Raw genomic sequence first — 57,671 nt, 5'->3', positions numbered from 1 at the left:
TGTCAGCCGTTATGGTGTGATTTATGCAGGTGCCCAGAAGAATATCGGCCCAGCTGGTCTGACCGTGGTTATCGTGCGTGAAGACTTACTCGGTAAAGCTCGCACGGAGCTGCCGTCAATTCTTGATTACAAGGTGCTGGCAGAAAACGATTCTATGTTCAACACCCCGCCAACTTTTGCCTGGTATCTGTCTGGTCTGGTATTTAAATGGCTGAAAGAGCAGGGCGGTTTGGGGGAAATGGAAAAACGTAATCAGGCGAAAGCTGAATTACTGTATGGCGCTATCGACAAAACCGGCTTCTACCGCAATCAGATTGCTATTGCTAACCGCTCTTGGATGAATGTGCCTTTCCAAATGAGAGACCCTTCACTGGACAAACTGTTCTTGAGTGAAGCAGAAGCCCAAGGGCTGCAAGCCTTAAAAGGTCACCGTGTTGCCGGGGGTATGCGTGCCTCTATCTATAACGCGATGCCAATTGAAGGTGTTAAAGCATTAACAGATTTTATGGCTGACTTTGAACGCCGCCATGGTTGATTACTCTGAGCAGATATTAGTTTGTTTGGTTTTATTTATTAAGTAATTACAACAGCCCCGTCCTGTACGGGGCTGTTGTTCATCAAAGACTGGAGAGTGCTTTTCCCATGCTGGAATCCCTGACTTTACACCCCATTGCCCTGATTAATGGCACAGTTAACTTACCCGGATCTAAAAGTGTTTCTAACCGTGCACTTCTTCTGGCAGCGCTGGCCGAGGGGACGACCCAGCTGAATAACTTGTTAGACAGTGATGACATCCGCCATATGCTCAATGCACTACAGGCATTAGGCGTGAAATTCCGTCTTTCTGCCGACAGAACGCGCTGTGAAGTTGATGGGCTGGGCGGCAAGTTGGTTGCCGACCAACCAGTAGAACTGTTCTTGGGCAATGCAGGAACGGCGATGCGCCCTTTGGCGGCGGCCCTGTGTCTGGGCAACAATGACATCATATTAACCGGTGAACCGCGCATGAAAGAGCGGCCAATTGGTCATTTGGTTGATGCATTGCGCCAGGGGGGGGCGCAGATTGATTATCTGGAGCAAGAAAATTATCCGCCGTTGCGCTTACGTGGTGGTTTCCGTGGCGGCAAACTGACCGTAGATGGCAGTGTTTCCAGCCAATTCCTGACAGCGCTCCTGATGACAGCCCCCTTAGCGGAGCAAGATACTGATATTCAGATTCAAGGGGAGTTGGTATCTAAACCTTACATCGACATCACCCTGCATCTGATGAAAACTTTCGGTGTGGATGTTGTGCATGAAAACTATCAGGTTTTCCACATTAAAGGCGGGCAGACCTACCACTCACCAGGCACCTATCTGGTTGAGGGCGATGCTTCTTCTGCTTCTTATTTCCTCGCGGCCGCCGCGATTAAAGGCGGAACAGTACGTGTAACCGGTATTGGTAAAAAAAGTGTGCAGGGTGATACCAAATTTGCTGATGTGCTGGAGAAAATGGGCGCTAAAGTGAGTTGGGGTGATGATTATATCGAGTGCAGCCGGGGAACATTGCAGGGAATTGATATGGATATGAACCATATTCCTGATGCTGCGATGACTATTGCCACCACCGCACTGTTTGCCGATGGCCCGACGACTATTCGTAATATCTATAACTGGCGAGTGAAAGAAACCGACCGCTTATCCGCGATGGCAACAGAATTGAGAAAAGTGGGCGCGGAAGTGGAAGAGGGGCAGGATTACATTCGTGTGGTGCCTCCAACGCAGTTAATCGCAGCAGAAATAGGCACTTATAATGACCACCGTATGGCTATGTGTTTCTCGCTGGTGGCTTTATCTGACACTCAGGTCACTATCCTTGATCCTAAATGTACCGCGAAGACCTTCCCTGATTACTTCGAGCAATTAGCGCGGCTGAGCCAATTGGCCTGATCAATCTTTGCCGGATTTCTCAGCATAAGATGAGCCGGTATATAGATTTGTAGACAGGGATTATGGGGCATGTAGTTGCCTGGCGAATTTTAGTACCTCACCGATTTATTTAATCTATAACTCTTTAGGTTCCTGATTGAAAGTTCCCCGTGGCTACGGGGAACCTACAAGGATCTTACTTTGTAATCGGTAAATTACTCGCGTAGTTAATGCACAACGGCAGTTCCTGGCCTTTTACAGAAGACGCTGCCATCAGTAATATATATTAGTATGAGAATGATCGTCAGAAAGATAAAAACGATGATAATCACTTTCTTTCACCATTGGTGAAAAAAAGACCAGATAAATCAATGGATTTAGGAAAGCTTTCAATGTTTTTTTCGTTACATTATTGTTATGATTCATAAGTAATCATTATCTAAGAGAGAACGGTCACATAAGTATGAGTCTCTACGTGATAAGTGTGATCGAGTAAATATAAAAATGCTTAATGTCCAATAAGATAATTTGTTGGAACAAGCTGAAAAATATTTTGCTTGATAGGTCAGTCATATAAAAAATGCGTTCATCATAACGAACCTGAGCTTTGACGAATGGGTGAGCCTCTTCGAGGATGACAATGATGTGGTAACACATCACAATGAGATCTTGCAAACGGGCCATGATTCATAGTGATCTAAATGATGGAACAAGCCTGATATCTGGTCAATGTCGACGCTGATTGACAGTGGCGCGAGAGGGGGCGGGAATAATCCTGTCTCTACGACATCTTATCTCCCGCTTGAGGGATCAGATGGAATACAAAATTTGAGAGAGCAATGGATGCTGGCATCAGAGCACGAAAAGACTATAATCCCCAGCAACCATTTCAGCGGTGGAACTGAATATGAGTAATTGGGAAGCCATTGTTCCGGTAACATGTGTTGGGATTCACATGTTGCCTGGAATTGACGTTATATCAAAAGAGATGTTACCGATTGTAGATAAGCCGATGATTCAATACATTGTCCATAAAATTGTGGCTTTGGTTATCAACGGAATTGTTCTAGTCCCTCACTACTCTTCTGATAACTCGGTCGAAAACCATTCTGACATGCTTTATGAGCTTGAAGCACTGCTGAGTCAATATGTGAGGCAACAGTGGCAGTCTGAAGTACATCCTACTAGCCTTCTGGGCGTGAACATCGTGAACGTCCTTAAAGTTCAATCACTTGGCTTGGATTACGCCATTAAGTGTATTCGTCCGGTCGCCAGTGATAATCCATTTGTTGTGATACCACCAGTTGTGGTGCTCAATGATACGAGCACAAATCCACTGCTCTACAATTTAGCTTCTATGGTTGTGCACTCTAACAAAATTGGCCGTAGTCAAGTACGGGTAAATAATCATGTGAGCCTAAAGTGGCTATGAGGAAGTGTTCAACATTTATTATGGGACTGACCACCGCTTTTTCGATGAGTAATCATCAAACAGAGAGGTGTTCTAGTTTTAGCATCTGTGATCCTCATCTAAATGATAGCTGTTCATTTATTGAACTAAACTTCGGCATGACTATTTACATTGGCTAAATAGGTCACTTAGTAAGCAGTAGTCATTTAAATGCGTTGCAGTATATCCTTGAAAACAAGTTGATAATCAAGGATCAAAAAGAAGTTCAGTGTACTGGTAGCTGTTAAGCCAGGGGCGGTAGCGTGCTTGGCGCTCTTACTCATATGTTCGATATTGAAACAGAGTGATATAAATACATATTATTGATATTCCACTCTTATATTTTCTATTACATCTCTATTTGAATTGATGCCCGTGGAGATTAATTGACCATATAGCACTAAACTTATTGCTAACTTTATGTGTTTTCTAAAAATTATCAGGAAATAAATAATGGGTGTTGATCTAAATAACTGCAGAATAGGCATAATTGGGCTGGGATATGTTGGTTTGCCTCTAGCAGTTGAGTTTGGTAAAAAATTTCATACTCTTGGTTTTGATATCAATAGCAAAAGGATTGAGGAGTTAAGTGAGGGTGTGGATTTTACTCTTGAATGCTCTTCAGAAGAGTTAAAAGATGCGAGTTTTTTAACCTATTCATCAGACGTTGAACGGCTGAAAAACTGTAATGTTTATATCGTTACGGTTCCGACTCCAATTGATGATTATAAACAGCCTGATTTGACTCCTTTAGTTAAGGCTTCAGAAACTTTAGGTAAAGTACTCAAAGTCAATGATGTTGTAGTATATGAATCAACTGTTTATCCAGGCGCAACGGAAGAAGTTTGTATTCCAGTGCTAGAAAAAGTATCAGGGCTTAAATTCAATAAAGACTTTTATGCGGGTTATAGCCCTGAACGTATTAATCCAGGCGATAAAGAACACCGTGTCACCACAATTAAGAAAGTTACTTCAGGCTCCACTCCAGTAACTGCCGAATTTGTTGATGAGCTATATAAGAGCATCATTACTGCTGGTACTCACAAAGCCTCTTCTATTCAGGTGGCTGAAGCCGCTAAAGTGATTGAGAATACTCAGCGTGACCTCAATATCGCGTTAATTAATGAACTTGCTGTAATTTTTAATAAATTAGGTATAGATACCGAAGAAGTTCTTAAAGCAGCGGGTACCAAATGGAATTTTTTGCCGTTCCGTCCAGGTTTGGTGGGTGGGCACTGCATCGGTGTAGATCCATACTACCTCACGCACAAAGCTCAGGCTATTGGTTACCATCCTGAAGTTATACTTTCTGGGCGACGTATCAATGATTCAATGAGCAAATATGTCGCTTCTCAGTTAATTAAAGCTATGATTAAGAAACGGGTTCAGGTTGAAGGGGCAAGGATCCTATTAATGGGATTAACTTTCAAAGAAAACTGTCCTGATCTGCGTAATACTAAAGTCGTTGATATTATCAGTGAACTTAAAGAATATAATGTAATTGCTGATGTTTACGACCCGTGGGTTAATGCGGAAGAAGCAAAACACGAGTATGGGATTGATGTTCTTAAGAATATGCCAATTAATCAATATGATGGTGTGATTTTTACCGTTGCCCATTCACAGTTTAAAGCCTTGTCAAATGATGACATTAAAGGGTTGGTTAAGCCGAACGGTGTTATTTACGATCTGAAATATATTATTGACCCGAAAATTGTTGATATTAGATTGTAATTTAACCTCACAGAAATGTGATATGAACTATATCGGAACAAGGAATTATTGTGAAATTTGACGAAATTAAAAATTATCTGCGAGATAATCAGAAAACATGGTTAATAACGGGTGTGGCAGGGTTTATAGGTTCTAATCTCTTGGAATCTTTACTATTACTTAATCAGAAAGTTGTTGGCCTGGATAATTTTTCAACCGGTCATCAATACAACCTTGATGAGGTTCAATCGCTGGTTACGGCAGACCAATGGGCGCAATTTACTTTTATCGAAGGTGATATTTGTGATGCCGATGTATGTCAAAAAGCGGTAGTTGGTGTTAACTATGTTTTGCATGAAGCGGCATTAGGGTCTGTACCTCGTTCAATCGCTGATCCTTTGACCACTAATGCTGCAAATATTACCGGTTTTTTAAATATGTTAGTGGCAGCTAGAGATAAGAAGGTAGACAGTTTTACCTACGCGGCCAGCAGTTCTACATATGGTGATCATCCAGCACTACCTAAAGTTGAAGAAAATATTGGTAATCCTCTTTCGCCTTATGCAGTGACTAAATACGTGAATGAGCTTTACGCACAAGTTTTTGCACGTACCTATGGCTTTAAAACTATTGGACTTCGTTATTTCAATGTGTTCGGTAAGCGACAGGATCCGAATGGAGCTTACGCGGCGGTTATTCCAAAATGGACATCTGCTATGATCAACAATGACGATGTTTTTATTAATGGCGATGGTGAAACAAGTAGGGATTTCTGTTATATCGAGAATGTTGTGCAAATGAATATTCTCGCTGCTTTGGCTAACGATGCGGCTAAAAATGAAGTCTATAATGTTGCGGTTGGTGATAGAACAACACTTAATGAGTTATTTAATGCTCTTAAAAACGCTCTAAGAAATAATAACGTTGTATATGAGAAATCAGCTGTCTATCAGGACTTCCGTTCAGGTGATGTTCGTCATTCTCAAGCTGATATTAGTAAAGCTAAACGGTCTTTATGTTATATAGCGTCACATAATATCTTTGATGGAGTTGAAGAAGCAATGCCATGGTATATAAGATTTTTTGATGTCAAGCAATAATCTTTTTAAAAGCATATTAATTTATGGCTGTATTACGGGGGCATCTCGCATGCTTCCAATACTGCTATTGCCATTCTATCTTTCTGCAATCCCTATTGAGGATTATGGGCGTATTGAGGTTCTCGTCGCATTATTTAATTTTATAATCATATTTGGTTCAATACAGCTCGAAACTGCAGTGCAACGATATATGTATAAGGTGAAAAATAAATTAAATTATGCATATGCACTGTTAATGGTTATATTTTTATTGTCAATTATTGTTTTTTTTATTATTTTTATTTTTTCAAATCGAATATCTATTGTTTTATTTGGTTCTGAAATAGAGTCAATAAATATAACAATTATAGCATTGAGTTGCCTTTTCTTTAATTTATCATCGATTTTTTTAATCTATTTTAGATATTCAGAGCAAGAAGGGTTGTTTTATATTATCACTTTGAGTCAGGTGTTTGTGACTGCACTTATAACCTATATTTTAGTCGTTATTGAAAAATTAGGAAATTTTGGGTATGTGATGGGCATTTTATCTGGTTGGTTGATGGTGTTTTTTTTTGGGTTCCGTATTGATTCTATGGAAAACAAAAGGGGGGAGAGAGTTACAGGCGGATTTTTCTTTTCTTAAACAATCCATAGATTTTTCTCTACCACAAATACCCGCAAGAATTGGAAGTTTTTTTATTCAATTTGGTAATAGATTTATTGTCTTATATTATTTTGGCCCTAAAGTAGTTGCGTTACTTGGCTTATCTGTAAAGTTTGCAGCTCCGTTTCAATTATTATACATTGCGTTTACTATGGCCTGGAACCCATACTTATACAAGAATGAGAATAATAGTGATCTAGAGGGGAAAATCAATAAAATATTAAAGCTATTACTATTATTTATTGTGGTTAGTTCGATCGCCATCCATTACATTGGATGTTGGATAATAGATGTATATTTTCACAATGGTTACGAAGGCGTAAAATCATTAATTTTTCTAGCTATCTTACCGTCAGGTTTATTGATCGTTAAAGATATATTAGAGACTGGTGTTAAATTATCAGGGAAAACAAAATATATATCGTATTCATATTTTTTGTCTATTGTAATAACTATTACATTGATGATTTTCTCTAAAAACATACAAGATATTTTAATGTCTTCTTTAGTAGGTACAATAGTTCTCTTATTAGCGACATTTATATTCTCAGAAAGAGAATACCATATTAAATATTCTAGATTGGTATTTTTCTTTTTATTATCATCATTGATTATGGCTATAATAAGCATCATAACTGTCCAATGGAGCGCTTTATGAACAAACTCCATAAAAATGATATGTTCATGCACTTAATATCATATTATATGTTTATTGTTTTTTTTGTATGTTGCATTATTTATTATTTGCAATTTATCGTTGGTGGAATTGATAGTCATGAACCTATATATGGCTATCTTTTCCCAGCAAATATAATCGATCACTCAATATATTATAAGAACTATCAGAATTTAAAAAATGGATATATTGACTTTGCTGGGGTCAATAATATAGGTATAGCAATTATTTACTATGTTTATTTTGGAATATTAGAATCATTAGGATTTAGCATTGTTCCAGAAAAGTTATCATTAATACTTAATCTCTATATTTTTTTATTATGCTTTATAAGTTTTAAAAGAATAGTGCAGAAACTTGGCTTAAGTATTTGCATAACGTGGTTATTTGTTCTCAATAGCAGTTTTTGGTATTTTGCACAGTTAATTAATAAAGACGTATTTACAATATTTATATTGTATAAATTAATTGAGTATGCACTGTATAATAAAAAGATAGGTATATTTTTTATCTTTGTTTTTTCATTTTTTGTAAGAATTCAATTACCGGCAATAATATGTATATATCTGTTTTTTATATACTCTAAACCAACATTGAAAAATTTTCTGATTGTTTATTTATTTATGTCTTTAATAAATGGTTATATAAGTAGATATCAGGGTTTAATTATTAGTGAAAGTACATTGAGTGATGGGCTTAGTGCATTTATATATAAAATGAATATTAACTATGGAATAGGATCTCTGTTATTAAACCCGATCAGGTTAATGCAATCATTTTATAGTGTTTTTGATTCTGTAAATTTCTATTCTTCAGACGGTATTGATGTTTCAAAATTAAAAAATATACCACAATTATTTGTTTTTATATTATTATCCCCTTGGATTGTTAAAGCTTTTTATAAATATAGTTATTTCATGAGAACTAAAGCAAAATATGTAATGTCGATTGTACCTTCATTTTTTTTAGTTTGGTTCTTAAATCCCACAATTAATTCAAGGTATGTTATGTTAATAATACCTTTTATTACATTGGTTGGTCTATGTGCATTAAAGTATGGTAAAAAGTCCACTACATGAAAATACTTATAGTAAATTATCATTATCCGCCAAGTGCAACTGCACATTCTTATAGATGGGCACTGCTAAGATGTTTTTTTTTACAACAAGGGCATAGTGTAGATTTTATCTGTGGTGGGGTGACTGACGAACAGGATAACGGAAATAGTATCTATAGAGGAAATTTTCCTTTTACTGTAAAAAAAGGACATTCGAATTTTGTTAGTGCATCGAATAAGAGCGCTGATAGCTTAAAATCAAAATTATTATCTTTGGTGAAGTATACATATAGAAAAATATTTTGGCCTGATGGGTTGTGGCATTGGCTTCCATTTTCTTTATATCAAGTATTCAAATTGCGCAAAGAAAAATATGATTTGGTCATTGGTTATTCTCCAACATTTTCCGCATTGATCGCGTCTTCTACTTATAAAATATATAATAGAAATGCCAAGTTTATTGTAGATTTTGGAGATCCATTCTCTGTCTCTAAAGAAATGCCTGTCAATAACTACTATTTATATAAAAAACTCAATCATTGGATTGAAAAAAAAATCTTTAATATTGCTGATTTAATTTCTTTAACAAATGAGAAAACATACGATCTATACCGAGCTGCGCATCCAGATGTGACAAAATTTACAGTAATTCCTCATCTGGTTAATATTGATGAATTTTATAATAATCCAGTAACTCCACTTAATTTAAAACTTAAAATTGGCTATATAGGTGCATTCCATAAAGGAATCAGAGAACCTCATTTGGCAACGGATAAAATTTGTAGTTTGAGTAACTATTTAGCAACAAAATGCCAGTTTGATTTTTATGGGCCGTTAAATGGGATTAAATTAATTGAATCAAAAAGAATAAATTATCATGGTGTTGTCGCAAGACATGAGGCATTAGAATTGATGAAAAATCTCAATATATTAATCAATGTTGAGAATGAGTCATGCCCGATGTCGCCTAGTAAAATTTATGAATGCATGGCAACGGGTAAACCAATATTGAATTTTCTTAGCTCGAATGGATTTTCAAGTTTTGATGAATACCCACTCGTATTAAATATAGATAAAAATACCAGCCCTGATGAGATAGAGCAATTTATTCTCGATAATGGCAATAAGATGTTATCTAGAGGAGAGGTTGAAAATCTCTTGTCTGAGAAGACACTTTCTTTTATTGGTAAAAAATATTTAAGCGTGATTGGAGATTAAATATGCATCGTATTTTTATTAATGCATTGTCAGCTAAAGTTGGTGGAGGAAAAACCTATATATCTAATTTACTCTCCAATATATCATCTGAACAGCAATGTGAAATTTATATCGTATGTCCTGACCCATCCATAATTCCTAGTGATAAGAGAATTAAATATATAACAACTAAATTTGCTAATCAGAATATTTTTTTTAGAATGCTATGGGAGTCGTTATATCTCCCAATACTATTACTATTTGTCAGAGCCAATGTATTATTTGTTCCAGGCGGAATGGACTTTACATTTTTTTCTTTTGCTATTCCCAAAGTGACAATGTTTAGAAATATGCTGCCTTTTGACTCTAAAGCTCAAGGCGCTCTTCCAAATCGTAGACTTAAGATAAAAAATATAATATTAAAATTATTAATGTCTCGAACAATGAAGTCTGCAGACAGTGTTATTTTTATTTCTAATTATGCTCGCAACGTCGTGAAAAAATTGATGAAAATCAATGCATCACAAGTTATACCTCATGGAATATCTAATCATTTTAATCCGGGTGTGAATCCTGATGAAGAGTTGGATAATAGAAAAGGTAAATATATTCTGTATGTTTCTAGATTTGAGCCGTATAAAAACCACTTAAATTTATTAAAAGCATATGCTTTATTACCCGAAACTATAAAACAGGCATATCAATTAATTCTTGTTGGCGAGTTTATGGAACCCGCCTATTCCGACTGTATACGCTATGTTCAAGATAACCAACTTGAGAATTTCGTTATTTTCAAAGGTAAGGTAATATATGAAGAGCTACCTGCTATATATAAAGGTGCATCGCTATTTATCTTTCCTTCCTCGTGTGAAAATTGTCCTAATATCTTATTAGAAGCTATTGGATGTGGCGTTCCTATATTAGCATCAAAAACAGAACCTATGCCTGAGTTTGCAAAGGATGCTGCGTTATATTTTGATGAAAATAGTTACGAGGATATTTCAATTAAAATTTCTGAGGCTTTTAATAATCCGATTTTATTGAAGGAAATGAGAGGGAAATCTATTTCTTTAAGAGATAATTACATGTGGGAAAAAACGGCTTTGAAAACTTGGAAATATCTAGAGACTATTGGAGGTGACAATGTTTAAAAATAAAGTACTGTTAATTACTGGTGGTACAGGTTCATTTGGTAACGCAGTTCTTCATCGTTTTTTAAATACAGAAATTAGTGAAATTAGGATTTTTTCACGTGATGAGAAAAAACAAGATGATATGCGTAAATATTTCAAATCGGATAAACTAAAATTTTATATAGGTGATGTGCGGGATTATCAGAGCGTATCTAATGCAATGCGTGGGGTCGATTATATATACCATGCTGCCGCACTTAAGCAAGTTCCATCCTGTGAGTTCTATCCATTAGAAGCAGTAAAAACTAATGTTATTGGCACTGAAAACGTTTTGGAAGCAGCCATTACTCATGGAGTAGAAAGGGTTGTTTGCTTGAGTACAGATAAAGCGGTTTACCCTATTAATGCAATGGGGATTTCTAAAGCAATGATGGAAAAAGTTATTGTTGCTAAAAGCCGTAATTTAGTAAATACAAATACAACCATATGTTGTACCCGTTATGGTAATGTGATGGCTTCAAGAGGCTCAGTTATACCGCTATTTATCAGGCAGGTTGTAAATGGTGATCCTATTACTATTACTGACCCTAATATGACTCGCTTTATGATGACATTAGATGATGCAGTAGACTTGGTTTTACATGCATTTGAACATGGACAAAATGGTGATATTTTTGTACAAAAAGCGCCTGCTGCGACCATAGATACTTTGGTAAAAGCATTGTTGGAAATAATGAATAAGCCTGAGCATCTAGTTAATATCATAGGTACTCGTCATGGTGAAAAACAGTATGAAGCTCTTTGTAGCCGTGAAGAGATGTTTGTTGCCCAAGAAGAAGGGAATTATTATCGCGTAGCAGCAGATAATCGAGACTTGAATTACTCAAAGTATTTTGAAAATGGTGAAAGGGACCTTTCTCTCGTTGAGGATTATAATTCCCATAATACTCTGCGATTAGATGTTGAAGGAATGAAAGTGCTTTTACGTAAGCTTGATTTTATTCGTGAAATTGAAGCAGGCAATCTGTTGGTACCAGAAGGGGTCTAACCGTGAATGTATTGATCTTAGGTGCAACAGGTATGCTGGGTTACAGTCTGTTTGCCAATCTGAATGAGTACAAGCAGTTAAATGTTATCGGTACGGCACGTAGTATGGCAGGTAAAGAGATATACTTTAATAAGCTCCAAGAGAATTTACTGCTTAATGTAGATGCTACTGATATTGATAGCATTGATAATGCCATCAAATTAGCCAAACCAGATGTTGTGATAAATTGTATTGGCTTAATAAAGCAACATGAAATTGCAAAGCAGTATGTTCCTGCAATTAAAATCAATTCATTATTACCGCACCAATTAGCCGCTTTATGTGATAAATATGAAGCAAAATATATTCATTTTTCGACCGACTGTGTTTTCGATGGTAAAACTGGTTTATATAATGAACTTGACCTCCCTAATTCAACAGATATTTATGGCAAGTCAAAATATTTAGGTGAAGTCAACTATGGTCGGCATTTGACTTTAAGAACATCTATTATTGGTCATGAACTAAGCTCAGCAGTGAGTTTAATTGATTGGTTTTTAAAACAACAGAATGAAGTTAATGGATTTTCAAAGGCAATTTTTTCCGGCTTACCAACTTCTTATATAGCTAAATTACTGGCAGAAAAAATCCTCGTTGATAATAGTTTAACTGGTTTATATCATCTTTCTGTTGATCCGATTGATAAATTTTCATTAATTTCGTTAGTGTCAGAAATTTATGGTCATTCCGTTAAAATTAATAAATCAGAACAATTAGTTATCGACCGTTCGCTTGATTCAAAAAAAACTGAGAGATGCAATTAATTTCAATCCACCAACGTGGCGCGAATTGATTGAATTTATGCATAACGATTATGTAACGAGGTATTTTCCATGCAAAAATTAAATGTGATGACAATCGTTGGTACTAGACCTGAAATTATTAGATTGTCGCGTACCATCGCAAAACTTGATGAATATTGTACGCATACCTTAGTTCATACTGGTCAAAATTACGATTATGAACTTAATCAAATATTTTTTGATGATTTGGATATTCGTTCACCTGATATATTTTTGGAATGTGCAGGGAACAGTGCAGCGGAAACGATGGCTCAGGTAATCAGCAAGTCAGACAAAATTTTTGCAGAATTAAAGCCGGATGCTCTGCTAATTCTCGGTGACACTAATAGTGCGTTAGCTGCTATATCTGCCAAACGTAGAAAAATTCCCATATTCCATATGGAGGCAGGTAATCGTTGTTTTGATCTCCGTGTACCCGAAGAAATAAACAGAAAAATTGTTGATCATATTTCCGATGTCAACATGCCATACAGCGATATTGCGCGTGAGTACCTATTAAATGAAGGGCTTAGACCAGATCTAATTATTAAAACCGGTAGTCCAATGGATGAAGTGTTAAGTTTCTACCATGACAAAATTAATAAATCTGATATCGTTAGCCGTTTATCTCTCAATAAGAGTGAATATTTTTTAGTAAGTGTTCATCGTGAAGAAAATGTCGACTCTGATAAAAATATCTACAGTTATGTAGAAGTACTAAATGAGTTAGCTGTTAAATACCAATATCCGATTATTGTGTCAACTCATCCAAGGACTAGAAAGAAAATAGAGATGTTGGGATTACAATTTCACCCATTAGTTAATTTGTTAAAACCATTAGGATTTAGCGATTATGTTCGCTTACAAATGGATGCAAAAGTTGTACTAAGTGATAGTGGAACCATCACAGAAGAGTCTTCAATTTTAAATTTCCCAGCGATCAATATTAGAGAAGCCCAGGAACGCCCTGAAGGGTTTGAAGAAGGGGCGGTGATGTTCACGGGAATGAGCGTCGAGCGAATTTTACAAGCAATTGCTATTCTTGAAAATCAACCTCGAGGTGCAGCTCGGTTGATAAATAAAGTCCGTGACTATATAGCGCCGAATGTTTCGGAAAAAGTATTGCGTACTATTTTAAGTTATACAGATTATGTAAATCGCGTCGTATGGAGGAAATCACTTTGAAATTAGCGTTGATCATTGATGATTATCTACCTGATAGCACTCGCGTAGCCGCTAAAATGTTTCATGAACTTGCTATACATTTGCAACAGTGGCATCAGATAACTGTGATTACCCCTGGTCGTGACCAGGATGAACCGTTAATCACAAGTACACTTGATGGTATCAATATCTGGCGTTTTAAAAGTGGTGAGATCAAAGATGTTGGTAAAGTAAAACGTGCTATTAATGAATCGTTGCTTTCCTGGCGTGCTTGCCATGCTATAAAATCGAGGGTTGATAAAGATACCTTTGACGGTATTATTTATTACTCCCCATCTATATTTTGGGGAGGACTAGTAAAATTTTTAAAGAATCGTTGTCAATGTAAAGCATACTTGGTTTTAAGGGATCTTTTTCCGCGCTGGGCAATTGATGCTGGTATGATTAATAAGGGCTCCTTGATCGAACGATACTTCAGATTTTTTGAAAAGTATTCCTGTAATCAGGCTGATATGATCGGCTTGATGTCAAAAAATAATATAGATGTATTTAACGCTGATTATAGGGGATACCCTACAGAGGTTTTACATAATTGGGCGATGTTATCACCTATTACTCCTCCTCCTAATAGTTACCCATCAATCAGAGCACGACTTGGTTTAGAGGGTAAAGTAATTTTTTTTACGGTGGCAACATCGGTCATGCCCAAGATATGGCTAACTTGATGCGATTGACCAGGAGAATGAGCAAATACGATGGTGCTCATTTTTTGTATATAGGACAAGGGGATGAAGTTTCGCTTATCAACCAATTATCTGTTGATTGGGGATTGAAAAATTTCAGTTATTTACCTTCAATTTCTCAGGATGAGTTTAAGTTTGTTTTATCTGAGGTTGATATCGGGTTATTTTCTTTATCGGCTAATCATACAAGCCATAACTTTCCTGGAAAACTATTAGGGTATATGGTTGCAAAAATCCCAATTCTCGGGAGTGTTAATGTAGGAAATGATTTAAAGAGTTTGATAAATAAAACGCGCGCCGGAGTTGTTTGTATTAATGGCGATGATGATGCTTTATTTTCTGCGGCTGAAAAATTATATTTAGATGCTCAATACCGTTATGATACTGGAATCTTTGCTAGGCAATTACTAGAGTCCGAATTTTCAGTTGATTCTGCAGCTCAGAAAATTATTAAAGCTCTCTCACATAGTTAAGACAATAGTTTGTAATGTCGCAACAGTAGATCGGCGTTGTTCGTATGGTTGTAATGGGGCGCAATATCTGACGCTGAATATCGAAAGTGGTGGTTATACCGTTTCCGTGCTCAACCTCATCTGGTGAGAAGACAAAAGAAGTCAGTGTTGAGAAAGTAGGTAAGAAATTGCTTCCTTACTACATTGTAAAATATTTCGTCGAATCCCTTGAGACCCTCGTCGTGTTGTAGCCCCTCTGAATTTAGGTTTATCACTTAGTAAGGTTCTCTGGTTTAAATACAACCATTTAGGAGAGCTACCATGCAGGAAATATGTTTAACTAAAATCCAGCTATTGCGAGTTCTGAAAGAAGTTGAAAGTAGTCAGTATGTGAAGGATGTTGTCGAGACTGAGGTGTTTTGGAGGCCAATAACTAGCACTGAAAAATCCAAATATGCTGGGATGGGATTCTCTGATATCAAATGAATGAAAGGGCTGGAAGAGGAAGATTGCCAACTAAAGCAGATGTATATTTCCCGCGCTTAGAGTATGGGATTCCTAAGGGTTTAGCGGCAAAAAGCTATAATGAAACCTGGAAATTTTCTATTAATTCAATTTGTTATGATTGCACGTGAGACCAGTAAACGCCACGGATGTTGGATTGTTGGTATCTGTCGTATTCAGCAAATTGGAAAGATTTGATAACAGACTTGAGATGAAGAACGAAAACCCTCCGTTTATAGTGAATTTTTGCAAAAAAAAACGGTGATATTAGTTCAAATGAATCATTTGATTATCTGATTTGGTTACAGAGTTTATGTACAAATTTCTGATATCTGCTTGTTAATATATAAAGAATAAATATTTTTTCTGGCTATCTTTCCCATCTCTTCTACACTCCAGCCACGGCTTGTGGTTTTATTTTCAGCAACTAAACCACCGCAGGGTAACAGTTCACATCGATGCAGCGTATAATACTGCTCCTGTGTTTGCCCTGCTGGGTAGACAAGAGGTTTTGCCTACCGAAAGGAGAGATAAATGACGGCGTCAGCCCCGGTGATAACCGTTGATGGACCAAGTGGTGCAGGTAAAGGTACGCTTTGCAAAGCATTGGCTGAATCGTTGGACTGGCGTTTGCTGGATTCCGGTGCGATATACCGTGTTTTAGCTTTGGCGGCACTGCATCACCAGGTAGATATCAGCACCGAAGAGGCATTAGTTCCACTTGCCGCACATCTCGATGTTCGTTTTGTTTCGCAAAATGGGCAGTTAAAAGTCATTTTAGAAGGTGAGGATGTCAGTAATGAGATTCGCACTGAAACTGTGGGAAATACGGCATCCCAGGCAGCGGCTTTTCCTCGGGTGCGTGAAGCATTGTTGCGTCGTCAGCGGGCTTTCCGTGAGCCGCCCGGCCTGATAGCAGATGGCCGTGACATGGGCACGGTGGTGTTCCCCGATGCCCCGGTGAAAATATTTCTTGATGCAAGTTCACAAGAACGTGCACACAGGCGTATGCTACAGTTGCAGGAAAAGGGGTTTAATGTTAACTTTGAACGTCTTTTGTCCGAGATACAGGAGCGGGACTCTCGCGATCGTAATCGGGCTATTGCACCTTTAGTCCCTGCGGCAGATGCGTTGGTACTGGATTCAACCAGTATGTCCATCGAGCAGGTGATCGAACAGGCGCTGGCTTATGCCCAACGAATTCTAGCATTGTCGTTAAAAAAATAACGACAATGCGGTCAGTTCTGAGCTCTCAACGATTTTTTTAAATAAAATTATTTTTGATGAGCACTTTAACCTTGCTGCAAGGATGTGTGGCGAGGCATGTGAAACAACCCCATCCGGCGGGATGCTAGATGGACGTTAAACTTAAGAATCCTGAAGATTATAAACATGACAGAATCTTTTGCTCAACTCTTTGAAGAATCCCTGAAAACAATTGAAACACGTCCGGGCTCTATCGTCCGTGGTGTTGTTGTTTCTATCGATAAAGATATCGTACTGGTTGACGCCGGTCTGAAATCTGAGTCAGCAATTCCAGCAGAACAGTTCAAGAACGCGCAAGGTGAACTGGAAATTCAAGTCGGCGATGAAGTTGACGTTGCACTGGACGCAGTTGAAGACGGCTTCGGTGAAACTCTGCTGTCCCGTGAGAAAGCTAAGCGCCATGAAGCATGGCTGATGCTGGAAAAAGCTTACGAAGAAGCTGCAACCGTTACTGGTGTGATCAACGGCAAAGTGAAGGGCGGCTTTACAGTTGAACTGAACGGCATCCGTGCGTTCTTACCTGGTTCACTGGTTGATGTGCGCCCAGTTCGCGATACTCTGCATCTGGAAGGCAAAGAGCTTGAGTTCAAAGTCATCAAGCTGGATCAGAAACGCAACAACGTAGTTGTTTCTCGTCGTGCAGTTATCGAATCTGAGAACAGCGCTGAGCGTGATCAATTGCTGGAAAACCTGCAAGAAGGCATGGAAGTTAAGGGTATCGTTAAGAACCTGACTGACTATGGTGCATTCGTTGATCTGGGCGGCGTTGATGGCTTGCTGCACATTACTGACATGGCTTGGAAACGTGTTAAACACCCAAGCGAAATCGTCAATGTGGGCGACGAAATCACTGTTAAAGTTCTGAAATTCGACCGCGAACGTACTCGTGTATCCCTTGGCTTGAAACAGCTGGGCGAAGATCCATGGGTTGCTATCGCTAAACGTTACCCAGAAAGCACTAAGCTGACTGGCCGTGTAACTAACCTGACTGATTACGGCTGCTTCGTAGAAATCGAAGAAGGCGTTGAAGGTCTGGTACACGTTTCAGAAATGGATTGGACCAACAAAAACATTCACCCGTCTAAAGTTGTTAACGTTGGCGACGTAGTGGAAGTTATGGTTCTGGACATCGATGAAGAACGTCGTCGTATTTCTCTGGGCCTGAAACAGTGCAAATCTAACCCATGGCAGCTGTTTGCAGAAACCCACAACAAAAACGACCGCGTTGAAGGTAAAATCAAGTCTATCACTGACTTCGGTATCTTCATCGGCCTGGACGGCGGCATCGACGGCCTGGTTCACCTGTCTGATATCTCCTGGAACGTTGCAGGCGAAGAAGCTGTTCGTGAATACAAGAAAGGCGACGAAATCGCAGCTGTGGTTCTGCAAGTTGACGCAGAACGTGAGCGTATCTCCTTGGGCGTGAAACAACTGGCTGAAGATCCGTTCAATAACTACCTGTCTGTTAACAAGAAAGGTGCTATTGTTACTGGTAAAGTCACTGCAGTTGACGCTAAAGGTGCTACAGTTGAATTGGCAGGCGGCGTAGAAGGTTATCTGCGTGCTTCTGAAGCAACTCGCGACCGTGTTGAAGATGCGACGCTGGTTCTGAACGTCGGTGATGAAGTTGAAGCCAAATATACTGGCGTTGACCGCAAAAACCGCGTAATCAGCCTGTCTGTTCGTGCTAAAGACGAAGCTGATGAGAAAGATGCTATTGCTACAGTTAACAACAAGCCAGAAGAAGGCAACTTCTCTAGCGCAATGGCAGAAGCGTTCAAAGCTGCAAAAGGCGAGTAATAACGGGGGGCGATGTTTTCGCCCCTATACGGTAGTTTAGCTGCAAAGCTTGGAGGTTATATGACCAAGTCTGAACTTATTGAAAGACTTGCTGGCCAGCACTCTCATATTCCGGCGAAGGCCGTTGAGGATGCAGTGAAAGAAATGCTTGAACATATGGCTGGAACACTAGCTGAAGGTGAGCGCATTGAGATCCGCGGATTTGGCAGTTTTTCTCTTCACTACCGTGCTCCGCGTGTTGGTCGTAACCCGAAAACTGGTGATAAAGTTGAGTTGGAAGGTAAGTACGTTCCACACTTTAAGCCAGGTAAAGAGTTGCGTGATCGCGCTAATATCTACGGTTAAGTTGTTTACAGCTTACCGCGTTATTATCTATGTCCAAAACACTCGGAGCTATTGCTTCCAGTGAAAGGATATAAAGCTGATACGAAACGGTGCCCCTAGAGGCACCGTTTTTATTTGTTTTTGTCTCTTAATCCTGACGCCCTCCCTTGCCAAAATGCTTTATCCATCAATATATTCCTGATTATTTTAGAGGCATCCCGCATTTCTTTTGCAGATTTTGCAACTCAATAAAACTGTTCGCGTATCGGCTCGGAACTCCTGTCAGTGGTGCTGGCCCTATAGCCAATCTACATAGAGAATCAGTTTCTCACCCACAGTGAGCGGATAGCCATGAGGCTATTTGAGAGTCATAACATGGATGGTTGCTTATCACTTTATCAACAGATCATTGCGCGTTTGCTATCATCGCGGGTCTTTTACCTCTTATTTTGCTACCTCATCTCCCAGGCCCCAGGGTGATTGGCGTGTTACTGGCATTGGGCGCATTGCTATGGGTTAGCGGCAATACTTATTGTCAGTGTCTTACATTGGCTCTGATGAGTTTTGTTTGGGGATGTTGGCACGGCGATAAGATGTTGATGCAGATTGAGCAATTCACTCAGGGAGATCAACAGATCGTCGCCACAATAAATAATTCACATTTGGTTTGGGTAGAAGGTAATAAGGTTCTATTAGATATTCAGCAGGTAAATGGGAAGAAAGTATTTCCTGCTATTAAGGTCACCGTCAAATGGCAAGAGGGCCTGGATTATTGTGCTGGGCAACAATGGCAGTTCTGGCTGCGAATGCGAGGTGTGCATAGTTTGCTCAACGAAGGCGGTTTTGATAGCCAGCGTTGGGCTATAGCAAATCGCCGTCCATTACAGGGACGAATCATTAGAGCCGAATTACTTGATGCGCCTTGTAATGCTCGTCAGCAAATCATCCGTGTTGTGGAACGGCAACTTGAACCCTATAAACAACGGCAGATATTGCTGGCACTGGCTTTTGGTGAAAGGAGCCAACTGGAACCCCAGTATTGGGCGATGTTGCGTGATACCGGTACGGCCCATTTAATGGCGATTTCAGGTTTACACATTGCTATGGCGGCGTTATTTGGTGGGGGGCTGGCTCGGGCGATTCAGTTTTTACTGCCGGTTAGTCGAGTTGGTCCGCTGTTTCCGCTATTAACTGGCTGGATGGTTGCTGTTATTTACGTTTGGCTAGCAGGGGCGAATCCCCCGGCAGTTAGAGCTGCTATGGCACTGACATTATGGTTGCTGCTTAGGCTTTTTAATGTCTCCTGTAGTGCATGGCAAGTATGGTTATGGGCACTAGCGCTAATTTTACTTAGTGATCCTCTTGCAATACTTTCGGATAGTTTTTGGCTCTCCTGTTTGGCGGTATTTAGTTTGATATGTTGGTTTTATTGGGTACCGCTTTCCCCGCGTTTTAAAACGGGTTGGCAAGGGCTAGTTATTCGCGCGATCCATTTGCAATTAGGTATGATGTTGCTGTTGATGCCGTTGCAAATAACGTTGTTTCGCGGCATCAGTTTATTCTCGATACTTGCAAACCTGTGGGCAGTGCCTCTCGTTTCCTTAATTACTGTCCCTTGTGTTTTGCTGGCTTTGGCTTTCTCTCTCCTTCCTGTGGTTGCTGGGGTGTTCTGGTCGTTGGCTGATATATCGTTGACTGCGGTACTCTTCCCGCTGAGTCTGATGAGAATGGGCTGGTTTCATACTGGAACGGCATCAGTTGCTATCGGATTCAGTGGTTGGCTAGCCATGTTTATATGGCGTTTTGGATGGTGGCGTAACTATTCTATTGGGGTCATGGTGCTTTGTGTGAATCTAGTATTATTGACTCAGCGCCGTGATGAATACCAATGGCGGGTTGATATGTTAGATATTGGGCATGGTCTGGCGGTAGTCATTGAGCACAAGGGGAAAGCCATTATTTTTGATACAGGTAATCGCTGGGCAACTGGCAGCATGGCATCAATGGTGATTTTGCCTTATTTACGTTGGCGGGGTATCACTGTTGAGCAAATTATTCTCAGTCATGATCATCAGGATCATACTGGAGGTCTAGCCGAGATTCAGACTGCTTTTCCCATGGCGACGGTTCGTGCTCCTTTTCCCTTAAAAGATGCTGTAAATACTTTGCCCTGCAAACAAGGGGTAGCATGGCAGTGGCAAGGTTTGAATTTTGAAGTGTTATGGCCGCGAGTGCAGGTTGCTAATGCTCAGAATGATGATTCATGTGTGATTCGTGTTGATGATGGCAAACACAGCTTATTACTGACTGGTGACCTTGAAATGCGCAGTGAGAGAGAGTTGATTAAAAATTCTCGTGCTAAATTAGCTTCAACGTTACTGCAGGTTCCTCATCATGGGAGCAATACCTCTTCTACACCCCCTTTTCTGCGGGCAGTAAAGCCGGAATTGGCTTTTGCCTCTGTTGCACGCTATAACCAATGGCATCTTCCGGCCAGAAAAGTGACTAAACGCTATCAAAAAAATAACATTATTTGGCATGATACCTCGGTGTCGGGGCAATTAAGTGTTTATTTTTACAGCGATAGTTGGCAAATTAATGGTTATAGGGAACATTTAATGCCTCGTTGGTATCACCAGCAATTTGGCGTTGGAGGCCATAATGAGTAGAATGGGCCGCTATTTCTTCTGGTGCTGGTATTTGCATGATGAATGATAAAGATCTATCCACTTGGCAGACGTTTCGTCGCCTCTGGCCATTGATCTCTCCTTATAAGACCGGTCTTGTTGTTGCGGCGATAGCATTAATCCTTAATGCTGCCAGTGACACCTTTATGCTGTCATTACTAAAACCCTTGCTCGACGATGGTTTTGGTAAGGCTAATAGCTCAATTTTAAAATGGATGCCTCTGGCCGTTATCGGCTTAATGGTGGTTCGAGGTATAACAGGCTTTATTTCAAGCTATTGCATCTCGTGGGTCTCCGGCAAAGTGGTGATGCATATCCGTCGCCGCTTATTCAGCCATATGATGGGGATGCCGGTTTCATTTTTTGATCAGCAATCAACAGGTACGTTGCTATCACGTATTACTTATGACTCCGAACAAGTAGCAGCATCATCTTCTGGTGCACTGGTGACAGTGGTGCGAGAAGGGGCTTCTATTATCGGTTTGTTTATTATGATGTTTTATTACAGCTGGCAGTTGTCGCTGATTTTAATCGTCATTGCACCGATTGTGTCGATTTCTATTCGGTTGGTATCTAAGCGTTTTCGCAATATCAGTAAAAATATGCAAAGCACCATGGGTGAAGTTACCACCAGTGCAGAGCAAATGCTGAAAGGGCATAAAGAAGTTTTGATCTTCGGCGGCCAAAAAGTTGAAACTGAGCGCTTTGAAGCTGTTAGTAATCGCATGCGCCAACAAGGGATGAAACTGGTTTCTGCTTCTTCTATTTCAGATCCTATTATTCAGTTGATTGCCTCTTTTGCTCTGGCATTTGTCCTGTATGCAGCAAGCTTCCCGAGTGTGATGGAAACCCTGACCGCTGGTACCATTACTGTGGTGTTCTCAGCCATGATTGCGCTGATGCGACCATTGAAATCACTGACCAATGTGAATGCTCAATTCCAACGTGGAATGGCTGCTTGTCAGACGCTGTTCACTATTCTGGATATGGAGCAGGAAAAAGACGAGGGTAAACTGGAAGTTGAACGCGCTAAAGGCGAAATAGAATTCCGCCATGTGACGTTCTACTATCCGGGTAAAGATACTCCAGCACTGAATGACATCAATATGCATATTGATGCAGGTAAAACAGTTGCATTAGTGGGGCGATCAGGCTCTGGTAAGTCAACTATCGCTAATTTAATGACCCGTTTCTATGATGTCAGCGAAGGCAGTATTTTGTTGGATGGCCATGACTTGCGTGATTACCGGTTGGGGGCATTACGCAACCAGGTCGCGTTGGTGTCACAAAATGTTCATCTATTCAATGATACGGTGGCTAATAACATTGCTTATGCCCGTGATGAGCAATACAGCCGTGCTGAAATTGAAGAAGCTGCCCGCATGGCTTATGCCATGGACTTTATCAATAAAATGGAAAATGGCCTGGATACCGTGATTGGTGAAAACGGTGTCATGCTCTCTGGTGGCCAGCGTCAGCGTATTGCCATTGCACGGGCGCTGTTACGGGACTGCCCAATATTGATTCTGGATGAAGCGACTTCAGCACTGGATACTGAATCAGAGCGGGCAATTCAGGCCGCATTGGATGAATTGCAGAAAAACCGTACTTCACTGGTTATTGCCCACCGTTTGTCGACCATTGAAAAAGCGGATGAGATTCTGGTCATTGAGGACGGGCGCATTGTGGAGCGTGGCATGCATGCAGAATTGCTGGCGAAAAAGGGCGTTTATGCTCAACTTAACCGTATGCAGTTTGGCCAATGATTGAGCGTATTTGGTCTGGGAAGTCTTGGCTGTATTTGTTATTGCTGCCACTGTCCTGGCTATATGGTGTGATCACTTGGCTTATCCGTGTCAGTTATACTCTGGGGTGGCGTTCAGCATGGCGCTCCCCCGTGCCTATTATCATTGTGGGCAACCTGACTGTCGGCGGTAATGGTAAAACGCCGGTGGTTATTTGGTTGGTGGAACAGCTAAAACAGCGGGGTTATCGCATCGGAGTTGTGTCCCGTGGTTATGGCGGCAAGTCTGTGTATCCGTTATTACTATCCAGCGAGACTACAACCACTCAGGCCGGTGATGAACCTGTTCTAATTTATCAACGAACAGGTGCCCCAGTTGCGGTCTCGCCGAAGCGTTCTGATGCGGTCCAAGCATTACTGAAATCTCATAATTTGGACTTCATCATTACTGATGACGGCTTACAGCATTATGCATTACAGCGGGATTTTGAGCTGGTGGTGATTGATGGTGTTCGCCGCTTTGGTAATGGCTGGTGGCTGCCCGCAGGCCCGATGCGCGAGCGGGCAGGGCGATTGCGCTCAGTCGATGCAGTGATAACCAATGGCGGTATTGCCGCCACTGGTGAAATACCAATGCAACTGGTTGCACGGGAGGCGGTCAATTTGGTGACAGGCGAACGTTTTCCTGCGCAACAATTACAGCATGTTGTTGCCATGGCTGGCATCGGCCATCCCCCGCGTTTTTTTGCTACGCTAAGTCTGCTCGGTATTGAACTCAAAAAGGAATATGCTTTCGCCGACCATCAGGATTATTCACTGTCCCAACTTAGCTCGCTGACGTCCGGGCCACAAATTTTACTAATGACTGAAAAAGATGCTGTTAAGTGCCGAGCTTTTGCTCAGCCCAATTGGTGGTATTTGCCAGTAGATGCGCAGTTACCTCCCGATCAAGCTGAACAATTATTGTTGAAGATTCAGGCACTATCGCACCATTCTGCATAATCCAATTTATAGACTCAGTGATGTGAGCTTTAGAGCCGCCGCGCATGCCGTTAGCGAGTGTTGCTGAGTTTTTTCGTACAGTTGTAGTTCATCAATAACATCAGATCCCAAGTCCTGTTGGAAATCCTGCTTACTGGAATGTCCTGCAAAATGGTTTTGCCCTTTATCCCCTAAATTGGACTGAAAAATACCCGCAGCACTGACCGGCAGGAAATCTTCATAAACCAAAGGTTCAAATTGGATAAATCCGGCGCCAATCAGCTCGTCTAAAGTTAAATTTTGCATTGAGGCCGTAGGTTCGCTGAGTTTTTTTTCTGTCGGGAAATAGCGGAAGAAAGCGAGTTTTTCAGCGCGCATGGTCGGGTAATCATCCGGAAACTGGCTAAATTTCTCGCTAAGAATAGCCATGTATTGCGCTGCATTTTCCTCATTTGCAGGGGCTTGCAGTTGATCCTGAGCCGCTTGCAGCAAGCGGTCATAAAGATTGCGGCCCTTAGCGGTCAGCGCAGCGCCACGCTGTTCTATTTCGCCAAAGCGGGCGGTGTGACTCCCTTGAACAATATGCCCATCGGATGATACAAACGCGATTTTTTCTTCCAATGCTTTAAAACTGGTTTGTCGCAGCAGTATTGGGCAATGGCGAGGGGGGGGCCCTTCAATGACGGCTTTGGGGGTAATGTTGTGTTTCAGCATGGCAGCTTGTACTGCGTCTATATTCAGTGTTCGTGGGGTCAAATGGTTAATATGTGGCCCTTTAAAAGCAATGACATCAGCAATTAACCGATGTTGATCATGCAGTTGATGATAAATCTCAGCACTCACGGTAGCTTGATTATGCCAGCGGAATGTTTCCAAGGATTCAGTAATAAAATCAGCTGCTTCATTGCTAGTCAGCCCTCCGGCCGTTTCATGCTTAACAATTAACTCGATAAGACGTGACGTAAAAATATTTCTTTTGGCAAGAGTATCAATTGCTCGTTGCCGCAGCTCTGGTTGCTCAATCAACTCTAATCGCAGTAAGGAAGTGAAAATTCTAAATGGGCAGATTTGCAATGAAGTTTCATGTACTGCGCGAAAAGCCGTAGAGTGAACAGGTACACCGGCAGGGGCCAGATCGTAATACCCGACGGGAGCCATCCCCATAACTGCAAATAAGCGGCGTAAGGTGGTGAGCTCGGTGGCAGTTCCCACGCGGATAGCACCATGCCTTTCCATATTTAATCGCCCAATTTCCCCAGTTTGATGCAAATGGCGGGTCAGTTCTGGCAATTGTTCCATAGTTTGGCGGTTGGTCTCGGCAACTAACTCCAATAAATCACCGTATAGCGGGACTTCAGTCTGATACATATCCGACATAGCACTGGAGAATCTGGCGCGTATCTCATCGGGATGAACAAATGGCTGGTGACTTATCATAGGAATGTTCCTTTTTGCCTTTCAACGCAGATATTTACGGCTGCGGATCACGCTGATTCCATTTTATTCTAGGTGAGTTTGCTGAGCTGGTGAGGAGCCTGCGGAGAATATTAGTTTTTTATGCGTCATATCGCATTGATTCTGGGGTTTGTTGTGATCCATGCGATAAAAAAGTTGTATGAATGCGTTTTTTATGTGTAAATACGCGTAGGCCTGTTTTGCAGGCTTATTTATGTGTAAGAGTGCACGAGAGCAAAGCAAAGCAGTTCCTCCCAAGACGCTATTTCTGATACAGCCTCAAAGACGAACCCCTGAAATCTCCTATAAGCAACTCCCATAAGTCATATTTTAGGCGAACCTGTTATTGCCCATTAAGCATTTATTTTTTGTGGCTGGTTTGTTAGTTGTTGTATCTGTTGCTGCTCTATTATTTAAAGTAATAACGTTGGGTTATCGGCGGAAATAAAATGATCGTGCCAATGCGCCTGTCATTTATTCTCGAGATAGACAAAATTCTAAGCCCACATTTATGCGGGTTTTCCATAAAATCAAGCTCATAGAGGTTTAATCAGAAAACTTTAGGATGGGCAACTGCATCTAAACAATAAATAAAAATGAGTTGTTAGGATGCCCAGTAAAAGGAAATTTATTATGACGTTAAAAATGGGTCGCGTGAAATGGTTCAACCAGTCTGAAGGCTACGGTTTTATTTCACCCCACGACGGGAGTTTGGATGTGTATGTCAGCAAGACAGCCATTGCCAACACCAAAAATAAATCACTGAGTGAAGGGCAGGACGTTGAATTCTCTACTTATCGTAGTATTCATGGGCCGTCAGCAGCAGATGTGATCGCTTTCTAAGCAAACGGCTACCCAAGGGTAGCCGCTAGTTTTTTTGCCTCTGTTCGACATATTTCTTTTGCCGTCGGGCAGTTTTGCAGGTGCTTCTATTTGTTTTTGCGGTTTAATTGCTGAAGTTAGCAAACAGCGCAATAATTTTATGGAATACTTTCATTTCTTACTCGATAGATATGATTGTGTGACTTATGTCACAAAAATACTACTCCTCGCAATTCAACATATCAATAACAAAACCAACATTTATCATCCCGATTGTTGAGTATCTTCACTTATACTAATGTCAATTAACATAACTACTTGTTATCAATGGCTGATATTAATGACGGTATCGGCGCAGTTAACCTGCATCGGCGGATATGGTATCCTCGACCACTTTCCTGCTGGCTAAACTCCATTCTGGAGGATGTATGGACCACCGTTTACTCGAAATCGTTGCTTGTCCGGTCTGCAACGGTAAGTTGTACTTCAATAAAGAAAACCTTGAGCTGGTATGCAAAGCTGACAATCTGGCTTACCCGGTGCGTGATGGCATCCCGGTATTGCTAGAAAACGAAGCCCGCCCACTGTCCATTGATGAGAAGCACGCATGAGTTTCATTGCTATAATACCCGCCCGTTATGCTTCAACCCGTCTACCCGGTAAGCCACTGGCTGATATTGCGGGTAAACCGATGGTTGTGCATGTGATGGAGCGGGCATTGGAGTCAGGTGCTTCTCGGGTGATTGTGGCAACAGACCATCCGGAAGTGGTGAAAGCGGTTGAAGCGGCGGGTGGCGAAGTGTGTTTAACCCGCGCAGATCATCAGTCTGGTACCGAGCGCTTAGCGGAAGTCATTGAATGCTATGGTTTTGCTGATGATGATATTATTGTCAATGTGCAAGGGGATGAGCCATTGGTGCCGCCAATGATTATCCGTCAAGTTGCTGATAATTTGGCTGCCTCCAGTGCAGGTATGGCGACATTGGCTGTGCCGATTGAAAGCAGCGAAGAAGCCTTTAACCCTAATGCCGTGAAAGTGGTGATGGATGCGCAAGGTTATGCGCTGTATTTCTCGCGTGCCGCCATTCCGTGGGAAAGAGAGCGTTTTGCTCAATCGAAAGAAACCATTGGTGATTGTTTCTTACGCCATATTGGTATTTATGCTTATCGCGCCGGTTTTGTTCGTCGCTATGTTAATTGGGCGCCAAGCAAACTCGAGCAGATAGAGCTGTTAGAGCAACTGCGTGTGCTGTGGTACGGTGAAAAAATTCACGTTGCTGTGGCAAAAGCTGTGCCGGCAGTTGGGGTTGATACACAAGAAGATTTAGACAGAGTTCGGGCTATTATGCTCAAGCAGTAATCATTGTGCCGCTTTCCACGCCAAGCTCTATTGAGTTTGGCGTTGTTATTTCTGGATCCCACAAGCTTTAATTATTTAACTTTTATTGTGGCTATTATTTGATCTGCATTCTGGAAATATCCCGCCCATCATCCCATGATGAGCACTCTATTTCGTCAGATAATCGGACAAAGCCTTATGGAACAGCTGAAAGCTGAATTAAGTGTCGTGCTTGGGGAGTCGATTACCCGCCTTGAGCGCATCAGCGAGCAGCCTTATGCCCACCTGTATGCGATGTATAATCAGCAGGGTCAGGCAATCCCATTGTTGGCAAAGAGTTATGTCTGTCAAGGGATTGCACAGCAAGAGGCCTATAAACTGTCAATGTTGTCGCGCGAAGGCGATATCCGCTTGCCGACTGTGTATGGTTTAGTCATGACCCATCAACCTCCGTATAAAGAAATTTTGCTGATGGAGCGGCTTCGGGGAGTTTCGGTAGAAGCACCTACCCGAACCGGGGAGCGCTGGAATGCTTTGATGGATCAGATAGTTGAGGGCGTATTAGCCTGGCACCGGATCGATAGCCATGGGTGTGTTGGCAATGTTGATAGCACACAAGAAAATGATTGGTTCAGTTGGTATCAGCAACGAGTTGAAGTGCTGTGGGCCACGCTATCGAATATGAACTCACCACAAATGACCCTGGAAGATAGGGCGATTCTCTATCGTGCTCGGGCATCATTAAATGCACTTTTTGCCGGTTTTGACGACAGTTCAGTGCTGGTTCACGGCAATTTGACCTTACGCAGTATGCTTAAAGATCCCCGCAGTGATCAATTGCTGGCAATGCTTAACCCCGGCCCCATGCTATGGGCACCGCGGGAGTATGATTTATTCCGCCTGAGTGAAGAGGGTATGCCGAGCCAGTTATTTTATCGCTACCTCAATAAAGCGCCGGTCTCGGAATCCTTTGTGGCCCGCCGTTGGCTCTACACTCTGTGGGAGTTGGTTTCCCGCTTTATTCACACCGGTAATTTGGATCGCGCTTCATTTGATAATGCGGCTAAACAACTGTTACCTTGGCTGAATTAACTGCAAAATCATTCATCATTTTTATTGTCCGTTAATGTTTGCCAGATTAGCCCCAATGTTTCATACCAAGCGCGTTCGGTGTGGCCTAAATAGGTTGCCGCCGGAATAATGCGTTCCCAACTGTGTAAGGGGCTGGTAATAGCTAACTGATTGGCGGGAGCCGGAATAGGGTGTAAGCCCTTGGCTGTAAAAAATTTTATCGCCCGAGGTAAATGACTGGCGGAGGTCACCAGCAAAAAAGGTTTATTACCCACCAAGGTAGCCACCGCTGCCGCTTCTTCAGCCGTATCTTTGGGTTGCTCTAATGCAATAATATCCGCCGCCGGAACCCCTAAACTTTCCGCTACCTGCGCCGCTGTTTTTGCACTACTTTGGCTGTTCGGGCCAGCGCCGCCGGTAAACACCATTTTTGCGTTAGGATGGGCACGATACAGCCGGATCCCCTCAGTGACTCGCGGCAAACTATTCGAGAATAAATTAGCACTTGGCGCCCAATTCGGATTAAACGTGTAGCCGCCACCAAGGACAACAATGTAATCTACCGGGTCGTTTCCCTGATAAGTTGCGTATTGTTTTTCCAGCGGTAATAACAGGCGATCCGCGACAGGTTGCAGGCTAATAAGCAATAATATCAGCCAACTTAATGCAAAAAGCGTTTTGCCACTTTTTTGCCAGCGGGTAAACCACAATAAGATTAATGCCAGCCCCATGATGATAAGCAGAAAGGGCAGTGGCATTAATAAGCCGCCAACAAACTTTTTTAGGGTAAAAAGCATAAAAACAGGCACCTTTTGGCTGAAAAAACGGCATTTGGCGATGATTACGGGCCAAGAAGATTTATTCTAAGTCAGGCTGTGCCAAAATAGCAGGTTGATAGTCATTCTTTTTGCTGTCGCTATTGATTTGCGAGTCTCTATCAAGGCCGGTAAATCAATAGTTATAGATACAATCGCGGAGCAATTGTCCATGCAGGATCGCAATTTCGATGATATTGCCGAGAAATTCTCGCGCAATATCTACGGCACGACGAAGGGAATGATCCGTCAGGCGGTGGTGTGGCAAGATATCACCGGGCTATTAGCGCAGTTGCCGCAACGCCCGTTACGGATTTTAGATGCAGGTGGTGGTGAAGGGCATATGGCTTGTCAACTGGCGGAATTGGGTCATCAGGTTCTATTATGTGACCTGTCCGCTGAGATGATCCAACGTGCAAAAGTGGCCGCTCAGGAAAAAGGTGTGAGCCACAACATGCAATTTGTACAAAGTGCGGCCCAGGACATCACCCAACATTTGGAACAGCCCGTTGATCTGATATTGTTCCATGCGGTTTTAGAATGGATTGCAGAGCCACAACAAGTTCTGCAAATACTTTTTAATGCGTTAAACCCAGGTGGCGCACTGTCATTGATGTTTTTCAATGCCAATGGGTTAGTGATGCGTAATGCGGTATTAGGTAACTTTCAATTGGCGATACCCGGCCTCAAAAGACGTCGGCAGCGCTCGTTATCACCGCAATACCCGTTAGACCCGCCGACGGTATACCGTTGGCTTGAGCAAATGGGTTTATCCATTAGCGGTAAGACAGGAGTACGGGTGTTTCACGATTACATGAAAAATAAACAGCAACAAGTCGATGAATTTGCTGAATTATTGGCGTTGGAACAGCGCTATTGCCGGCAGGAGCCCTTTATCAGTTTGGGGCGCTACGTGCATGTCATGGCGTTTAAGCCGAATCTGAAGGACCCATTATGAGTGAATTTTCCCAGACAGTACCCGAACTGGTCGCCTGGGCGCGAAAAAATGATTTCTCGATTACTCTGCCAACAGAGCGTCTGGCCTTTCTTATGGCTATTGCCACCTTAAATGGTGAGCGGCTGGACGGTGAAATGAGCGAAGGCGAGCTGGTGGATGCATTTCGTCACGTCAGTAAAGGGTTTGAACAGACCACCGAAACCGTGGCCGTGCGCGCCAATAACGCCATCAATGATATGGTGCGCCAGCGTTTACTCAACCGTTTTACCAGTGAGTTGGCCGATGGTAATGCTATTTACCGCCTAACTCCATTAGGCATTGGCATTACAGATTATTATATCCGCCAGCGGGAGTTTTCCACTCTGCGGCTGTCGATGCAGTTGTCGATAGTGGCGCAAGAACTGCAACGGGCGGCAGAAGCGGCGGAAGAGGGCGGTGATGAATTCCACTGGCACCGTAATGTCTTTGCCCCGCTTAAATATTCAGTCGCTGAAATCTTTGACAGTATCGACATGACCCAGCGCCTAATGGACGAGCAGCAGCATAGCGTTAAAGAAGATATCGCGGCGCTCTTGAATCAAGATTGGCGTGCTGCTATTGCCAGCTGCGAAATGTTGCTGTCAGAAACCTCCGGTACACTCAGAGAGTTACAAGACACGCTGGAGGCGGCTGGTGATAAGCTTCAGGCGAATTTATTGCGCATTCAAGAAGCCACCATCGGCAATGCGGGCTTGGATTTGGTCGATAAACTGGTGTTTGATTTACAAAGTAAACTTGACCGTATTATCAGTTGGGGCCAGCAGTCTATTGATCTGTGGATTGGTTATGACCGCCACGTGCACAAGTTTATCCGTACTGCGATTGATATGGATAAAAACCGGGTATTTGCCCAGCGCTTACGCCAGTCAGTGCAAAATTATTTTGATAACCCTTGGGCCTTGACCTACGCCAATGCTGATCGCTTGCTGGATATGCGCGATGAAGAGTTGGCGCTGCGTAGTGAAGAGGTCACCGGAGAATTGCCACCGGACTTGGAATTTGAAGAGTTTAATGCTATCCGTGAGCAGTTAGCCGCCCTGATTGAACAAGCATTGCTGGTATATCAGCAGAAAAAACTGCCGCTCAATTTGGGGGAAGTGATGCGCGATTACCTCGCGCAATATCCGCGTGCTCGTCATTTTGACGTGGCTCGTATCCTGGTCGACCAGGCAGTTCGCCTTGGTGTGGCCGAAGCCGATTTCTCAGGATTACCCGCTGAATGGCTGGCAATCAATGATTACGGAGCCAAGGTGCAGGCACATGTCATCAACAAATATTGAAGTAGTAATGCCGGTTAAACTGGCTCAGGCATTGGCCAACTCATTGTTTCCGGCACTGGATAGTCAGTTACGCGCTGGCCGTCATATTGGTATTGATGAGCTGGATAACCATGCTTTCCTGATGGATTTTCAGGAGCAACTGGAAGAGTTTTATACCCGCTATAACGTGGAGTTAATCCGTGCGCCGGAAGGTTTCTTCTATCTGCGCCCTCGTTCAACCACGTTGATCCCGCGCTCGGTGTTATCTGAGCTGGATATGATGGTCGGCAAAATTCTTTGTTATCTGTATCTCAGCCCGGAACGTCTGGCTCATGAAGGTATTTTCGCCCAGCATGAGCTGTACGAAGAGCTGCTGAGCCTGGCCGATGAGAGCAAATTGCTGAAGTTCGTTAACCAGCGCTCAACCGGCTCAGATTTGGATAAACAAAAGTTGCAGGAAAAAGTGCGAACCTCACTCAACCGGCTGCGCCGTTTGGGCATGATTTACTTTATGGGCAATGACAGTAGCAAGTTTCGTATCACTGAGGCGGTGTTCCGTTTTGGTGCCGATGTGCGCAGCGGTGATGACCCACGCGAAGCTCAGTTGCGTATGATCCGGGATGGCGAAGCCATGGCGGTCGAAAATAGTCTGTCACTCCATGATGAAAGCGATGAAAGCGACATCACCATGGGCAATGCAACGGACAGTGCAGAGGATGAACAGGAATGATTGAACGCGGTAAATTTCGCTCACTGACCTTGGTTAACTGGAATGGTTTTTTTGCCCGAACATTCGATCTTGATGAACTTGTTACTACCTTATCCGGTGGTAACGGGGCCGGTAAATCTACCGCTATGGCTGCTTTCGTCACAGCATTGATTCCAGATTTAACCTTGCTGCACTTTCGTAACACCACCGAAGCAGGGGCCACCAGTGGCTCGCGTGATAAAGGGCTGCACGGTAAATTGCGCGCCGGAGTGTGTTATTCCACGTTAGATGTGGTCAACTCTCGCCACCAACGGGTGGTGGTTGGGGTACGTCTGCAACAAGTGGCCGGGCGCGATCGCAAAGTTGATATCAAACCTTTCACTATTCAAGGGCTTCCGACTGCAATTCAACCCACACAGATCCTCACCGAAGTGGTGGGCGAGCGCCAGGCGCGGGTGTTGTCATTGCCAGAGCTGAAAGAACGCGTTGAAGCTATGGAAGGGGTGCAGTTTAAGCAATTTAACTCCATCACCGATTACCACTCGCTGATGTTTGATTTGGGTGTGATCCCAAAACGTCTGCGCTCTTCTGCTGATCGCAGCAAATTCTACCGTTTGATTGAAGCGTCATTGTACGGCGGTATTTCCAGCGCCATTACCCGCTCATTACGCGATTATTTATTGCCAGAAAACAGCGGCGTTCGTAAGGCCTTCCAGGATATGGAAGCGGCGTTGCGCGAAAACCGCATGACGCTGGAGGCTATCCGTGTCACCCAGTCCGACCGTGACCTGTTTAAGCATCTTATCTCTGAAGCAACTTCCTATGTTGCTGCTGACTATATGCGCCATGCCAATGAGCGGCGTATTCATCTCGATGGTGCTTTGGTCTTGCGTCGTGATTTACTGGGCAGCCGCAAGCAACTAGTGACCGAGCAGTATCGCCATGTCGAAATGTCCCGTGAATTGGCCGAGCAAAGTGCTGCCGAATCTGATCTCGAAACTGATTATCAGGCCGCCAGTGACCATCTCAGTCTGGTGCAAACCGCGATGCGCCAGCAGGAAAAAATCGAGCGCTACCAAAGTGATTTGGAAGAGCTGACTTACCGGCTGGAAGAGCAAAATGAAGTGGTTGCTGAGGCCAGCGAGCAACAAGCTGATAATGAAGCCCGTGCCGAAGCCGCTGAGCTGGAAGTGGATGAGCTGAAAAGCCAGTTAGCTGATTATCAGCAAGCGCTGGATGTACAGCAAACCCGCGCCATTCAATATCAGCAAGCATTACAGGCATTGGAACGCGCCCGTGCGTTGTGCCAATTACCTGAATTAACCGCTGATAATGCCGAAGATTGGCTGGAAACTTTCCTGGCCAAAGAGCAAGAAGCGACCGAGTCTTTATTGCAACTCGAACAAAAACTGAGTGTGGCAGATGCCGCCCACAGCCAATTTGAGCAAGCTTATCAATTGGTGGTGACCATTGCCGGTGAGGTCAGCCGCAGTGAAGCTTGGCAAACCGCACGCGAATTATTACGTGACTGGCCATCGCAGCAACATTTGGCCGAGCGGGTTCAGCCATTGCGCATGCGCCTGTCCGAGCTGGAGCAGCGTTTACGTGCCCAGCAAGATGCCGAGCGTTTATTGCAAGAATTCTGCAAACGTCAGGGGCAAGCTTATCAGCCCGAAGAGCTGGAAGAGTTGCAGCGTGAGCTGGAATCACAGGTTGAGGCGCTTTCTCTCAGCGTCAGTGATGCCGGTGAGCGGCGTATGGAAATGCGCCAGGAACTGGAGCAACTAAAGCAAAAAATTCAAGAATTGACGGCACGAGCTCCAGTATGGCTGGCGGCTCAAGATGCTCTGAGCCAACTCAGTGAACAGAGCGGCGAAGCGCTGGAAGATAGCCGCCAAGTCACTGAATACATGCAACAGTTGCTAGAGCGCGAGCGCGAAACCACCGTCGAGCGTGATGAAGTGGCGGCAACTAAACGGGCTATTGATGCACAAATTGAGCGCCTGAGTCAGCCAAGCGGTGCTGAAGATTCGCGGATGATTGCATTGGCCGAGCGTTTTGGCGGCGTGCTGTTATCCGAGATTTATGATGATGTCACGCTCGACGATGCCCCCTATTTCTCCGCGCTGTATGGCCCGTCTCGCCACGGTATCGTGGTACCCGACTTGTCATTGGTGCGCGATCAATTGGCCGGATTGGAAGATTGCCCGGAAGATTTATATCTCATCGAAGGGGATCCGCAGTCATTTGATGACAGTGTCTTTGCCGTCGAAGAACTTGATAAAGCGGTGGTGGTGAAAATAGCCGATCGCCAATGGCGTTATTCTCGCTATCCGGAAGTGCCACTGTTTGGCCGCGCTGCCCGCGAAAACCGGCTAGAAGCGCTGTATCAAGAGCGTGATAGTCTGGCGGAGCGCTATGCGACACTGTCGTTTGATGTGCAGAAAACCCAGCGTTTGCATCAGGCATTCAGCCGGTTTATTGGTTCTCATCTGGGTGTGGCATTCGATTCTGATCCAGAAGCTGAAATTCGGTTGTTAAATACTCGCCGGGGTGAAATCGAGCGCGCGCTGAATGCGCACGAAGACCAAAATCAACAGCAACGCCAGCAATTCGAACAGGCTAAAGAGGGTATCTCAGCGCTTAACCGTTTGATTCCGTTGGTATCATTGCTGCTTGACGATACTTTGGCTGACCGCGTCGAAGAAATCACCGAAGAGCTAACAGAAGCACAAGACGCCGCCCGTCATATCCAGAAACACGGCGCTTCTCTGACTAAGCTTGAACCGCTGTTGGCGGTGCTGCAAAGTGATCCGCAGCAACATGAACAGTTGCAGAAAAACTATACTCAGGCGCAGAACAGCCAGCGTCAGGCTAAACAGCAAGCTTTCGCACTGACAGAAGTTGTGCAGCGGCGAGCGCACTTTAGCTATACCGATTCTGCGGGTATGCTGACTGAAAACTCCTCTCTGAATGATAAACTGCGCCAGCGCTTAGAACAGGCCGAAGCAGAGCGTACGCGGGCTCGCGAGCAGTTGCGTCAATATCAGGCGCAGTTTACTCAGTACAATCAAGTGCTGGCGTCATTGAAAAGTTCTTATGATGCTAAACGTGACATGCTCAAAGAACTTAGTCAGGAACTGGTGGACATTGGCGTTCAGGCGGATGCTAATGCCGAAGCCCGCGCCCGCACGCGTCGCGATGAATTACATGCGGCATTGAGTACCAATCGCTCACGGCGCAATCAGTTGGAAAAACAGCTGACTTTCTGTGAAGCCGAGATGGACAGCTTGCAGAAGAAACTGCGCAAGCTGGAGCGGGACTATCATCAAATTCGCGAGCAGGTGGTTAATGCTAAAGCGGGTTGGTGCGCGGTGATGCGCATGGTGAAAGACAATGGCGTTGAGCGCCGTTTGCATCGTCGTGAACTGGCCTATATGGATGGCGACGAATTGCGTTCTATGTCGGATAAGGCGCTGGGGGCATTACGTCTGGCGGTGGCTGATAATGAACATCTGCGCGATGTGCTGCGCATGTCTGAAGATCCTAAGCGGCCTGAGCGCAAAATTCAGTTCTATATTGCGGTGTATCAGCATCTACGTGAACGTATCCGTCAGGATATCATCCGTACAGATGACCCGGTCGAAGCCATTGAGCAAATGGAAATTGAACTGGGCCGCCTGACTGAAGAACTGACTGCCCGTGAACAGAAACTGGCGATCAGCTCGAAAAGCGTGTCGAATATTATCCGTAAAACTATTCAACGCGAACAGAACCGCATTCGAATGCTGAATCAGGGCTTGCAAGCGGTGTCATTTGGCCAGGTCAAAAGTGTGCGGCTGAATGTGAATGTGCGCGAAGCCCATGCGACCTTGCTTGATGTGTTATCCGAGCAGCAAGAACAGCATCAGGATTTGTTCAACAGTAACCGCCTGACTTTCTCTGAAGCACTGGCAAAACTGTATCAGCGCCTAAACCCACAAATGGATATGGGGCAGCGCCTGCCGCAAACCATTGGTGAAGAGTTACTGGATTACCGTAACTATTTAGAGCTGGAAGTTGAAGTTAACCGCGGCGCAGATGGCTGGTTGCGGGCTGAAAGTGGCGCATTGTCGACCGGTGAGGCTATTGGTACCGGGATGTCTATTCTGGTTATGGTAGTACAGAGCTGGGAAGAGGAGTCGCGCCGTTTACGCGGTAAAGATATTTCGCCTTGCCGTTTACTGTTCCTCGATGAAGCTGCGCGTTTGGATGCCAAATCTATCGCAACATTATTTGAACTGTGCGAGCGGTTGGAGATGCAATTAATTATTGCCGCCCCAGAAAATATCAGTCCAGAAAAAGGGACAACTTATAAACTGGTGCGAAAAGTCTTCCAAAATCATGAGCATGTACACGTAGTCGGTTTGCGCGGCTTTGCCAATGAAATACCGACTTTGCCACAGATATCTGCTGAACAATGATATTGCGGTTAATTTTTGCACAATAAAAACGTAATAATAATTAATTCTACTCAATGGCCGCCTAGCGGCCATTTTTATTTGCTGCGGCATTTGAGGGTTATATTTTATAAGCGAAGAAAATCTGTTAGCGTAACGTTAATGATTAATTTAGATTATTAGCTACTTAGTAGCATTTCTGTTTATATAATAAAAATACCCAAAGATAATGGTGTTGTAGTCAACGACCAAGTCGGGTAACGAGAGCCGCTAACCTACCGCGACTTCAGGGAATAAGGGTAACGACAAGCTATGACGTACTTAGATAAGCATACCGGGGGCATAGAATGTCGGTAGAGAAAAGAAATCCGCAACGTGTATTAGCGTTATATTGCGCCTTGATTTGTAGCGTGATGCCCACATTTACAGCATCGGCCACGGCGCCGATGATGCCGATTGATTCATCTTCAGCGCAGAAATCACCGCCACAAAGTATGTCAGTTGCGCAGAGCCGCTCTCAATTATTGGCCGTGTTACCGAAAACTATCACGCCGTTTTATTCTTCTGAATTAGCCGTGCTCTATGCTGCCAATAATATGCAGCCAATGTGGCAAGACCGGGCTGCTGTTCAGCATTTCCAGCAACAATTAGCGGAAGTGGCACTCTCTGGTATTCAACCGCAATTCATGCAATGGGTTAAATGGCTCAGTGATCCTGCTATTACTGGCTTGGCTCGAGACGTTATTCTGTCCGATGCCATGTTGGGTTATTTGCACTTTATCTCAGGCGTCGGTGCAAATGGTAGCGTATGGCTTTACAACAATGTGGCGTACAAGATGGCGATGCCACCGGCGACGATTTTAAATCGCTGGCAACAAGCTGTGCACGAAGGGAACACTGCACTTTATCTGGCATCGCTGGCACCCCAGCACCCTCAATATGAAAAAATGCATCTGGCGCTGAAACAGATGCTGGCAGACCGACGGCCATGGCCACAAATGGCCAATGGCCCGAGTTTACGTCCAGGCCAGTTAAGCGACGATATTCCAGCACTGCGGGAGATCCTCGATAGAACCGGCATGTTGCACCCGGTGGCGTCAGCCCCAGTGCAAACCCCTGAGATTATTCCGGCTGATAATCCTACGGCGGCGGTCGTTAATGATGACCTCTCGGTTGATGAAGAGAAAAGCCGTGCTCAGGCCCACAGTTTGGTAGTGAGCCCATCAGCAGCGCCGGTGGCAGATACTCCCGTCACCGAAGGGGTGGTTGCGCCATCCGCTGCACCACCAGCCGCGACTGTCACGGTAACTGACAATGTTTACACGCCAGAGCTGATGGAAGCCGTCAAACGGTTCCAACAGTGGCATGGTTTGAGCGAGGATGGTGTCATCGGTGCCCGTACTCGTGAATGGTTGAATGTTTCTCCACAAACACGGGCGACATTATTAGCCTTAAATATTCAGCGCTTACGCATTTTACCAGGGCGGGTGGATAACGGTATCATGGTTAACATTCCGAACTATTCACTGAATTATTATAAGAATGGTTCCGAGGTGCTCTCGTCTCGAGTGATTGTAGGCCGCCCAAGCCGCAAAACGCCGTTGATGAGCAGTGCATTAAATAATGTGGTGGTTAACCCACCATGGAATGTGCCGACTTCTTTGGTGCGTCAGGATATCGTGCCGAAAGCGCGTTACGATTCCAGTTATTTCCAGCGCCATGGCTATACCGTATTGTCTGGCTGGAGTAATGATGCTCAAGTTGTCGACCCGTCAATGATTGACTGGAGCATGATTTCACCGAATAACTTCCCATATCGCCTGCGTCAGGCACCTGGTGCCAGCAATTCATTAGGGCGGTTCAAGTTCAATATGCCAAGCTCTGATGCTATCTATTTGCATGACACGCCGAACCATGGTTTGTTCCAGAAAGATATTCGGGCCTTAAGCTCTGGCTGTGTTCGCGTGAATAAAGCTTCTGACTTAGCCAATATGCTGTTGCAGGATGCGGGGTGGAATGATGCCCGTGTTTCCTCGACCCTGAAGCAAGGGGATACCACTTATGTCAACATTCGCCAACGTATTCCGGTGCAGCTGTATTATCTGACGGCATGGGTGGCTGAAGATGGCAAACCACAGTTTAGAACAGATATTTACAATTATGATATGACGGTGAGATCCGGCTCACAAATCGCCCATCAAGCAGAACTTTTGCTGCAATAAATGCAGTAAAACTCAATAACTAATGGTCTCAATATCGGGTTGTCTTATGGGCGCGTCTAAGCGACGCCCTATAAACCTGGGCTAAACGCACAGTGAATGCGTACCGAATGCGGGTTGACTGGTTTTCCGTAGGCGGTTATGGTTCGGGACGGTACATATATACCCAAAGTGATTTGGAGTTGCAGCCAGGCGGCAAACGAGTCAATCCCAATGAGTTTACTCAAGTTAGTGATTTGGGAGAGTGACAGCTGCCAACACCGCTATAGCTCCAAGTATTAAGGGTACAGTGCTTACTTTTGACATTCTTGCCGGGTATTAACAGAGATCATGGATAAAATTGATAATTATCGCCGTAAATGGCTAGCGTTAGGTGGGGTAGCGCTCGGGATGTCGCTACTCCCTGGGCAAGCATTTGCTACCCTTTCAACTCCTCGCCCACGCATCTTGACCCTGAATAACCTGAATACAGGTGAGTCCATAAAAGCCGAGTTCTTTGACGGTCGAAACTATAATAAAGATGAACTTTCCCGTTTAAATCATTTATTCCGTGACTATCGAGCCAACAAAGTAAAAAGTATCGATCCCCGCCTATTTGATCAACTTTATCGCCTACAAGGTCTGCTCGGTACCACTAAACCGGTGCAGTTGATCTCCGGCTACCGTTCACTTGATACCAATAATGAACTGCGTGAACGGGGGCGGGGGGTGGCTAAACACAGCTACCACACTAAGGGGCAGGCGATGGATTTCCATATTGAAGGTATTCAATTGAGCAATATCCGCAAAGCGGCATTAAAAATGCGCGCAGGTGGTGTAGGATACTACCCTCGCAGTAATTTTGTGCATATTGATACTGGGCCAACACGAACCTGGTAATACGCATTTTTATGCCAATGCTTTGAAATCTATGCCCGATAGATTCCACGATACAACCAGGCGGCACCTGAAAACGGCCAAAAGTGCTGTAACTTGGATGATGACGGGTAGATTAAAACTGCATTGGGGGTGGAGCTCTATGAAATATCAAATTATTCCAGTGACGGCCTTTAGTCAAAATTGCACCCTGATCTGGTGTGAAGAAACAGGGCAGGCCGCTCTAGTGGATCCCGGTGGTGAAGCCGACAAGATCATTGCTGAAGTTACCCGTCAGGGTGTTAAGGTCAGCCAGATTTTGTTGACTCACGGCCATTTGGATCATGTAGGTGCCGCCGCTGAATTAGCCGCGCATTTTCAGGTGCCTATCTATGGCCCAGAAAAAGAAGATGCGTTTTGGTTAGAAGGATTACCTGCTCAAAGTAGAATGTTTGGGCTGAGTGAGTGTGAAGCTTTTCTCCCGACGCGTTGGTTGGAAGAAGGCGACAAAATCACTGTCGGTGCTATTGAGTTATCAGTACTGCATTGCCCAGGACATACGCCAGGGCATATTGTCTTTATTGATCAAAAAGATCATTTGGCATTAGTTGGCGATGTTATTTTTAATGGCGGTGTCGGGCGTAGTGATTTCCCGCGTGGTGACCATCAACAATTGATTCATTCTATCCGAACCAAATTGTTGCCTTTGGGGGATGATATGACATTTATTCCAGGCCATGGCCCGATGTCTACGTTAGGGCATGAGCGGCAGACCAATCCGTTTATACGTGAAGAACCTGCTATTTGGTGAGAATCACCACTTAGTGCTATCTAACACTGAGTATCAGACAGCATCTAATCAAGGAAGGCACCTCACGGTGTCTTTTTTATATTATATTTAATTAATTGTTAAAGTATTTTGTGAGCTCATAATCAGCTATTTGCAGATATGATGAACATAATGATGGGGTTCATCAAATTAGTGTGACCTTATAGTATTTAGAAGGCGTAACATAGCAGAAAATATACCCAAGTTACTCCGAGATACAGGCAGCAACTGAGTGACAAGTCGGTCAAAGACCGGTTTGAACAGCATTTATGCTAGCCCGCAGGGTGAGTCTCAAAGAGACTCATTAACCCCGAGGAGCTTAAACAAGTCAGTGATTGGGGTGAGCAAGGGCAGCCAACATCCCTGTGTCTTGAAAGGCGATGGGTATAGAACTGATATTGACCCGGCACGGCTTTTACTGCTGTTTTAAGTTCGTCGCATTACGAGCGCCTTTCAATGGAATCTACTATGCCATTTCGTCGTTTCAGAGTGAATAAATTCCTGTCCCGGCTCGGTTTTTCTTCTATGGTATTATTGCTATTTCTGCTGTTGGGCGCAGCCGTAATTTATGCGCAAACAAAAGCTAATATGCATCAAGATGCTGAAGCCAAGTTATTACAGGGTAGAGAACGTTTCGACCAAATATTTAATAACTTGCAGCATGCTGCTACCCAGGTAGAAACAGGGCTGGGAAAACCTTGCTTGCAAGTGGTACAGAACTTACGCGATCAAGTTGTCTTTATACCAGATGTGCGTTCAGTTTCTTTGGCTAAAAACACCACTATTTATTGTTCTTCAATATATGGCCCGATTTCCGAGCAATTCTATTTAGATGAATTTGTCGATGGGCAACTAGAGTTAATGTCAGGTAATGATGTAACTCCTGATCGCGCTTTGATGGTTTATCGGCAAGTCCGAGGGGATTACAGCATTCTGGTGGCTGTTGATGGTTATTATTTACGCAGTATTCTTAATTTATTGAGCGGCGATATTGCGTTGCAACTGAGAGTTGGCGATAAATGGATGGATGCGGCCGGAATGGTGCATTCAGGTAACCCGACGAATAAAGGCGAACCTTTATATCTGGCCTCAGAGAAATATGCTTATTCATTAAGCACGGCGCTTTCTCATCAACAATATTGGGCTTATGTCTGGCAATACGCTCAAGGTAGCTTGATTTTCTTCATATTAATGAGTCTTGGCTCGGCGGCACTTGTTTTTTGGCTGTCAGGAAGGGCGTCATCACCCACACAGGTATTAAAGCAAGCATTAGAAAATAACGAATTTATTCCTTATATGCAGCCGATTGTCAGCGGTAAGGGGCAATGCTGGGTGGGATGTGAAGTTTTAATGCGTTGGCAACACCCTGGGCAGGGTTTAATTCAACCGAATCACTTCATTCCTATGGCGGAGGATAGCGAGCTTATTGTGCCAATGACCCGCGCTATTATGCAGCAAGTCAGTGCAAAATTTGCGCCCTATGTTAATCAATTACCCGAAGGGTTCCACTTTGGTTTTAATATTAGCGCCAATCATTGCCGTGATCTCAGTTTGGTAGATGACTGCCGTCATTTCATTCAGGCTTTTGGCGGTAATAAAATTAATATCACGCTGGAGTTAACTGAACGAAAATTGATTGTTACAGATGAGATTACAGATAAATTATTTGCTGAACTTCATGCTTTAGGGGTTTTTATTGCCATTGACGACTTTGGTACCGGGCATTCGAGCTTAAGTTATTTGCAGAAATTTAAAGTCGACTTTCTCAAGATTGATCAAAGTTTTGTCGGGATGATTGGTTCCGATGCTTTGTCGAGCCATATAGTGGGTAATGTTATCGATCTTGCAACTCGGCTGGGGTTGCAAACCATTGCCGAGGGCGTCGAAAACGAAACTCAAATGCGCTATTTACAGGCCCACAATGTGGATTATCTGCAAGGGTATATGTATGGGCGGCCCATGCCAATGAATGAATTTGCCAAGTATTTATTCCGTTAAGCTTATTGGCAGGCGAATAAAAAAGGGTGCCCAAGGCACCCTTTTTACGGTTAATCACGGCGACTTAATTAGAGCACCGCAACAATAGCTTCACACAATGGCGCCATATTGTCTGGCGTCATACCGGCAACGTTAACGCGGCCAGAATTGACAGCATAAACAGCGAACTCATTGCGCAGACGCAGAACTTGTTCTTTGGTCAGGCCACTGAATGAGAACATACCATTCTGGTTGATGATAAAGCTGAAATCTTGCTTAGCGCCTTTTTCCTGCAAAGTGTTAACAAACAACTGACGCATACGGTGAATACGCTGGCGCATATCGGTCAGTTCTTGTTCCCAAATGGCACGCAGCGCTGGGTTGCTCAAAATGGTGGCAACCACAGAGGCACCGTGAGCTGGTGGGTTGGAATAGTTAGCGCGGATAACTGCTTTAACTTGGCTGAAGGCAATATCAGCTACATCACTATTTGCAGCAACAATAGTACAAGCCCCGACACGCTCATTGTACAGACCGAAGTTTTTGGAATAAGAGCTGCAAACAATCAATTCTTGATGTGTTGCGGCAAAGATACGCAAACCCTGGGCATCTTCTTCCAAACCTTTGGCAAAACCTTGATAAGCGAAGTCAAACAGCGGCAACCAACCCTTAGCAACTGACAATTCCGCTAATTGGCTCCACTGGGCTTCTGTTGGGTCAATCCCCGTCGGATTATGACAGCAACCATGGAACAGCACTACGTCGCCAGCCTGGGCTTCTGACAGGCTATTTAACAACCCATCGAAGTCCAGCGCATGATTTGCTGCGTCATAATAGGCATATTCAACCACTTCCAGCCCAGCTGCGGCGAAGATGTTTTTATGATTTGGCCAGCTTGGATTACTGACCCAGACACGTTTGGCGCTGGTTTGATGGGCAATGAAATCAGCGGCAATACGCAAACCACCTGTGCCACCAGGGGTTTGAGCGGTACGCGCACGTTTATCAGTAATAATCGCACTATCGGCACCGAACAACAGTTCCTGAGTACAGCTTGCGAAAACGGGTAGGCCATCAATACCCAAATAATTTTTGGTGACTTCATTTTCCAGCAAATACTGCTCAGCTTTCTTTACGCTGGTCAGCACCGGCGTTTTCCCGGTTTCGTCTTTGTAGACCCCGATCCCCAGGTTAATTTTATGAGGGCGGTCATCCGCGCGGAAAATATCGGTCAGGCCCAGAATAGGGTCGGCAGGTGCAGCAGTGATTTTTTCAAACATGTCAGAGGCTTCCATGGCTTAGCGTTAAGCAAACAGAACCATCAGGGTAGCGCCAGTTGCAGTCTTTGCCAACCGTTTGCGATAAAAAGAAATGAATGTTGTGAGGCGGGGGGATTCAGGGTGAAATATCGGCAAAATAGCGCATTCGGCAGCGCATTCTCCCTATATTAGCCAAGGGTAAAATGTTAGCTAAGGATAAAACAAAAAGACAGAGCCGAGGCCCTGTCTTTTTTCAACTTATGTCAGCAGATAAACTGCGTGATTAAGTTTAACTTAGAACTGGTAAACCATACCAACACCAACAACGTTGTCTGTGTTCAGACCGTTAGCGCGGGTGAAGTTGTCTTCGTCCAGCAAGTTGATTTTGTAATCAACATAGGTAGACATGTTTTTGTTGAAGTAGTAGTAAGAACCAACAGAAACATATTTCAACAGGTCATGGTTATCATCAGTTGCGTTGTTCAGATCCTTACCTTTGGACTGAACATAGCCCAGGGATGGACGCAGACCGAAGTCGAACTGGTACTGTGCAGTCAGTTCAATGTCACGAGTCTTGTTAGCAACAGAATCATTGCCAAATGGAGTCAGGTTCTGAGTTTCTGCGTACATTGCTGCCAAGTATACGTTGTTAGCGTCGTATTTAGCACCAACGTTCCATGCTTGAGCTTTGTCGCCTTCAGCAAATGTTGCGTTGGTCAGGTGAGCATTTTTCTGAGCAGTGGTACGGTTAGCTGTAGAATAACCAGCACCGAAGCTTACGCCATAACCGATGTCATAAGTTGAAGACAGACCGAAGCCGTCACCGTTTTGAGTGGTCAGCAGACCATCACGGCCAGATTCGTTTTTGCCTTGGTATTGCAGAGCAAAGTTCAGACCATCAACCAGACCGAAGAAGTTCTGGTTACGGTAAGTAGCCAAGCCAGTAGAACGGCCAGTCATGTAGTTGTCAGAGTTGGAGATTGAATCACCACCGAACACTGGCAGCATGTCAGTCCATGCGTTGACGTCATAGATTACGCCGTAGTTACGGCCGTAGTCGAATGAACCGAACTCAGCAAATTTCAGACCAGCAAAGCCCAGACGGGTTTTGTTGCCTTTGCCTTCTTGAGCTTCAGCATTGTTAGCCTGAATGTTGTATTCCCACTGGCCGTAACCGGTCAGTTGGTCAGTAATTTGGGTTTCACCTTTGAAGCCGAAACGAACATAAGATTCGTCACCGTCTTGGCCAGCGTTGCTAGAGAACTGGTGACGCGCGTCAACTTTACCGTACAGGTCAAGTTTGTTGCCGTCTTTGTTGTAGATTTCTGCTGCATTAGCTGCACCAGCTGCTAACAATGCTGGGATTACTACTGCAAGAATATTGCGCTTCATCATTATTATTACCCTCATTGGTGTTATTCGGACACCTGCCACTGCCGCCAATAATTTTTTTGGAACTATTGTTGAGAGTTTGGTGTCGTCTGTGTCTGAACGCAGTGTTCCATTCGTGAGGGTTATAATCCAGACCGAAAATGCTACCAATTACCTGAATATGTTTCATTGGGAAACTATGTGTTACAAAATGTAAAATTCAGGGAACTTTGTGACTTAGATCGAACTTTAAAAAATGACAAAAGCCAGCAGAGCTGGCTTTTATTTATACAAAAATATCCTTTTTCTAAATAACGAACTTAGAAACTGGCATTTCTCGGCGTACGTGGGAATGGAATCACATCACGAACGTTTTGAACTCCAGTCACATAGGAGATCAAACGCTCAAATCCAAGACCAAAACCTGAATGTGGCACAGTGCCATAGCGACGCAGATCACGATACCACCAATAATCTTCTTTATTGAGGCCCATTTCTGCCAGACGGGCATCCAACACATCTAAACGCTCTTCACGCTGTGAACCACCGATAATCTCACCAATGCCAGGGGCGAGGACATCCATCGCTGCCACGGTTTTACCATCTTCATTCATACGCATATAGAAGGCTTTGATATCTTTCGGATAGTTTTTGACCACCACCGGTGCTTTAAAGTGTTTCTCAGCTAAATAACGCTCATGCTCAGAAGACAAATCAATACCCCAAGAGACATCATTTTCAAATTTCTGACCTGATGCCAATAAAATCTCAATAGCATCGGTATAGTCAACTTGAGCAAAGTCAGAGGTAACAAAGCGTTGTAAGCGATCGACAGCATCTTTATCGACACGCTCGGCGAAGAACTTCATGTCATCAGCGCGTTCGTTCAATACCGCCTGGAAAACATATTTCAACATTTTCTCAGCTAAACCGGCGACATCATCCAATGAGGCGAAGGCAACTTCAGGTTCAACCATCCAGAACTCGGCCAAATGACGGCTAGTATTGGAGTTTTCAGCACGGAAAGTCGGGCCGAAAGTGTAAACCTTAGATAATGCACTGGCGTAAGTTTCACCGTTTAGCTGACCGGATACCGTCAGGAAAGCTTCTTTACCGAAGAAATCCTCACTGAAATCAACAGCGCCAGTATCAGTGCGCGGCAGATTTTCCAGATCTAATGTGGAAACACGGAACATTTCACCCGCACCTTCGGTATCCGACGCAGTGATTAACGGTGTTGAAACCCAGAAGTAACCGTTCTCATCGAAGAAACGGTGAATAGCTTGCGCCAAGGTATGACGAACGCGAGCCACTGCACCGATCAAGTTAGTCCGTGGACGCAAGTGAGCAACTTCACGCAAGTATTCGATACTGTGACGTTTTGCTGCCATTGGATAAGTATCGGGATCATCAACCCAACCAACGACTTTGATCGCGGTGGCTTGAATTTCAAAACTCTGCCCTTCACCGGGTGAGGCTACGACGGTGCCAGTCACTTCAACTGAGCAGCCGGTAGTTAAATGCAGTACTTCGTCCTGATAATTAGGCAAAGTATTATTCACGACGGCCTGTAACGGGTCAAAGCAGGAACCGTCATAAACGGCAACGAAGGAGATACCCGCTTTAGAATCTCTCCGGGTACGCACCCAACCGCGTACGGTGACTTCACTGTCAACCGCAGCACGGCCTTGCAGTACGTCGACTACAGGCACTACGCTCATAGATTTCTCTCTTTAATAGTTTTGATAAATAGTTAACAACCCAACAAAATGGGGATATTGCTATGTTACTTGCGGCGGTGCAGGACACAAGTAGAAATCACCAGTTCAGTGCAACATTTCTATAAATAGAGACGACACAAAGCGAGAAATGATTGAATTGTGGAATGTGGAAGAGTAAAGCCGATCAAAAAGTGCAAATTTGGCGGTGGGCCGGGCAAGCATCTGCCGCCCGGCAATCAGGTATTAACTGGCTTTCTTGACTAAAGGAAGCGCGAATGCTTCACGCAATTCATCAACAAATGCCGGGTCATGACAAATGGTTTTCCCTGGGCTATCGGAGAGTTTTGCCACCGGTTTGCCATTACACTCCACCAGCTTAATCACAATATTCAGCGGTTTGACGCCGGGAATATCACAGGTTAAACGCGTTCCAATACCGAACACCAATTTAATCCGTTGGTAAAAATGGCGATACAGCGACAGGGCTTTTTCCAAGTCTAAATTATCCGAGAACACCAATGTCTTGCTCATTGGGTCAATGCCCAATTTTTCATAATGGGCGATAGCTTTCTCACCCCATTCGACCGGGTCACCCGAGTCATGGCGTAATCCCTGATAGCGAATAGCGAAGGTTTCATCAAAATCACGCAGGAATGCATCCATAGTAATACAGTCTGTTAATGCCACCCCAAGTTGATTTGGATACTCATCTAACCAGATTTGCAATGCTACACGCTGGCTGTTGGCCAGCACCGGGCTAATCTGTTGATGGGCCTGGAACCATTCATGAGCCTGAGTTCCTACCGGAGCTAAAGACAACTTGCGTGCTAAATCATAGTTACTGGTGCCGACAAAATAGGGAAACTCATCTTTTAATTCACTGACAATAGCGTGCTGAACCTCGCGAGAGAAACGGCGACGCGTGCCAAAATCCATTAACTTGAAGTGAGTCATGTCGATATCAGCACTGAGCGCTTTAAATTGCTGAAGTTTGCTGCGCAACTGTGTAATGGCTTGATCCACAGTGACATGTTTGGAGCGGCGGCGATGAACAATTTCACTGATTACCGCTAATAGTGGCACTTCCCACAGAATTGTTTCGCACCATAATCCGGTAATCCGGATGTCTAATTTACCACCATTATCAGACACGCTGACTTGCTCGGGATTAAAACGAAAGCTCTGTAACCAATTTAAATAATCTTTTTTAAAAAAGGGCAAGCCGGAGAGATAGAGATACTCATCATCGGTCAGTGTCAATTGGCTCATCAATGTTATCTGATGGCGGATTTCGTCGGCATATTCGCCCAGCAGCTCATCACCACGGCAGCGGAATTCAGCGGCAACGGTAATATGGCGATAACGATGGAACACCGCTTGTTGCATATGAAGTTTATAAGCATCCGTATCAAGCAATGAAGTCAAAATCGGTGAGGCGTCTTGGGTCATGGCGCTGTATAGCATCCTCGTAGGAGCATTTTCCACAGTATGAATGTCGCGGAAGTATACCGGTATTATCCTGTTATTGAAGCCTCATCACACCATAAATGCTAATCAGAGGTCTAGGATTAAACGTGCCATCAGCGATGAAAAAGGTTTTTTGTTAAATGTTCAATCCAATTAAGGTCAGTTTTTTAGCTATTTAGATAATAAGGGAAAAGTTGTATTAAATTAGTAGGGTTATTAACTGAATATAATACCCGCAATATTATTGCACATATTCTGGATAATTCTTAAGCAGTCAGGGCGTTTTTACCTTCAATCACTTCTATCAGCGGTTTTTCTCCGGGCCCAATGTAATAAAACAATAACCTTGCGAAGCGGCTCGAAAAAAGAGCATTCAATGCTTTATTTGCCTCAATAGCACGGGCTCTCACCTAGGTTTTTTTCACAATTGTGATACATTGAAAAGACTATCTGAGTCTAAGGCGAAGTCGCTGGCAGCAATGCTTTGAACCCAAAGTTCTTAAGTCCAGGCGCCTCTAAATACAGACTTGATAATCATATTCACTGATGACGTCAAAAGGGTTTCTATGACACAACAGCCGCAAGCTAAATACCGTCACGATTATAAATCGCCGGATTACACAATCACTGACATCTTTCTAGACTTTGCACTTGATGCACAAAAAACGACGGTAACAGCGGTCAGTCAGGTAAAACGTCAGGTTGCAGATGTGACGCCATTGATCTTAGATGGTGAAGATTTAACACTCATCAGTATTAGCATTGATGGGCAAGTATGGCCTCATTACCATTTGCAGGGTAATTCACTGGTTATTGAGCAGTTACCCGCGAATTTTACACTGACCATCGTGAATGATATCCATCCTGCAACTAATAGTGCACTTGAGGGGCTATATCTTTCCGGTAATGCACTCTGCACACAATGTGAAGCCGAAGGTTTTCGTCATATTACCTATTATTTAGATCGCCCTGATGTACTGGCGCGGTTTACCACCCGTATTGTTGCCGATAAATCGCTTTATCCTTATTTACTTTCTAACGGTAACCGCGTGGGGCAGGGGGTTCTGGATGATGGTCGCCATTGGGTGAAGTGGGAAGATCCGTTCCCAAAACCTTGTTACCTGTTTGCATTGGTCGCCGGTGATTTCGATGTCTTGCGTGATAAGTTCATTACTCGCTCTGGCCGCGAAGTCGCGTTGGAGCTTTTTGTTGACCGCGGTAATTTGGATCGCGCCGATTGGGCTATGACCTCTTTGAAAAACTCCATGAAATGGGATGAAACCCGTTTTGGCCTGGAATATGACCTCGACATCTATATGATTGTGGCGGTTGATTTCTTCAATATGGGCGCGATGGAAAACAAAGGGCTGAATGTATTCAACTCAAAATATGTTCTGGCAAAAGCAGAAACGGCGACAGATAAAGATTATCTGAACATTGAAGCTGTTATCGGTCATGAATATTTCCATAACTGGACGGGTAACCGAGTAACTTGCCGTGATTGGTTCCAATTAAGCTTGAAAGAGGGCTTAACGGTATTCCGTGATCAAGAATTCAGTTCCGATTTGGGCTCACGCTCGGTTAATCGTATTGAAAACGTTCGTGTGATGCGTTCGGCGCAATTTGCCGAAGATGCCAGTCCGATGGCTCACGCTATTCGCCCAGATAAAGTCATCGAGATGAACAATTTCTACACCTTGACGGTGTATGAAAAAGGGTCGGAAGTCATCCGGATGATGCATACTTTACTGGGTGAACAGCAGTTCCAGGCGGGCATGCAACTCTATTTCGAACGCCATGATGGCAGTGCGGCGACCTGTGATGATTTCGTACAGGCAATGGAAGATGCATCTAATGTTGATTTATCTTTATTCCGCCGCTGGTATAGCCAATCGGGTACACCGATACTGACGGTACGTGATGATTATGATGCTGAAAAACAGCAATATCATCTGCATGTTAGTCAGAAAACGTTGCCAACCGCGGATCAGCCGGAAAAACTGCCATTGCATATCCCTTTGGATATTGAACTTTATGACAGTAAAGGCCACGTGATTGCGTTACAGAAAAATGGTTTACCGGTTCATCATGTTCTGAATGTCACAGAGGCTGAGCAAACCTTTACTTTTGATCATGTTGAGCACACCCCCATCCCATCCCTATTGCGTGAATTTTCTGCACCAGTCAAACTGGATTACACCTACAGTGATCAGCAACTGACTTTCTTGATGCAGCATGCGCGTAATGAATTCTCGCGCTGGGATGCGGCGCAAAGTTTGCTGGCAACTCATATCAAGCTCAATGTTGCTAAATACCAGCAAAAACAGCCGTTGAGTTTACCTAATCATGTGGCTGATGCTTTCCGTGCAATATTGCTTGATGAAAATCTTGATCCTGCACTAGCAGCACAGATCCTGACACTGCCATCAGAAAATGAAATTGCGGAGTTGTTCATCACTATTGATCCGCAAGCGATCAGTGCAGTACATGAAGCCATTACCCGTTGTCTGGCAAATGAGTTGTCTGATGAATTATTGGCTGTCTATGTGGCGAATATCACTCCTGAATATCGTATTGAACACACAGATATCGCCAAGCGGGCATTGCGCAATATCTGTCTGAATTACCTTGCCTTTGCGGATGAAGAGTTTGCTAACAAGCTTGTTTCTTCCCAATATCATCAGGCAGATAATATGACTGACTCGTTGGCAGCGCTCGCGGCTGCTGTTGCTGCACAGTTACCTTGCCGCGATGAGTTGTTGACGGCCTTTGATGTACGCTGGAATCATGATGGTTTGGTGATGGATAAATGGTTTGCTCTGCAAGCAACCAGCCCGGCAGCGGATGTTCTGGCGCAAGTGCGTGGTTTACTTAAACACCCAGCCTTTAGCTTGAGTAATCCAAACCGCACTCGCTCGCTAATTGGTAGTTTTGCTTCCGGTAACCCAGCAGCTTTCCATGCCACTGACGGTAGCGGTTATCAATTCCTGGTAGAAATACTCAGTGATTTGAATACCCGTAATCCACAGGTTGCTGCTCGTTTGATTGAGCCACTGATTCGTTTGAAACGTTATGATTCAGGGCGTCAAACTTTGATGCGTCAGGCCTTGGAACAATTGAAAACACTGGATAATTTGTCTGGTGATTTATACGAGAAGATAACTAAAGCATTAGCGGCATAAGTTGGCTATTTGCAAAAGTAAATAATTTGTAGAAGTCATTGTTTAAATAAATAGGGGGCATAATGGCCCTCTATTTTTTTATCCTTATATTTGTTAACACTAGAGTAACTTCATAGAACAAGGTCTTTGCATGGCTTTACTTCGCAAACGTTTACTTTCCTGAAAGATGAATTTACCATTCCAACATCAACGGCTAGTCACTGCCCGCTCAGGAGATTACATGTATTATCCACTTGTCAAAAAAGCACTCTTTCAGCTTGATCCAGAACGTGCACATGAACTCACTTTTCGCCAGTTAAAACGCGTTACTGGCACGCCACTTCAATTCTTGATTCGCCAATCAGTGCCAACCAAACCAGTAAGTTGCATGGGGCTGTCATTCAAAAATCCATTAGGCTTAGCTGCAGGTTTGGATAAAGATGGTGAGTGCATTGATGCTCTGGGCGCGATGGGGTTTGGTTTTATTGAAGTCGGGACAGTCACACCACGGCCACAGTCAGGAAATGATAAACCAAGATTGTTTAGGGTCGTCGAGGCCGAAGGTTTGATCAATCGTATGGGTTTTAATAATCACGGGGTTGATAACTTAATTGAAAACGTTAAAAAATCACATTTTGGCGGTATTTTAGGTATTAATATTGGTAAGAATAAAGATACTCCGGTAGAGCAGGGCAAAGAAGATTACTTGATTTGCATGGATAAAATTTATCCTTATGCCGGCTATATTGCGATTAATATTTCATCGCCTAATACTCCAGGATTACGGTCTTTGCAGTATGGTGAAGCACTGGATGATTTGTTGGCAGCAATTAAAAATAAACAAACTGAATTACATCAGCGGCATCATAAGTATGTTCCTGTCGCAGTTAAGATCGCGCCGGATCTTACAGAAGAAGAATTGATCCAAATAGCGGATAGCTTGGTTCGCCATAATATAGATGGTGTTATTGCCACTAATACAACTTTAGATCGTTCCCTCATTCAGGGTTTAAATTATTGCGAACAAGCCGGAGGGTTAAGTGGCCGTCCATTACAATTACGCAGTACTGAAGTGATTCGCCGTTTATCGCAAGAGTTGCAGGGCCGTTTACCTATTATTGGCGTCGGTGGAATTGACTCGGTCATTGCTGCGCGGGAAAAAATGGCTGCGGGTGCTTCATTGATTCAAATTTATTCCGGATTTATCTTCCATGGACCAAGTTTGATTAAGAATATCATTACTCATATCTAATTATTTATCTTCTTTACTTGTCTGGGGGTTTATTTATTCCCCCAGCTCGTCTATATTTTATCCCTATAGATTAAATATACATCAAAAGCCTTATATGATTTAGTGCAATTAGGTGGGTAAGTGCTCAGTTATTGAGTCAATAATGTTGGCGAACGTGGCGGGAAGGGTAAAATATGCGGATTAAACCAGACGATAAATGGCGTTGGTATTTTGATATCGAACATGACAGGCTCATGTTGGATTTAGCCAATGGTATGATATTTCGGTCGCGGTTCCCGTCTAAAATGTTAACTCCTGATGCCTTTGATGAATCTGCATTTTGCGTTGATGATGCCGCGCTTTATTTTGAATTTGAAGATCAATGCCGCCAAATTAAAATGGGCCATGAGCAACGTTCAGAATTAATATTAAATGCTTTGGTTGCATGTCGTTTTCTAAAACCATTAATGCCCAAAAGCTGGTATTTTGCACAACAGCCTAAAACTTGGATACCACAGAATGCGGCACTGGCTACAGTAAAAGTATTGGATAGTAACGAAGAGATTAGTTTGTTAGTAGTTGAATCCGGTGACACTGCCAGTTTGTGTTTATTAGCGCAGCCCCAAGTCGTATTAGCTGGCCGTCAGTTGGCATTGGGCGATGCGATAAAAATAATGAATGACCGTTTGTTACCATTAGTGATTCAAGAGGTTTACACTACGACGGCCTATGACCGAGCAGTATAATCCCGTTATACTCGTCATACTTCAAGCCGCATGTGCGTTGGCTGCACTCCTTCACCCGAGTCATTGACTGATGTCAACTCATCGGGATTCATTCGATTACCGCCTTCCTGCAACTCGAATTATCTAGAGTATATACTTGTCATACTTCAAGCCGCATGTGCGTTGGCTGCTCTCCTTACTCGGCCCGTCCATGGGCTTCGCTTCTGCGAGTCGCATTCAAATATGTTCCTGACCGATTTGTATCTTATTTTCCGCTAAGAGTAATATTTCCTTTGGGTATGCAACTGCAACAAAGTATCGTCCCGTCATTGCCAATAGCGCTTTGTTTTAACGGTGCGACATCGCCATCGACTAAGGTAATTCTACAACTACCACATATTCCCGCTCGGCAAGAGTAAGGAATACGGATATTTTGTTGTTCCAGTTGTTCCAATAATACCTGCTGATTATTACCGTTAAAGCGAATGCCATTATATTCAATGGATATAGTTTTGGATTGATCTTGCGGTGCGCTAAGGCTTTCAACTATCGCTCCAGCGGCATAGGGGCGTGGTGGTTTGGTTGACAGAATCTCCACTTCATCTCCAACCCGAATAATACCACTGTTTCTGGCCACCATATTCTGACCAAAGTCGATATCACCATTCTCGGCGGTTCGGAATGTCTGTAGTGTTTGTAAAGGCTCGCCCGTTGGATGCTTGCGACCGCGCTCAACACTGACGGTGGTTAATACACAGCGGCTGCATGGCTTAACCAAATCAAAAGTAATATCGCCAACTCGGATAACCTGCCAACTGTCTTCAGCAAATGCACTCGCGCCGGTCACGACCAAATTAGGACGAAATTGTTCCAGTTTTATACTGCCGGGGCAGCGTTGCTGTAATTCTTTAAACGAAGCTTCATTAATCAGTAGATAAGGGAAGCCATCGGCAAATGATAGTGGAATTTCCGGCATGGGTTTTACCCGTCGGGTTAATTCCGCGCCTAACCAGCGTAATTGTACTTCTCGCTGAAAATAGCCGCTGAGCCAGTTGTTGATCGCCACAGGGGCAATGAGCGCGGTAAAATGATTTCCCCAAACTTCGGTCGGTTCGGCATTGGCTAAAAAATCATTAAAGCGGATACTGGCACTCTCGCCATCAGGGGCAGTGAGATATAAGCCGTCTGACATTAAAGCGGGGGTAAACATCACCATCTTCGGATATTGGCGTGCAGTAATAAAAGTGCCATCTGGTTCGGTAATCATAAATACGCGGTCAAAAGCCAATCCGCTGCTGCTGACTTGTGCATGAGAAAGCTGCAAACCGCGCATGGATTTTACCGGATGAACATAGAGTCGGGAGAGGGTAATCACCATTGCCTCCGTGCGAGTATTAAATAAGAGGGAGCAACTTTATGACAAGCTGCTGGGATTAGCTATAATGCGCAACAATTTTCTTTTTGGTGATAGTGCGATATGAACTCTCTGTTTGCCAGCACGGCGCGTGGACTGGAAGAACTGTTAAAAAGCGAACTCGAAGCGCTGGGCGCTCACGACTGTAAAATAGTACAGGGTGGGGTACATTTTCAGGGCGACGATCGACTCATGTACCAAAGCCTGTTGTGGAGCCGCTTGGCTTCGCGCATTTTGTTACCACTCAACGATTTTAAAGTTTACAGTGATTTAGACTTGTATCTTGGGGTACAGGCGATTGACTGGCCATCAATTTTTGGTGTGGAAAAAACCTTTGCCGTGCATTTTAGCGGTGTGAATGACGAAATTCGCAATAGTCAGTACGGGGCATTAAAAGTCAAAGATGCCATCGTCGATAGCTTTACCCGTAAACTGGATCAGCGCCCAACCGTGGCTAAACAGCAGCCGGATATCCGGGTGAATGTGTTCCTGCAACGGGATATGGCCAGTGTTGCGCTGGATCTCAGCGGCGAAGGGCTGCATCAGCGCGGTTATCGTGATCTGACCGGCCAGGCACCGTTGAAAGAAAACCTGGCAGCAGCCATTATCCAACGTTCTGGCTGGCAGTTGGGTACACCGATGGTCGATCCGATGTGTGGTTCTGGGACCTTGCTGATTGAAGCTGCCATGATGGCATCAGATCGCGCCCCAGGGCTGCATCGGGCGCATTGGGGTTTTACCGCCTGGAGTGCTTTTAACGAAGAGCTGTGGCGTGAATTGACCACCGAAGCGCAAGTTCGTGCGCACCGTGGTTTGCAGGAAACGACCTCCCGCTTCTTTGGCTCTGATATTGACCGCCGCGTCATTGAGATGGCCAGGGCTAACGCCCGTCGCGCTGGGGTAGCCGAACTGATTACCTTCAATGCCAATGATGTCAGTAAGCTAGTGAATCCATTACCAGAAGGGCCTGTCGGGACAGTTATCAGTAACCCGCCTTACGGTGAGCGGTTGGAAAGCGAACCGGCATTGATTGCGCTGCACAATATGCTGGGCCGCATGATGAAAAGCGCTTTTGGTGGCTGGCGTTTATCCCTGTTCAGTGCCTCGCCGGAACTGCTGAGTTGCTTGCAATTGCGCGCAGAACGCGAATTCAAAGCGAAGAATGGCCCATTAGATTGTGTGCAGAAAAACTACCAATTAGCGGCAAACCCACAGGGTGCTGCGGGTGTTCAGGTCGCTGAGGATTATGCTAACCGCCTGCGTAAGAATGTGAAAAAGTTGGATAAATGGGCTAAACAGCAGGGCATTGAATGCTACCGCCTGTATGACGCCGATTTGCCGGATTATAACGTAGCCGTCGACCGCTATGGCAGCAAAGTTGTGGTGCAAGAGTATGCGCCACCGAAAACCATTGATGCACAAAAAGCGCGTCAGCGCCTGTTTGATGTGATTAATGCCACCTTGGCGGTGTTGAATCTGCCATCCAACCAGTTGGTGTTGAAAACACGTGAACGCCAGAAAGGCAAAAATCAATACGAGAAATTGGCGCAGAAAGGCGAGTTCCTGCTGGTAAGTGAATATAATGCCAAACTATGGGTTAACCTGACTGATTACCTTGATACTGGCTTGTTCCTTGATCACCGTATTGCTCGCCAGATGCTGGGCAAAATGAGTCAAGGTAAAGATTTCCTTAACCTGTTTGCTTATACCGGTACTGCCAGTGTCCATGCTGGGCTGGGCGGTGCGCGCAGTACGACTACTGTTGATATGTCGCGTACCTATTTGGAATGGGCTGAGAAAAACCTGCGCGCTAATGGCTTAACCGGCCAACAACACCGCTTGATTCAGGCTGATTGCCTCTCTTGGCTGAGTAACACTGATGAGCAATTCGATGTGATCTTTATTGATCCGCCGACGTTCTCCAACTCTAAGCGAATGGAGACCACCTTTGATGTTCAGCGCGATCATTTAGTGCTGATGAAAGAACTTAAACGGTTATTGCGCCGTAAGGGAACAATCATGTTCTCGAACAATAAGCGCGGTTTCCAGATGGATTTGGACGGGATAAAGGCGTTGGGATTGGAAGCGAAAGAAATCACCGCGCAAACACAATCTGAAGACT

General features: G+C 44.0%; 42 protein-coding genes and 1 pseudogene (2 of these 43 cut by a window edge). 36 read left to right on the top strand and 7 right to left on the bottom strand.

Annotated elements, in window-relative coordinates:
• The 20 genes and pseudogenes from serC to lpxK form a co-directional block, all read left to right on the top strand.
• Positions 1-535 carry the 3' end of a 3-phosphoserine/phosphohydroxythreonine transaminase gene (gene serC / locus DX162_RS19520; RefSeq protein ID WP_032820031.1) on the top strand. It extends 551 nt beyond the left edge of the window, so only the last 535 of its 1,086 coding nucleotides appear in the window; its start codon lies beyond the left edge, outside the window; the stop codon is at positions 533-535.
• Positions 536-642: 107 nt separating this feature from the next.
• Positions 643-1,929 (top strand): 3-phosphoshikimate 1-carboxyvinyltransferase, encoded by a 1,287-nt coding sequence (gene aroA, locus DX162_RS19515; protein WP_098080899.1) that lies wholly within the window; start codon positions 643-645, stop codon positions 1,927-1,929.
• Positions 1,930-2,815: 886 nt separating this feature from the next.
• Positions 2,816-3,340, top strand: coding sequence for a hypothetical protein (locus DX162_RS19500; protein ID WP_050413812.1), 525 nt, complete (start codon positions 2,816-2,818; stop codon positions 3,338-3,340).
• Between the two features lie 471 nt (positions 3,341-3,811).
• Positions 3,812-5,092 (top strand): Vi polysaccharide biosynthesis UDP-N-acetylglucosamine C-6 dehydrogenase TviB, encoded by a 1,281-nt coding sequence (gene tviB / locus DX162_RS19495; RefSeq protein ID WP_004391079.1) that lies wholly within the window; start codon positions 3,812-3,814, stop codon positions 5,090-5,092.
• A 50-nt stretch (positions 5,093-5,142) separates the two neighbouring features.
• A complete protein-coding gene (locus DX162_RS19490) occupies positions 5,143-6,171 on the top strand; it encodes an NAD-dependent epimerase/dehydratase family protein (protein WP_004391080.1) in 1,029 nt (342 codons plus the stop codon).
• The gene (locus tag DX162_RS22800; protein ID WP_276329935.1) at positions 6,158-6,796 is read left to right on the top strand and encodes a polysaccharide biosynthesis protein; all 639 of its coding nucleotides are present in this window, start codon (positions 6,158-6,160) and stop codon (positions 6,794-6,796) included. The genes DX162_RS19490 and DX162_RS22800 overlap by 14 nt, the downstream gene beginning before the upstream one ends.
• A complete protein-coding gene (locus DX162_RS22795; RefSeq protein WP_276329934.1) occupies positions 6,726-7,475 on the top strand; it encodes a lipopolysaccharide biosynthesis protein in 750 nt (249 codons plus the stop codon). The genes DX162_RS22800 and DX162_RS22795 overlap by 71 nt, the downstream gene beginning before the upstream one ends.
• On the top strand, positions 7,472-8,572 hold the full coding sequence (locus DX162_RS19480; RefSeq protein WP_276329933.1) for a hypothetical protein: 1,101 nt from the start codon (positions 7,472-7,474) through the stop codon (positions 8,570-8,572). Before DX162_RS22795 ends, DX162_RS19480 begins: the two co-directional genes overlap by 4 nt.
• Positions 8,569-9,768, top strand: coding sequence for a glycosyltransferase family protein (locus tag DX162_RS19475; protein WP_098080890.1), 1,200 nt, complete (start codon positions 8,569-8,571; stop codon positions 9,766-9,768). The genes DX162_RS19480 and DX162_RS19475 overlap by 4 nt, the downstream gene beginning before the upstream one ends.
• Before the next feature lie 2 nt (positions 9,769-9,770).
• Positions 9,771-10,898 (top strand): glycosyltransferase family 4 protein, encoded by a 1,128-nt coding sequence (locus DX162_RS19470; protein WP_004391084.1) that lies wholly within the window; start codon positions 9,771-9,773, stop codon positions 10,896-10,898.
• Positions 10,891-11,928 carry a polysaccharide biosynthesis protein gene (locus DX162_RS19465; RefSeq protein WP_032820034.1) on the top strand — a complete coding sequence of 346 codons (1,038 nt, stop codon included), beginning with the start codon at positions 10,891-10,893 and terminating at the stop codon, positions 11,926-11,928. The genes DX162_RS19470 and DX162_RS19465 overlap by 8 nt, the downstream gene beginning before the upstream one ends.
• 2 nt (positions 11,929-11,930) lie before the next feature.
• Complete coding sequence (locus tag DX162_RS19460; protein WP_244916313.1) at positions 11,931-12,731, top strand: dTDP-4-dehydrorhamnose reductase family protein; 801 nt, start codon at positions 11,931-11,933, stop codon at positions 12,729-12,731.
• A 69-nt stretch (positions 12,732-12,800) separates the two neighbouring features.
• On the top strand, positions 12,801-13,934 hold the full coding sequence (wecB, locus tag DX162_RS19455) for a non-hydrolyzing UDP-N-acetylglucosamine 2-epimerase (RefSeq protein WP_032820036.1): 1,134 nt from the start codon (positions 12,801-12,803) through the stop codon (positions 13,932-13,934).
• Positions 13,931-15,129 (top strand): annotated as a pseudogene (locus DX162_RS19450) (glycosyltransferase family 4 protein). Before wecB ends, DX162_RS19450 begins: the two are co-directional and overlap by 4 nt.
• Positions 15,130-16,146: 1,017 nt before the next feature.
• Positions 16,147-16,839: a (d)CMP kinase gene (gene cmk / locus DX162_RS19440; protein ID WP_004391090.1), complete on the top strand. Its 693-nt coding sequence runs from the start codon at positions 16,147-16,149 to the stop codon at positions 16,837-16,839.
• A 165-nt stretch (positions 16,840-17,004) separates the two neighbouring features.
• Complete coding sequence (rpsA, locus tag DX162_RS19435; RefSeq protein WP_004391091.1) at positions 17,005-18,678, top strand: 30S ribosomal protein S1; 1,674 nt, start codon at positions 17,005-17,007, stop codon at positions 18,676-18,678.
• A gap of 60 nt (positions 18,679-18,738) precedes the next feature.
• Entirely contained in the window at positions 18,739-19,023 is a 285-nt protein-coding gene (gene ihfB / locus DX162_RS19430) for an integration host factor subunit beta (protein WP_032820038.1), read from the top strand.
• Between the two features lie 362 nt (positions 19,024-19,385).
• Complete coding sequence (locus DX162_RS19425; RefSeq protein ID WP_032820040.1) at positions 19,386-21,671, top strand: ComEC family protein; 2,286 nt, start codon at positions 19,386-19,388, stop codon at positions 21,669-21,671.
• Positions 21,672-21,706: 35 nt separating this feature from the next.
• Entirely contained in the window at positions 21,707-23,455 is a 1,749-nt protein-coding gene (gene msbA / locus DX162_RS19420; protein WP_004391094.1) for a lipid A ABC transporter ATP-binding protein/permease MsbA, read from the top strand.
• Complete coding sequence (gene lpxK / locus DX162_RS19415) at positions 23,452-24,435, top strand: tetraacyldisaccharide 4'-kinase (RefSeq protein ID WP_032820041.1); 984 nt, start codon at positions 23,452-23,454, stop codon at positions 24,433-24,435. Before msbA ends, lpxK begins: the two co-directional genes overlap by 4 nt.
• A 6-nt stretch (positions 24,436-24,441) precedes the next feature.
• On the opposite strand, the gene hglS is transcribed toward lpxK, so the two are convergent.
• Positions 24,442-25,848, bottom strand: coding sequence for a 2-oxoadipate dioxygenase/decarboxylase HglS (gene hglS / locus DX162_RS19410; RefSeq protein WP_032820069.1), 1,407 nt, complete (start codon positions 25,846-25,848; stop codon positions 24,442-24,444).
• A gap of 654 nt (positions 25,849-26,502) precedes the next feature.
• Here hglS and DX162_RS19405 point away from each other — a divergent pair.
• The 4 genes from DX162_RS19405 to DX162_RS19390 all read left to right on the top strand — a co-directional run bounded on the left by DX162_RS19405 (position 26,503) and on the right by DX162_RS19390 (position 29,122).
• Positions 26,503-26,712: a cold-shock protein gene (locus DX162_RS19405; RefSeq protein ID WP_005159937.1), complete on the top strand. Its 210-nt coding sequence runs from the start codon at positions 26,503-26,505 to the stop codon at positions 26,710-26,712.
• A 407-nt stretch (positions 26,713-27,119) separates the two neighbouring features.
• The gene (locus DX162_RS19400) at positions 27,120-27,302 is read left to right on the top strand and encodes a Trm112 family protein (RefSeq protein WP_004700032.1); all 183 of its coding nucleotides are present in this window, start codon (positions 27,120-27,122) and stop codon (positions 27,300-27,302) included.
• Positions 27,299-28,051 carry a 3-deoxy-manno-octulosonate cytidylyltransferase gene (gene kdsB, locus DX162_RS19395; protein ID WP_032820042.1) on the top strand — a complete coding sequence of 251 codons (753 nt, stop codon included), beginning with the start codon at positions 27,299-27,301 and terminating at the stop codon, positions 28,049-28,051. Before DX162_RS19400 ends, kdsB begins: the two co-directional genes overlap by 4 nt.
• Positions 28,052-28,228: 177 nt before the next feature.
• Entirely contained in the window at positions 28,229-29,122 is an 894-nt protein-coding gene (locus tag DX162_RS19390; protein WP_004391100.1) for a YcbJ family phosphotransferase, read from the top strand.
• 8 nt (positions 29,123-29,130) lie between these two features.
• Here the strand turns inward: DX162_RS19390 and elyC are convergent, their stop codons facing one another.
• Positions 29,131-29,898 (bottom strand): envelope biogenesis factor ElyC, encoded by a 768-nt coding sequence (gene elyC, locus DX162_RS19385; protein ID WP_098080887.1) that lies wholly within the window; start codon positions 29,896-29,898, stop codon positions 29,131-29,133.
• 190 nt (positions 29,899-30,088) lie between these two features.
• Here elyC and cmoM point away from each other — a divergent pair, with 190 nt between their 5' ends.
• The 8 genes from cmoM to DX162_RS19345 all read left to right on the top strand — a co-directional run bounded on the left by cmoM (position 30,089) and on the right by DX162_RS19345 (position 43,221).
• Positions 30,089-30,874 carry a tRNA uridine 5-oxyacetic acid(34) methyltransferase CmoM gene (gene cmoM / locus DX162_RS19380; RefSeq protein WP_032820046.1) on the top strand — a complete coding sequence of 262 codons (786 nt, stop codon included), beginning with the start codon at positions 30,089-30,091 and terminating at the stop codon, positions 30,872-30,874.
• On the top strand, positions 30,871-32,193 hold the full coding sequence (gene mukF, locus DX162_RS19375) for a chromosome partition protein MukF (RefSeq protein WP_032820048.1): 1,323 nt from the start codon (positions 30,871-30,873) through the stop codon (positions 32,191-32,193). The genes cmoM and mukF overlap by 4 nt, the downstream gene beginning before the upstream one ends.
• A complete protein-coding gene (mukE, locus tag DX162_RS19370) occupies positions 32,174-32,902 on the top strand; it encodes a chromosome partition protein MukE (RefSeq protein ID WP_032820049.1) in 729 nt (242 codons plus the stop codon). The genes mukF and mukE overlap by 20 nt, the downstream gene beginning before the upstream one ends.
• Complete coding sequence (mukB, locus tag DX162_RS19365; protein ID WP_032820051.1) at positions 32,899-37,344, top strand: chromosome partition protein MukB; 4,446 nt, start codon at positions 32,899-32,901, stop codon at positions 37,342-37,344. The genes mukE and mukB overlap by 4 nt, the downstream gene beginning before the upstream one ends.
• A gap of 323 nt (positions 37,345-37,667) precedes the next feature.
• The gene (ldtD, locus tag DX162_RS19360) at positions 37,668-39,542 is read left to right on the top strand and encodes a L,D-transpeptidase (protein WP_004391108.1); all 1,875 of its coding nucleotides are present in this window, start codon (positions 37,668-37,670) and stop codon (positions 39,540-39,542) included.
• Positions 39,543-39,869: 327 nt separating this feature from the next.
• Positions 39,870-40,418, top strand: coding sequence for a peptidoglycan L,D-endopeptidase MepK (gene mepK / locus DX162_RS19355; protein ID WP_004391109.1), 549 nt, complete (start codon positions 39,870-39,872; stop codon positions 40,416-40,418).
• A gap of 139 nt (positions 40,419-40,557) precedes the next feature.
• Complete coding sequence (locus DX162_RS19350; RefSeq protein WP_004391110.1) at positions 40,558-41,205, top strand: MBL fold metallo-hydrolase; 648 nt, start codon at positions 40,558-40,560, stop codon at positions 41,203-41,205.
• Between the two features lie 486 nt (positions 41,206-41,691).
• A complete protein-coding gene (locus DX162_RS19345; protein ID WP_032820053.1) occupies positions 41,692-43,221 on the top strand; it encodes an EAL domain-containing protein in 1,530 nt (509 codons plus the stop codon).
• Positions 43,222-43,289: 68 nt separating this feature from the next.
• Here the strand turns inward: DX162_RS19345 and DX162_RS19340 are convergent, their stop codons facing one another.
• From DX162_RS19340 to pncB, 4 genes are all read right to left on the bottom strand, one after another.
• Positions 43,290-44,480 (bottom strand): amino acid aminotransferase, encoded by a 1,191-nt coding sequence (locus DX162_RS19340; RefSeq protein ID WP_032820054.1) that lies wholly within the window; start codon positions 44,478-44,480, stop codon positions 43,290-43,292.
• Between the two features lie 273 nt (positions 44,481-44,753).
• Positions 44,754-45,851: a porin OmpF gene (ompF, locus tag DX162_RS19335; RefSeq protein WP_167310349.1), complete on the bottom strand. Its 1,098-nt coding sequence runs from the start codon at positions 45,849-45,851 to the stop codon at positions 44,754-44,756.
• Positions 45,852-46,150: 299 nt separating this feature from the next.
• The gene (asnS, locus tag DX162_RS19330) at positions 46,151-47,551 is read right to left on the bottom strand and encodes an asparagine--tRNA ligase (RefSeq protein ID WP_004391114.1); all 1,401 of its coding nucleotides are present in this window, start codon (positions 47,549-47,551) and stop codon (positions 46,151-46,153) included.
• A 243-nt stretch (positions 47,552-47,794) separates the two neighbouring features.
• Positions 47,795-49,000 carry a nicotinate phosphoribosyltransferase gene (gene pncB, locus DX162_RS19325; protein ID WP_032820055.1) on the bottom strand — a complete coding sequence of 402 codons (1,206 nt, stop codon included), beginning with the start codon at positions 48,998-49,000 and terminating at the stop codon, positions 47,795-47,797.
• Between the two features lie 584 nt (positions 49,001-49,584).
• Here pncB and pepN point away from each other — a divergent pair.
• The 3 genes from pepN (at position 49,585) to DX162_RS19310 (ending at position 54,156) form a co-directional block, all read left to right on the top strand.
• Positions 49,585-52,200 (top strand): aminopeptidase N, encoded by a 2,616-nt coding sequence (gene pepN / locus DX162_RS19320; protein WP_004391116.1) that lies wholly within the window; start codon positions 49,585-49,587, stop codon positions 52,198-52,200.
• Positions 52,201-52,420: 220 nt separating this feature from the next.
• Positions 52,421-53,431 carry a quinone-dependent dihydroorotate dehydrogenase gene (gene pyrD, locus DX162_RS19315; RefSeq protein ID WP_004391117.1) on the top strand — a complete coding sequence of 337 codons (1,011 nt, stop codon included), beginning with the start codon at positions 52,421-52,423 and terminating at the stop codon, positions 53,429-53,431.
• A gap of 173 nt (positions 53,432-53,604) precedes the next feature.
• Positions 53,605-54,156 carry a cell division protein ZapC gene (locus DX162_RS19310; RefSeq protein ID WP_032820056.1) on the top strand — a complete coding sequence of 184 codons (552 nt, stop codon included), beginning with the start codon at positions 53,605-53,607 and terminating at the stop codon, positions 54,154-54,156.
• A gap of 244 nt (positions 54,157-54,400) precedes the next feature.
• On the opposite strand, the gene DX162_RS19300 is transcribed toward DX162_RS19310, so the two are convergent.
• Positions 54,401-55,513: a YcbX family protein gene (locus tag DX162_RS19300; RefSeq protein WP_004391119.1), complete on the bottom strand. Its 1,113-nt coding sequence runs from the start codon at positions 55,511-55,513 to the stop codon at positions 54,401-54,403.
• Positions 55,514-55,612: 99 nt separating this feature from the next.
• Between DX162_RS19300 and rlmKL the strand changes: the two genes are divergently transcribed.
• Positions 55,613-57,671: the 5' portion of a bifunctional 23S rRNA (guanine(2069)-N(7))-methyltransferase RlmK/23S rRNA (guanine(2445)-N(2))-methyltransferase RlmL gene (rlmKL, locus tag DX162_RS19295; RefSeq protein WP_004391120.1), read on the top strand. Its footprint extends 62 nt past the window's final position; the window shows 2,059 of its 2,121 coding nt (coding positions 1-2,059); it begins with the start codon at positions 55,613-55,615; its stop codon lies beyond the right edge, outside the window.

The organism is Yersinia kristensenii, assembly GCF_900460525.1.
Taxonomy (GTDB): domain Bacteria; phylum Pseudomonadota; class Gammaproteobacteria; order Enterobacterales; family Enterobacteriaceae; genus Yersinia; species Yersinia kristensenii.
This window is presented reverse-complemented; position numbering and strand designations above follow the sequence as displayed.

Bases quoted from the DNA above. Each gene is read 5' to 3' on its own strand.
- ompF (WP_167310349.1), bottom strand. From the start codon at position 45,851: ATGAAGCGCAATATTCTTGCAGTAGTAATCCCAGCATTGTTAGCAGCT.
- tviB (WP_004391079.1), top strand. From the start codon at position 3,812: ATGGGTGTTGATCTAAATAACTGCAGAATAGGCATAATTGGGCTGGGA.
- wecB (WP_032820036.1), top strand. From the start codon at position 12,801: ATGCAAAAATTAAATGTGATGACAATCGTTGGTACTAGACCTGAAATT.
- mukB (WP_032820051.1), top strand. From the start codon at position 32,899: ATGATTGAACGCGGTAAATTTCGCTCACTGACCTTGGTTAACTGGAAT.
- ihfB (WP_032820038.1), top strand. From the start codon at position 18,739: ATGACCAAGTCTGAACTTATTGAAAGACTTGCTGGCCAGCACTCTCAT.
- DX162_RS19350 (WP_004391110.1), top strand. From the start codon at position 40,558: ATGAAATATCAAATTATTCCAGTGACGGCCTTTAGTCAAAATTGCACC.
- pyrD (WP_004391117.1), top strand. From the start codon at position 52,421: ATGTATTATCCACTTGTCAAAAAAGCACTCTTTCAGCTTGATCCAGAA.
- DX162_RS19390 (WP_004391100.1), top strand. From the start codon at position 28,229: ATGGAACAGCTGAAAGCTGAATTAAGTGTCGTGCTTGGGGAGTCGATT.
- mukE (WP_032820049.1), top strand. From the start codon at position 32,174: ATGTCATCAACAAATATTGAAGTAGTAATGCCGGTTAAACTGGCTCAG.
- elyC (WP_098080887.1), bottom strand. From the start codon at position 29,898: ATGCTTTTTACCCTAAAAAAGTTTGTTGGCGGCTTATTAATGCCACTG.
- aroA (WP_098080899.1), top strand. From the start codon at position 643: ATGCTGGAATCCCTGACTTTACACCCCATTGCCCTGATTAATGGCACA.
- DX162_RS19475 (WP_098080890.1), top strand. From the start codon at position 8,569: ATGAAAATACTTATAGTAAATTATCATTATCCGCCAAGTGCAACTGCA.
- DX162_RS19405 (WP_005159937.1), top strand. From the start codon at position 26,503: ATGACGTTAAAAATGGGTCGCGTGAAATGGTTCAACCAGTCTGAAGGC.
- rpsA (WP_004391091.1), top strand. From the start codon at position 17,005: ATGACAGAATCTTTTGCTCAACTCTTTGAAGAATCCCTGAAAACAATT.
- DX162_RS19345 (WP_032820053.1), top strand. From the start codon at position 41,692: ATGCCATTTCGTCGTTTCAGAGTGAATAAATTCCTGTCCCGGCTCGGT.
- DX162_RS19470 (WP_004391084.1), top strand. From the start codon at position 9,771: ATGCATCGTATTTTTATTAATGCATTGTCAGCTAAAGTTGGTGGAGGA.
- lpxK (WP_032820041.1), top strand. From the start codon at position 23,452: ATGATTGAGCGTATTTGGTCTGGGAAGTCTTGGCTGTATTTGTTATTG.
- DX162_RS19500 (WP_050413812.1), top strand. From the start codon at position 2,816: ATGAGTAATTGGGAAGCCATTGTTCCGGTAACATGTGTTGGGATTCAC.
- mukF (WP_032820048.1), top strand. From the start codon at position 30,871: ATGAGTGAATTTTCCCAGACAGTACCCGAACTGGTCGCCTGGGCGCGA.
- asnS (WP_004391114.1), bottom strand. From the start codon at position 47,551: ATGAGCGTAGTGCCTGTAGTCGACGTACTGCAAGGCCGTGCTGCGGTT.
- DX162_RS19340 (WP_032820054.1), bottom strand. From the start codon at position 44,480: ATGTTTGAAAAAATCACTGCTGCACCTGCCGACCCTATTCTGGGCCTG.
- cmk (WP_004391090.1), top strand. From the start codon at position 16,147: ATGACGGCGTCAGCCCCGGTGATAACCGTTGATGGACCAAGTGGTGCA.
- ldtD (WP_004391108.1), top strand. From the start codon at position 37,668: ATGTCGGTAGAGAAAAGAAATCCGCAACGTGTATTAGCGTTATATTGC.
- cmoM (WP_032820046.1), top strand. From the start codon at position 30,089: ATGCAGGATCGCAATTTCGATGATATTGCCGAGAAATTCTCGCGCAAT.
- DX162_RS19400 (WP_004700032.1), top strand. From the start codon at position 27,120: ATGGACCACCGTTTACTCGAAATCGTTGCTTGTCCGGTCTGCAACGGT.
- DX162_RS19480 (WP_276329933.1), top strand. From the start codon at position 7,472: ATGAACAAACTCCATAAAAATGATATGTTCATGCACTTAATATCATAT.
- mepK (WP_004391109.1), top strand. From the start codon at position 39,870: ATGGATAAAATTGATAATTATCGCCGTAAATGGCTAGCGTTAGGTGGG.
- DX162_RS19300 (WP_004391119.1), bottom strand. From the start codon at position 55,513: ATGGTGATTACCCTCTCCCGACTCTATGTTCATCCGGTAAAATCCATG.
- pncB (WP_032820055.1), bottom strand. From the start codon at position 49,000: ATGACCCAAGACGCCTCACCGATTTTGACTTCATTGCTTGATACGGAT.
- DX162_RS19465 (WP_032820034.1), top strand. From the start codon at position 10,891: ATGTTTAAAAATAAAGTACTGTTAATTACTGGTGGTACAGGTTCATTT.
- DX162_RS19310 (WP_032820056.1), top strand. From the start codon at position 53,605: ATGCGGATTAAACCAGACGATAAATGGCGTTGGTATTTTGATATCGAA.
- msbA (WP_004391094.1), top strand. From the start codon at position 21,707: ATGATGAATGATAAAGATCTATCCACTTGGCAGACGTTTCGTCGCCTC.
- DX162_RS22800 (WP_276329935.1), top strand. From the start codon at position 6,158: ATGTCAAGCAATAATCTTTTTAAAAGCATATTAATTTATGGCTGTATT.
- pepN (WP_004391116.1), top strand. From the start codon at position 49,585: ATGACACAACAGCCGCAAGCTAAATACCGTCACGATTATAAATCGCCG.
- kdsB (WP_032820042.1), top strand. From the start codon at position 27,299: ATGAGTTTCATTGCTATAATACCCGCCCGTTATGCTTCAACCCGTCTA.